Raw genomic sequence first — 57,671 nt, 5'->3', positions numbered from 1 at the left:
CAGGCGAACGTGCCGTTGATCTCGGCGTAGGAGCACATCACCGAGTCCGCGCCGCCCTGTTTCACCGCGGCCTCGAACGCGGGCAGGTAGAGCTCCTGCTGTACGCGGTCGGAGACGACGGCGTTGTCGGACGTGGTGTTGCGGTAGGTCTCCTGGTTGTAGACGGCGTAGTGCTTGACCTGCGCCATCGGGCCCTGTGCCTGAATGCCCTGGATGTCGGCGGCGCCGAGCTGCCCGGCCAGATACGGGTCTTCGCTCAGCGACTCGAACGAGCGGCCCCAGCGGGGATCGCGGTCGATGTTGATGGTCGGCCCGAGGACGGTGTTCGCGCCCTTGCCCCAGGCCTCCGAGCCGATCACGCCGCCGTAGGCATTCATCAGCGCCGGGTCGAAGGTGGCCGCCCCGGCGACCGGCGCCGGCAGCTGCGTCACCCCGGCGACGCCGTCGGCGACCCCGGCCGGGCCGTCCTGCAGTCGCAGCGAAGGGATACCCAGCCGCGGGATCGGGTCGACGCACGCGCCCCAGTCGCATTGGACACCGCCGTGCATCATGGTGAGTTTCTCGGCGGTGGTCATCTGGGCGAGCAGCGCGCCGGCTCGCTGCTCGGGCGGGTCGGCGAGGTTCATCCACGCGTTCGTGGGTGCCGCCTGCGCGGCGGGGACCGTAGCGCTCAGCCCGGCCGTGGCCAAAACCACCGCCAGGAAGGCGCGGGAAAGAAGGCGTCGTCTCATCATGACTCCTTACTCAGCTCTGGTAGGCCTCGAACTCGCTCGCCTGCCCGGCGGGCCAGCCGGTGTTGGCGGTGACGGCGAGCCGGAGGTAGCGCTGGGTGGTGGCGGGGAACGTGATCGTCACGGTGTTGCCGGACGACGCGTCGAACGAGTAGCCGTGTGAGGCCGCGAGGGTGCCGTACGCCGAGCCGTTTACGCTGCCCAGCACGGAAAGCGTCTGCGTCCGGGAGCCCCAGGCGGGCGACGGTGGAAGCTTGAGCACGATGCGGCCGACGGCCGAAGCCGCTCCGAGGTCGACGGTCACAGTCTGAGGGAAGGCGTTGTTCGTGCTCTCCCAGTACGTCGACGCGTTGCCGTCGGTGATGTTCGACGCCGGGAAGCCGCCCTGGTTACCGCTCGCGGTCGCCGTCTTGTGCAGGGCCACGTTGGTGTTCACCGGCGGAGGCGGCGGGTCGGTCGGGCCGATATTGTCGAATTTCGAGGCCCAGTAACGGGTTCGGCCGAGATACGACGTCTCCGCGGCCGTTCCTGTCTGTCCGTAGGCGCCGTCGTAGGTCAAGTACGGGATGACGGTCGGGGGAGTGGACGTCGCGGGCTCGATCATCGACCCTTCGTGCCACTCGTTGAACGAGGTGACCGATACCCAGTCCGGGTTTCCGCCGGTCGCCGGGGTGATCGCGTTCGTCCACTCCTTGTCATAGGTGGCACCGTTCGCGCGATCGAGTGTCGGCGTGGTGTTGCCGGGCACGGCGCGGTCGTCGAGGTAGCCGGGGGCGACCGACGGCGACCAGACCATGCCGTGCGCGTGGCAGTACGCGCCGACGTCCTGCCAGCCGGTTTCGGTCGCGCCCGCGATGCCGTCGTAGGTGTACATCCCGTTGAAGTGGGCGACCTTCGAGACGTCGGTGGTCTGCGCGAGCACGATGTTGCCGGCGGTGACCTGGTCCAGGGTCGTCCAGTCGGGGATGAACAGGCTCTGGAAGATGTAGAACGCCGGCTTGTTGCCGTGGTCAGGATCGCGGTAGAACGCGGGGCTGCTGCCGTAGCGCGAGTTGATGTACCCGATGTCGGCGACCGTCGACGCGGCCGTGCGACCGGTGTACGGCTCGATGTGCCACGCGACCTTGATGCCGTGCTGGGCGGCGGCCGCCATCACCGCCGGGACGAGGTTGTCCTCGTAGGAGCCCTGCCCCCACCAGCTGTAGACGATGGTGCCCGCGCCGGCCTGGGTGATCCAGTCCATCTGCTGGTTCAGCACGGCGGGGTCGCCTGAGTCGTACGCGCCGAGCTTGGGGTAGAAGTTCGAGCTGATCTCCAGCGGCGGGGTGAGGTTTCCCTGCGGCCAGTGCCGGTAGCTTCCGTACACCGACGGGTTTCCGTACCACGGGTAATAGAAGAGCTGCACTTTCGGCGACACCGTCGGGGTCGCGCCGGGTGCCGCGGACGCGGTCACGGGGCCCGCGAGGGCTCCCGAGGTCGCGAGCAGTAGTAGTGCCAGGATCGCGGTGCGTAGGCGTCGCATGGGGGACCGGCTCCTCGTCGCGTCAGTGCGGATGGAGAAGAAGGGGGTTTGGGTGATATGTGGCCCGGATCATACAAATTTCCAACAGACCAGCGCAATAGTCGGACTAGTTCTCGCAAAAACCTGATTATTGTCAAAGATCAACTTCGTCTGAACCGTAGCTCCCGGGCATGCGTGAAGGCCCCCTTCACAGCGGATTCCGCTGCGAAGGGGGCCTTCACGCATGCCTGCAACACGCTCGTCAGCCGACCGAGTTGATGATCACCTTTCCGCTGCCGATGACGATCCCGTCGGCGGTCTGCACGGTGAGCGGGCCGGTGAGCACCCGGCCGGCCGCGGGTGCGGCCGACGCCGTCACCGTGCCCGGAACGGTCCACGAACCGCCCGACGCGTGTACCGCGTTCACGTCGGTCACCGCGACCGAACCGAACGCGGGGTTGACGAACACGTCGGAGTAGTCATAGTCCGTGGTACCCGAGGGCACCGCGTATCCGTCGACGAGCGCGACCCACTGGCCGGCCGCCGGGTTGGCGATGGTCACCGCTTCTTCGGCGGTGGCCCCACCACTGGAACCGGCGAGCACACACGTCCCCGACGAGCAGTTGTACACCGAGAGATCGAGGTCGGCCGCGGGGTCCGAGGCGTTCCCGATCTTGACGTTCAGCGACTGCGAACCCGGGGTGACGGTGATCGGGTACTGCTGCTGCGCGCCCGGGGTGATCGACGGCCGGCGTGCCGACGCGCTGCCGAAAGGTCCGCCCGTCAGCTTGCCGGTGAAGGCGCCGAGGGTGTTGGCGACCGTGTAGCTCCGCGCCAGCGGCGTGCCGATGGTCGCCGAAGCGATCTCGTCCGGGTTCGGGGTGATCGCGGTGCCGAGCACCGAAGCGCTCAGCGACCAAGGTGCCGTTGCCACATCTGAGGTCCGGCGCGCTTCGACGTCGATCTCCCAGACGCCCGGTGCCGGGTTGGCCACCGTCCGGCTGGTCGGCGAGCCGCCGACACAGCCGGCGCCGCCGTTGGGGTTGTAGCAGTTCGTCGTCGAGGTGACGTCGAGCGGTACGCCGGTCGGGTCGTAGCGCAGGAACCGCACCTGGCCCTTGCCCGGGTCACCGCCGCCGGTGAGGTCGATCTTCAACGCGCTCGCGCCCTTCGGCACGCGGACGAATAGGCTGCTCGACTGGTTGCGCGCGATGGTGCCGGAGTTGTCGACCTTGAACCCCTTGTCGGCGGTGAACTCCGCCGGCGCGAAGACGGTGTTCATCGTCTGCAGGTCGACCCCGATGGTCAGCGGGTTGTCCAGGTACAGCAACGCTGAATGCACGCCGCCGGTCTTCGGGTCGACATTGACGTCGAAGCTGACCGGCTTGTTCAGCGGTAGCGTCACATAGCCCGCGGACGAGAACGTGCCGTCGTCACCGACCCACCGTGCGAGGTAGAGCACCGGCTTCGCCGACCCGGTGGTCCGGTTCAGCGTGTAAGTCCGCGTGTAGGCCTTGCCCGTGGTCACGCCTTCGCGGTCGTGGATACCGACACCGACGTTCGGCGTCGGCCGCAGCAGCGCGGTCTGCACGGTGTGCACCTCGACCGAACCGGTCACGGTGTCGGGCTTCGGGTTGAGCTGCAGCGCCAGGAACGCCGCGGGGACGTCGAACAGGCCCGCGCCCTGGGCGTAGGCGTCGATACCGCGGACGAACCGCGCGGTCGACTTGATCGCCGAACGCAGCTGCGCCACCGGCGGCCGCTGACCGCCGTGCGTGGCCTTGTATCCGCTGATCAGCAACGCGGCCGCGCCGGTCGCCTGCGGGGCCGCCATCGACGTGCCCTGCAGCATGGAGTAGCCGACGGGCAGCGGGTACGTGCCGACAACCGGGCTGGACTGCTCCCAGCGGGGCACGGTCGAGATCGCCGCGCCGGGCGCGACGATGTCGGGCTTGAAGCCGCCGTCCTCACGCGGACCGCGCGAGGAGAACGGGTGCAGGGACTCCGCGGCCTGGGTCTTCGACCCGTAGTTGGACAGCCAGGTTTCCTTGGTGATGTAGGAACCCACGCTGATCGCGTCGGTCGCGACCGAGGGGTCGCCGACCGAGTTGGCGCCCGCGCCGCTGTTGCCGGCGGAGATGAACAGCTGCACGTTGTAGGTCGCGATCGTGCGGTTGTACAGCTCGGCGCGCGCGTTGTTGCCGTCGTTGAGCGCGGGCAGCCCGCCGATCGAGATGTTGACGACGTCCGCGCCGTGCGTGGCCGCGTAGACGACGCCGTCGAGCAGGCCGCTCGACGTGCACGCGGAACTGGTCAGGCAGACCTTGACCGACATGACCTTCGCGCCGGGCGCCGCGCCGTCCATCTTGCCGCCGAACAGGTCGTTCCCCGCGGCGATCCCGGCGACGTGCGAGCCGTGCTCCGCACCCGCGATGCCGATGTTCACGAACCCGGCTTTGTCGGTCTGGACGACAAAGGCGATCCGCTCGGCGATGTCGGTCGCCGGGTTGTCGGTGCCGAAGTAGCCGACGTCGTACTTGTTCTTGTAGTCGGTCATCGGCTTGTCGTCGGTGAAGTCACCGTTGCCGTTGAGGTCTACCCGGACCTCTTTGGTCGCGGTGTCGAGCAGCACGCCCCAGGAGTCGGCGCGGTCGCCGTCGCGGTTGAGGTCGCCGCCGGTCTCGCTGCCCGCGGTGCCCAGGTCGCCCGCGGTCTCGGAGAACACGCCGAACGTGTAAGGGCCGCCGGTCGCCGGAGCTGTCCAGTTCTTGCCGCCCGAGGCGAACGCGCCGGTGTAGGTCGAGGTGGACAGCGGCACCCATGTGCCGTCGCCGGAGTCGGTGGAGTTCGCGTTGTACCAGTCGACGATCTTGCGCTCGCCGTGGCTGGTGGTCGCCAGCGGGGCGCTGTCGAGGTCGACGCCGGAGTCCAGCACGGCGACGGTGGTGCCCTTGCCGTCCCAACCAGGGAAGAGCTGGCCGAACTGGGCGGCGTGGGTGTCGCCGTTCGGGAGGTACGGGTTCACGCGCGGGGTGTCCTTGCCCGGCGCCGGCTGGGGCGCCGGATCGGCGGCTCCCTCGGGCTTCGGGTCGTCGCGCTGGATGAGCCCGTCGACGTCCACGGCGTTGACCGAGCCCAGGGCCGCGGCCTTTTCCACCGCGGCCACCGGCATGGTGACCTTGAGGTAGTCGAGCTTCGCGTCGGTCGAGGTGACCACGCCGCCGAGCGCGCGGAGGTCCTTCGCGGCCGCGTCGGACCTGCCCCGTTCGGCGGCGACCATCAGCGTGACGTCCGGCTTCCCGGCTTTCACCGCTTCCGCGACGAGTTGACGGTCGTGCTTGTCGAGCTGCTTGCCGCTGGCGGCGCCGGTGGCGGGGTTACTGGGCGCGACCGGCTGGGCGGATGCCTGGGGCGCTAGTCCGAGCACGGATGCGCTCAGCGCGGTGAGGAGCACGGTGATTCCGGCTCTGGATCTCCATCGGGACTTTGGGATCACTGCATCGACCTCTCTCGACTTGACCTGCGAGAGAAGTAGACATGGGGTTTTCTTTAACTTCAATCAGACAATTAGCCTATCTATCGCAATTCGTTGTGAGCCGAACGGCCTAATCACCCTCGCGTGCGGAGTGCCCTGCCAGAGTGGGCGGTATGGATGAGGTGCTTCTGAGCCGTGTTCGGCTCGGCTCCCGCGGATCAGTGGCCGACGTGCGGATCGGCGACGGCCGCGTCACCGCGATCACCGCGGACAGGCAGGCCCCGGCCGGCGCGCGGGTAATCGACGGCGACGGCGGCACCTTGCTGCCCGGCCTGGTCGACGCGCACGTCCACACCGTGCAGTGGGCCGCTGCTCGGCGCCGCGTGTCGCTGGCGGAGGCGACCTCCGCGACCGAGGCCGTCGACCTCGTCGCCGCGCACACCGCGGCTACCTTCAACACCGGCGACGCTGGTGACGTCGTTGTCGCCGTCGGTTTCCGCGACGGGCTCTGGGCCGACGCGCCGCACAAGGACCTGCTCGAACGCGCGTTGCCCGGCCGCGCGGTGGCCCTGTTCAGCAACGACCTGCACACCCTGTGGCTCAGCCCGGCCGCGTTGAAGCTCGTCGGCCGCGACCATCCCACCGGTGTGCTGCTGGAGAACGAATGCATGGCGGCCACCGCGGAGCTGCCCTCGGCGACGCCCGAAACCGAGGACCGCTGGGTCGCCGAAGCACTTGATGCCGCCGCCGGACGCGGGGTCACCGGGATCGCCGACTACGAGTACACCGACACCGTCGCCGACTGGACAAGGCGGATCGCCGCCGGCCCGCCCGCGGTACGGGTCGCCTGCGTGATCGCCAGGTTCGCGCTCGACCTCGCCATCGAACGCGGGCACCGCACGGGCGACGCCGTGCCCGGGTCGGACGGGCTGCTCACCATCGGGTCCTACAAGCTGTTCGTCGACGGTTCGCTGAACACCCGCACGGCCTACTGCCACGATGCCTATCCGGGCGTGCCGTCGCACGGAAACCTCGAGCTGCCGTTCGAAGAGCTTGTCGCACTGATGAAACGTGCCGCCGCGCACGGGATTTCCCCGGCCGTGCACGCGATCGGCGACCACGCCAACACCCTCGCGCTCGACGCCTTCGCCGCAGCCGGGTGCCCCGGCCGGATCGAACACGCCCAGCTGCTGCGGCCGGAAGACCTGGCGCGGTTCGCCGAACTCGGCGTGGTCGCGAGCGTGCAACCGGCTCACGCGCCGGACGACCGGGACGTCGCGGACCGATACTGGGCCGGTCGCACCGGCCGCGCGTTCCCCTATGGCGGCCTGCACGCGGCCGGCGCGCGCATCGAGATCGGCTCGGACGCTCCGGTGTCGCCGCTCGACCCGTGGGATGGCATCGCGTCGGCAGTAACCCGAACTGACGACGAGCGTGCTTCGTGGCATCCCGAGCAGGTGATCCCACTCGACGTCGCCTTGCGGGCGGCGTCCGGGGGTCGGGGGAGGGTGAGGGAGGGCGAGGTGGCAGACCTGATGATCACCGCGGACGACCCGGCCGACCTCGTGCCGTCGGCGTTGCGGCAGCTGCCGATCACGGCGACGATCCTGGCGGGCCGTCCGACGTTCCTGGCGTGAAATCGCTTTCCGGCGATGCCGAACTACGCCACGATGACGTCCATGACCGATGACATCCTGCGGGTGCCGGGAGCCGATCTCTTTTACCGCACAAGAGGCTCAGGCCCGCTACTGCTGCTGGTCCAGGGCGGCGGCGGGGATGCCGACGGCACCGACCCGATCGCCGTCCACCTCGAAGCTCGGCACACGGTGCTGACTTACGACCGGCGCGGTCTGTCCCGCAGCGTGCTCGACGACCCGGACGAGGTGCCGTCGATGGACACGCACGTCGACGACATGCACCGGCTGCTCGTGTTTCTCACCACCGAGCCGGTCCCGATGTTCGGTACGAGCTTCGGGGCTTTCGTAGGCCTTGAACTGGTCAGCCGCCACCCCGCGCAGGTGGCGGTGCTCGTCGCCCACGAACCGCCCCTGCGTCAGGTGTTGTCCGAGGCGGACCTGGCCCGTTTCCGGGCGCTGCAAACGAAAATGAGTGAGGCGGCGCAGCGCGGCGAGTCCACCGACGCGTTCGCCGTGGAGAACGGCATGGACTTCGATGATCGTGAACCGGGCGTGGAATTCGGCCCGTCCACCGAACAGGGCGTGGCGAACGACCTCTTCTTCCGCACCCGGGACATCCCGAGTTTGAACCGGCACCAGCTCGACCTCGGCAAGCTGACCGCTCAACACGAGCGGATCGTGCCCGCAGTGGGTGCGACCTCGAGCCAGGCGTACGCCGGACGCTGCGCGGTTGAGCTGGCAGTGTGTCTGGGCGTCGAGCTCGTCGAGTTCCCGGGCAGCCATGTCGGCCTCTCGACGCACCCCCGCGCGTTCGCCGCGAAACTCGAGCAGGTCCTGACCGGCTAAGTCGTGTCCCGTGGATCTCGGTCGATGGGATTCGTGATCCAGGTGGTCGCTGGCAAGGCGGAGCGGTGCCCTCGTACCGGTGCTGGACTCGGGCATCGCGACAACGCGGCCAGCGGCCGCCTGGGCGCGGATACCGCGACCATGGATCTGCGGGACACGGCCTAGGCCGCTGTCGTGAGCGGGGTCGTGGTCAGGTCGGCGCGGGAACCGACCGGTTCCACGACCAGTGCCGTCGCGTTGTCCGAACCGCCGAGCGCGATCGCGGTCTCGACCAGCGCCGACGCCGCGTGTTCCGGCTGGGCGAGGATGTCGAGAATGGTCGCCGCGGTCAACGTCTTGTGCACGCCGTCGCTGGTCAGCAGGAGGCCGTCGGCGTGGGTTTCGGCGGTGCCGATCTCGTGGGCGCCCGCGGTGAGCACGCTGGTGGTGACCATGTGCTCCATGTGCGGCGCGGTCGGCTGGCCGTGGTCGCGGAAGTACTGGGCGAGCGTGTGGTCGGTGGTCAGCTGGCGGAGCGTGCCACCACCGGTCGAGTAGGCGCGCGCGTCGCCGACCCAGGCGATCCGGTAGCCCGCGCCGTCCGGCAGGGGCATCGCGACAACGAGGACGCAGTCGCCGGTTCCCCGGAGTTCCAGGACGGCGTGCTGGGCGGCGAGGACTGCGGCGACCGGACCGGCCGACACCGGCGAGCGGACCGCGGCCGCGGCGGCCGTGCGTGCCGCCTGCGCCGCGCTCTCGTGGTCTCCGACGCCGTCGGCCAGCGCGAACACGTCAGCGAAGGCACCCACGGCGTCCGCGTTGATCGTCCGCGGTCCCCGTGCGCTCGCGGTGTTCCAGCGGGTGCCGGGTTCGACGGCCGGGAACTGATCGGTGGGAAGCATGGGGGCCTCCTTCTGCTGCCAGGGCTGTTCGTTACTTCCACTCTGCGCCCGGCTCCTGTGGTCATCCTGTGGGGCGGTTAAGACGAAGCTGTCGACTTTGCCCATACCGGTCACGCCACTCGCCGCCGACCTGCGGTCGCAAGTCGGCGGCGAGGTGCCGGTGCGGCTACTTCGTCAGGTCGTAGACGGTCTGGCCGCCGACGGTCGTGGCGGTGAAGTTCGCCGTGACCCAGGAGGTGATGTCGCTGGACCCGCCGCCGCGATCGTTGCCGGCGATGAAGTAGGTGATCTGCTTGTCGGCGACGTACTGCTTGAACTCGTCCAGCGTCGGCGCCGGGTCGCTGCCGGAGAAGCCGCCGATGCCGATCACCGACTTGCCACTGGCGAGCTCCAAGCTCCCCGCGGACTGTGACCCGGACGTTGCGGCCGCCCACTTCGTGGTGGTCTGCTGGAGCAGGGTCGTCACGGCGCTGTCCGTGGACCCTTCACCGCCGCGTCCGCCGAAACCGCCCATCGCGCCGCTCGACGGACCGGAGGTCGGGATCGAGCCGGTGTGCGGCTGGGACACGGTGTCCACCGCGTACGCGGCCGTGCCGAGTCCGAGGGTGAGGACGATGACCGCCGCGAGCACGGTCGTCAGCTTCTTGAACTCGTGCACGCCCATCACTACCGCGGTCGCGACCGGTACCCCGAGCACGAGCAGTGCCCAGCGCAGCGCCGGGAGCCAATCGGGGGTGCGGTCGAGCAGGATGAATCCCCACACCGCGGTGACCGCGATCATCGAGCCCAGGACGGCCCTGGCCGCGAGGTTCGCCCGGCCCGCCCAGAGCGCGCGACCGGCGATGGCGACCACGGCCGCGATGGCCGGGGCGAGCGCCACCGAGTAGTACGGGTGGATCGTGCCGCTCATGAAGCTGAACACCAGCCCGGTCACCAGCAGCCAGCCGCCCCACAGGACCAGCGCCGCGCGGGTGCGGTCGGTACGCGGTGCCCGGCGGGTGAACCAGAGCCCGGCGACCAGCCCGATCAGTGCCGCCGGAAGCAGCCAGGAGATCTCGGTGCCGAAGGTCGCGCCGAACATCCGCCCCAGCCCGGTGGCCCCGCCGAAAGCGGTGTTGCCGCCGCCTCCACCGAAGCCGCCGCCTCCTCCGCCATTGCCGTCACCGCCGAAGATCCGGCCGAGTCCGTTATAACCGAGCGCCAGCTGCAACAGGCTGTCGCCCGTCGAACCGCCGATGTACGGGCGGCTCGAAGTGGGCCACAGCGCGACCAGCGCGACGTACCAACCAGCCGAGACGACCACCGCGACGGTCGCGCCGAGCAGGTGCAGCAAACGTTTGCCCGGGGACGTCGGCGCCGCGATCAGGTAGACCAGCCCCAGGGCGGGCAGTACCAGGAACGCTTGCAGCATCTTGGTCAGGAAGCCGAACCCGATCGCCGTCCCGGCGAGGACGAGCCACCACGGGTTGGCCTTCTCCAGCGCGCGCACGACGCAGTACGCGGCGACGATCATCAGCAGGACGAGAAGCGCGTCGGGGTTGTTGAAGCGGAACATCAGCGCCGCGACCGGGGTGAGCGCGAGCGCGGCACCGGCGAGCAGCCCGGCCGCGGGGCCCGAGGTGCGGCGGACCGCGGCGAACAGGGTCCCCACCGACGCCACGCCCATCAACGCTTGCGGGGCCAGGAGGGTGAAACTCGAGAAGCCGAAAACGCGGCCGAACGCGACGTCGACCCACAGGGCCGCGGGCGGCTTGTCGACGGTGATCACGTTGCCCGGGTCGACCGAGCCGAACAGCCATGCCTCCATGTTCTGCGTGCCGGCCTGGACGGCGGCCGCGTAGAACGAGTTGCCGTAGCCGGAAGCGGTGAGGTCCCAGAAGTACAGCACCGCGGTCGCGGCCAGCAGGCCGAACAGGGCAGGCCGCTGCCAGCGGGGTCGCCCAGGCGGGCTCGCGGTGGGCGGTCGATGCCGGGCCACCGGCGGTGCGTCGGCGAGCGAGGTCATTTCAGTTCTCCCTGTCGGAGGTAGAGGTTTCGGCGGTCGCGGGCGTGCGGCGCGGGTGGAACACCCAGCCGCGCAACAGGAGGAAACGCAGCACCGTCGCGGCCAGGTTGGCTCCGACCAGCACAGTGAGTTCGAGCCCCGGGCCGGGGTTTGTCAGCGCGCCGAGCAGCGCCAGCGAACCGCTGGTCAGCACCAGTCCCAGCCCGAAGACGACCAGCCCTTCGAATTGGTGGCGGCCGGCTCCGCGCGAACCGCGGATGCCGAAGGTGACCCGCCGGTTCACCGCCGTGTTCGCCACGGCGGTGATCAGCAGCGCCACCACGTTCGCCGCCTGCGAGCCCACCTCGCCGCGCAACGCGAGGAACAGCAACACATACGCGAGGGTGCTGAGGACACCGATCGCGGCGAACCGCACGAGCTGCTTCGCGAGCCCCGGTGCGACGCCCGGGGTCTGGACCCCGATGGGTTCCCGTCCGAGCTGCGCGCGCAGGTCGCGGATCGGCAGGTCACCGGAGGTGGTGGCCCTGATCAGCCGCGCGACGCCCTTCAGATCGGCCTTCGCCGTGGCGACGATGTCGACCGACGAGTCCGGGTCGTCCACCCAGTCGACGGGCACCTCGTGGATCCGCAGCCCCGAACGCTGGGCGAGCACGAGCAGCTCGGTGTCGAAGAACCAGCCGGTGTCGGTCACGTGCGGCAACAGCCGCTCGGCGACGTCGGCGCGGATCGCCTTGAACCCGCACTGGGCGTCACTGAAGCGGGCGGCGAGCGCGCCGCGCAGGATCAGGTTGTAACACCGGGAAACGAACTCCCGTTTCGGCCCGCGGACCACCCGCGCGCCGCGGGCCAGCCTGCTGCCGATCGCCAGGTCCGAGTGACCGGAGAGCAACGGCGCGATCAGCGGCCAGAGCGCGGCGAGATCGGTGGACAGGTCGACGTCCATGTAGGCCAGTACCGCGGCGTCCGAAGTGGACCAGACCTGCCTCAGTGCCCGGCCGCGGCCCTTCTCGTCGAGATGGGCGACGACGACTTCGGCGAATTCGCGCGCCAGCCGCTCGGCCACCCGCAACGTGCTGTCGGTGCTGGCGTTGTCCGCGATGGTGATCCGGAAGCCGTACGGGAAATGGTGGACGAGGTGCGCCAGCAGCCGGCGCACGCAGGGTTCGAGGTCGGTTTCCTCGTTGTAGACCGGGATGACCACGTCGAGCACGGGCTCCGGGCCGTGGAGGGGGACCGGGCTCGTTCCGGGACGCTCGGCCGTGCCGGTGACGGAGTTGGGGAGCGAGACTGTCATGGGAACCACCATTCCGATCCGTGCTTTGGTGACCGTGTGCTGCCGCTGTGTCCCCGCTGTGCCTTTCCGGCGTCCGCGCGGGGAATCCGATCAGGCGGCGAGGTTGTAGACCGTGACTCCGCCGACGGTCGTGGCGGTGTAGTTCGCCGCCACCCACTCGGCGATCGTCTGCGCCGCGTTGCTGCCGCTCTGGGAGCCGGTTCCCGAACCGGTACCGAGGAAGTAGTGAATCCGTCGACTGTGGACGTACTGCTGGAACTGGGCGAGGGTCGGCGACGGATCTGTCCCGTTGAAGCCGCCCACGGCCATCACCGGAGCCCCGGCCGCCAACTGGTAGCCGGCCGCGGGATTGGAACCGACCGTGGCGGCCACCCAGGCGAAACCGCTGCTTCCGTTGCTGAGCAATGAAGTCAGCGACGCGCCGGGCGTGGTGCTGCCGAGCAACGTGCCGATGCCGCCGCCACCGCCGTTCCCGCCGGGACTCCCGCCGAACGAACCCCCGCCGCCAGGGCCGCCTCGGGCTCCGCCCGACGTTACCGACGGCCCGGCCGAGGGGATGGCGCCGCTGTGCGTAGAGGCCGCGGTAGCCAGCGTGTACGCACCGGTGCCTGCCAGCGCGGCGATGATCGTGAACACGGCGACCCCGCGCCGGGCGGCGCCCGGCAGGTGACCGGCCAGCAGGACGAGTCCCGCCGCCGCCAGGCCGCCGACGAGCAGTGTCGGTGCGAGCCAAGGCAGCCAAGTGCTCTGCTGCCGGAGCAACAGGAAAGACGTCAGCGCGGTCAACGCCACCCCGCTGGCGAGAATTCCGGCGGACAGCGGATCTTCGCGCCGCCGCCACAGCTGTGCGGCGCCGGTCCCGGCGAGCGCGGCGATCGCCGGCGCCAGCGCGACCATGTAGTACGGATGGATGATCCCGTCCATGAAACTGAAGACCGCGCCGGTGACGAGCAGCCAGCCGCCCCACAGCACGAGCGAGGCGCGGCCTGGGTCGGTACGGGGCGCCCGGCGGTTCAGCCACAGTCCGGCGGCCAACGCGAGCAGGGCGGCGGGAAGCAGCCACGCGATGCCCCCGCCCATTTCGGAGCCGAGCAGGCGTGCCCACCCGGCGCCGTTCTGGGCGCCGCCGAGGCTGCCGACCTCGTCCCCGGTGATCCGGCCGAACCCGTTGTAGCCGAAGACGAGTTCCCACAGGCTGTTGGTCTGGGAACCGCCGATGAACGGCCGGTCCGCCGCCGGCCAGAGCGCGACGACCGCGAGGTACCAACCGGCCGAGACGACGACCGCAGCCAGTGCGCCCATCAGGTGCAGCAGACGCTTTCCGAGGGATACCGGCGCGGCCAGCAGGTAGACGACAGCGAATGCCGGAAGCACCAGAAACGCCTGCAGCATCTTCGCCAGGAAACCGAAACCGACCGCCGCCCCGGCCAGTGCGAGCCAACCAGGACTCGCCTTTTCCAGCGCCCGCGTCACACAGTAGGCCGCCGCGACGAGCAGCAGGACGAGTAGCGCGTCCGGGTTGTTGAACCGGAACATCAGCGCCGCCACCGGTGTCAGCGCGAGCATCGCCCCGGCCAGGATTCCCGCGGCGGGGCCGGAAACTCGCCGTACCCCGGCGTACAACAGGCCCACCGAGCCGACGCCCATCAGTGCCTGGGGCACCAGGATTGCCCACGCGTTGACGCCGAACAGCCGAGCGGACAGGCCCATCACCCAGAGCGCGGCCGGGGTCTTGTCCACGGTGATCGAGTTCGCCCCGTCGCTGGAACCGAAGAACAGCGCCTTCCAACTCTGCGTCGCGGCTTGGGTCGCGGCCGAGTAGAAGGTATTCGCCCACCCAGACGCCCCCAAGCCCCACAGGTACAGCAAGGCAGTGGCCAGCAGCAGGGCGAGCAGGGCGGGACGTACCCAGCGGGGGTCGTCGGCCTTCCCGCGAAAGAGCTTGCCTGCCAACGAAAAGGGCGGACGCGGTGCGGCGTCGGCGCGGCTTGCGCGTTCGGTGAGGACTGTCATGGGCTCAAGGATCAGGTGCTGACCTGGGGGAGGCCCATGGCGACACTGTGGTTGCGCTGTGCCTGACGGGCCAGCGGGATCCGGACGGCGAACTCCGTGCGACCCGGTCTGCTCGTCACTTCGACCGTGCCGTGGTGAGCGAGCACCACCGCCGACACGATCGCCATGCCGAGCCCCGTTCCGCCGGCGGTGCGGGACCGGGAGGAGTCGCCGCGGGCGAACCGTTCGAACACCGTCGGCATGAGCGCGCCGTCGATGCCAGGGCCGTCGTCGACGACGCTCAGAACGGCGCTGCCGTCGGGTGAACGCGCCAGCGACGTCGTGACCGTGGTGCCCGGCGGCGTGTGCAGATGGGCGTTGGAGAGCAGGTTGACCAGGACCCGGTGAAGCCGTTGCGGGTCGCCGAGGACGACTACGGGCTCGTCCTCGAGTTCGAGCTGCCAGCGGTGGTCCGGCCCGGTGACGTGCGCGTCGGTGACGGCGTCGACGACGGTCATCGAGAGATCGACCTCGACGGCCTCGAGTGGCCTGCCCGCGTCGAGCCGCGCGAGCAGGAGGAGATCGTCGACGAGGGTGGTCATCCGGGCGGCCTCGGACTCGATGCGGTTCATCGACTGGGCGATGTCCGGTGGGACGGGTTCCCGGCTGCGCCGCGTGAGTTCCGCGTACCCGCGGATCGCGGCGAGCGGCGTGCGCAGCTCGTGGCTTGCGTCCGCGACGAACTGGCGCACCCGCGTTTCGCTCGCGTGGCGTGCCTCCAGCGCATTCGAGATGTGGCTCAGCATGAGGTTCAGCGCCGCGCCGACCTGACCGACTTCGGTGCCCGGATCCGTGTCTATCTCGGGCACCCGCACCGAAAGCAGCACGTCACCGCGTTCGAGCGGGAGCTCGGCGACCTGTCCGGCCACCGCCGCGACCTGGTCGAGCGGTCGCAGTGTCCGTCGTACCGCGAACGCGCCGAGCAGGCCTACGCCGATCACCCCGGCGCCCGCGACGCCGGTCAGGATCAGCCCGACCGTCAACAAGGTGTCTTCGACCGGTTTCATCGGCAATCCGGTGACGACCACTCCGTCGCCGATGGAGACCGCGGTGAGCCGGTAGTCGCCGAGGTCACCGAGAGCTCGGGTGTACGGCTTGCCATCGACGGGGAGCTGTTGCAGCGTTGTCTGTTGTGCGGGGTCGAGGGTCTGGGGGCGGCCGTCGTTGGTCAGGGTTCCGGCGTCGAGGACCTGTCCGCCGCCGAACTGGGCGTTCAACGTGCCGGCGGCCTGTCCCGGCGCGTCGAGGGGGTTGTGATGACCGCCGTCCTGCGGTGGCGGCCGCTGGGTGAATTCGCTCGCCCGGCCGCTCGCGCTGCGGAGCTGGCCGTCGATCTGGTCGGTGAGGAACACCCCGAGTGCCAGCTCGCTGACCACACTGATCACGAGACAGACCACGGCCAGCAGGGTGACCAAGAACAGGATCAGTTTCGCGCGTAGCGGCCACCGCCGGGGTCGCCGCCACCGGAGCGGTCGCGGCAGCGTCATCTCTTCACTGTCGGACGGGTTCGTGTGGTCCTGTTGTGCGTTGCCTGTGTAAGAACTGTGTGATACCGGGCGCCGTTTCGAGGTCACAGGGGCTCCCCATGCAACCCACAGTCGGCACTCAGCGTGCTCGCCGAATCTGGCTCTAGCCAGCAGACCGGAACCAGACACGGGAGAAGCGCCATGAGCACCGAGCAGAGCAACACGATCGAAGCCCCCGCATCCTCCACTTCGGACACTCAGTCCTCGTGGGGTGCCGCCGACGGCAAGCCCTCGGCCGGCTGGTCCCGTCGCAAGACGATCGCCGCCGTCGCGATCGCCGCGGGGGTGGCCGGGATCGGCGGCGCGGTGATCTGGGCGTCGAGCGGTTCGTCCACCGCGACGACCGGTCAGGGGTTCGGCGGCACGGGCGGCCCCGGTGGGGGAGCGCGCTCGGGTGCGTCGGGTGCGCTGCCCAATGCGTTGCACGGGGAATACGTGGCTTCGGACGGCAACGGCGGTTATGAGACCGACCTGATGCAGCTCGGCAAGGTGACCGCTGTCGGCCCGACTTCGGTCACCGCGCTCAGTTCCGACGGCTTCAGCCAGGTGTACACGGTGGACGCGGCGACCGCCGTCGGCACGGGCACCGGGACGTCTTCGCTGGCTACCGGTGACACGGTGACCATCGTCGCGAAGACGACGGGCACCGCCGCGACCGCGAAAACCGTCACCGAGGGCACCACGGCCGGCGCCGGCCCGGCTCTGTGACCCTTGGCGGTGCTCCCGGGTCACCGTCATAGCTGTCTCGACTGGCGTTTGCCGGTTTCGGCCGACAGTCGGACGGTGTCGAGCAAGCGGTGCAGGCGGACTCCGGCCGCGAAGCCGGGAGTCCGTCGGGTACCGGACCGGATGTCCTCGGCCAACGTGGCGTAGAGCCTCGCCACATTCGTCCACTCCGCGGCGGCGCCTGGCGGCTCCAACGGAACCGGGAGTTTCAGCCAGTTCATTTCCCGGCCGTGGCGGATTCCGTACAGGTCGAGCTCGCTGATCTGCACACCCATCGGGGCCTTGTCTCCGGTGGAAACCAGGAAAAGGTCTCCGCGGGTGCCCTCGATCTCGATCCGGGTACCCGCCGCTGTGGGCTTGCCGTCGTGGAGGTGGACCGAGACGGCGGCACCTCCCGCAAGCCTGCCGTGCAAGAGCAGGTGGTCCGGGCTGCTCACCTCGACCGGGCGCCCGGTTTCCGTGACCCGGTGCTCAGGCCGCTGAACTGACAGGTCCGCTGAAAGCTCGGTGAACTCGCCAAGCAGGTATTCGACGAGGTCGAGGGTGTGTCCGCCGGCAACCTCCAGCAACCCGGCGCCGTTCTCGCGTTGATAGGTGTACTCGGACCAGCCGGGCACCGTCTCCTCGGCGCCTTTGCTCCTCGTGGCGTGCACAGTCACGGACAGGACGCGGCCGACGTAGTCGTCCGCGATCAGCGCCTGCGCTTGCAGCACAGTGAACGAATACCGGGCTTGGAGGCCGATCGCGTCGTGCACTCCGGCGGCGTCGGCGGCCTGCGTCAGGCTTTCCGCCTCCGCGGTGGTGCGGGTGAGCGGCCATTCGCACAGCACGTGCTTGCCGGCGTCGATCGCCGACCGGACGAGCTCGAGGTGTGCCGGGACCTTGACCGTGACGACGACCAGGTCCACCTCGGGATGTCGGCTCAGTTCCCCTGCGTCGGCGAAGGCGTGTGCCGCGCCGAACGCCGCGGCGGCGGCGTTCGCGCTCTCCCGACGCGTGGTGCCGACAGCGGTCAGCCGGAAGTCCGGCAGCGCCTTCAGCGCGGGGACGTGGGCTCGGGCCGCCCAGCCGCGTTCCGGCGCGGCACCGATGATGCCCACCTTGATCTTTCCCCGGCCGAATCCGGATGCACCGCGCATGATCTGCCTCCCCAAGTCAACGAACCCCAGTAGCGAACCCCAGTAGCGAATAAGCGGACTTCTCGGGTCCGCTTATTCGACGATAGCGCAACCGGACCTCAGAAGTCCACTTACTGTTAGGGTGAATCCCGTGAGCGATGTGGAAGCGCCCGGCGCGGCTGTCGAGCGCTTGCTGGCCGAAGGCAAGCCGCGGGCGGACGCCGAGCGGAACGTGCGCCGCCTGGTCGAGGCCGCGAGGGAGGCCGTCGCCGAGGTCGGGGTCGACGTCACCGCGCACGAGATCGCGCGCCGGGCCGGCGTCGGCATCGGCACGTTCTACCGGCGGGTCCCCTCGCGGGAGGTACTGCTGGTCGCGGTGTTGTCCGACACCATCGCCGAGATCGTCGAGTTGGCGGGCCGGGCCCTCGAAGACCCCGACCCCTGGCAGGGCTTCCGAGAGTTCGCCACGGCCTTCATCGGCCTGCGCGCGGCGAGCTGCGGGATCAACGAGGCGCTCGGCGGCGATTCGGGCCTGGACCTGGACGGACCGCTGGCCGAACTCAGGCTTCGGCTGCGGCGGATCGTGGAACGAGCACAGGAAGCGGGCGCGATGCGCGTCGACATCGCCTGGCCCGACGTCCCGTTCCTGCTCGCCGCCGCGATGCCCGGTGAGCACACCATCGGCCTGCGTGCGGACGGGGACCAGTGGCGGCGGAATCTGCGCGTGGTTCTCGACGGTCTCCACACACCTGCGCCGCCCTGGCCCGAGCCGGGGTCCGGGCCAGGGGAGCCCCAGCCCGGGGCCGGTGGCCCGCTGGCCTAGACTCGGTCGTCCGGGCCCGCAAGCAGGGCCGGGAAATACCACCCCATGTTTCACTACCCGATCAAGGCTCGAGGAGATTACGTTGAAGAGCACCGTCGAGCAGGTCAGCCCGACGCGAGTAAAGATCAATGTCGAGGTGCCGTTCGACGAGCTCAAACCGAACTTCGAGCGCGCCTACCGCAAGATCGCCCAGCAGGTCAAGATCCCGGGCTTCCGTCCGGGTAAGGCCCCCGCTCGCGTGCTGGAAAGCCGGATCGGTCGCGCCCCGGTGCTCGATGAGGTCGTCAACGAGGTCATCCCGGCCAAGTACCTGGAAGCGGTGCGGGCTGGCGAGGTCCGCACGCTCGGCTCCCCGGAGTTCGAGGTGACCAAGCTCGAGGACCGCGAGGTGCTCGAGTTCACCGCCGAGGTCGACATCCGCCCCGAGATCACGCTGCCCGACTTCGCCGGACTCACCGTCAGCGTCGACGACGTCGAACTGACCGACGCCGAGGTCGACGAGCAGCTCGACGAGCTTCGCGCCCGCTTCGGCACCCTCACCGGTGTCGAGCGTCCCGCCGAGGACGGCGACTTCGTCTCGATCGACCTCTCCGCGACCGTGGACGGCGCGGAGGTCGAAGAGGCCTCGACCACCGGGCTGTCCTACGAGATCGGCTCCGGCCAGCTCGTGGACGGCATCGACGAGGCCATCATCGGAGCGAACGCCGGCGAGACGAAGACCTTCGTCACCAAGCTGGTCGCGGGCGAGTTCACCGGCCAGGACGCCGACGTCAGCGTCACCGTCCAGACCGTGAAGCAGCGCGAGCTGCCCGAGGCCGACGACGAGTTCGCCCAGCTGGCGAGCGAGTTCGACACCATCGACGAGCTCAAGGCCGACCTGCGCGAGCGCCTCAGCCGCGTCAAGAAGATGCAGCAGGGCGTCCAGGCCAGGGACAAGATCCTCGAGTCGTTGCTCGCGGACACCGAGGTCCCGATCCCGGAGAAGGTCCTCGAAGGCGAGATCGAGAACCGTAAGCACGACGCGATCCACCAGTTCGACCACGACGAGGCCGCGTTCGCGCAGGCTCTCGAGGCCGAGGGTAAGACCGTCGAGCAGTTCGACATCGATGTGCGCGAGGAGGCGGAGAAGGCGGTCCGCACGCAGCTGCTGCTGGACACCATCGCCGACAACGAGAAGACCAGCGTCAACGACGGTGAGCTCACCGAGCGCATCATGTACCAGGCGCAGCGGTTCGGCGTCAGCCCCGACGAGTACGTGCAGCGCGCGCAGCAGTCCGGTCAGCTGACCGCGATCTACGCCGACGTGCGGCGCGGCAAGGCGCTCGCCTCGGTGGTCCGCCGGGCCACCGTGCTCGACGCCTCGGGCACCGAGGTCGACCTCGACGAGCTGTTCGGCACCGAGGAGCCGGCGGAGGTCGTCGACGGCGAGGTCGTCGAGACACCTTCGGGTGAGCTCGAGGAGACCCAGGTCACCGCTGGAGCGGCCGAAGGCACCGATAAGTAAAGCTCTCAGCGAACTTGGGCGGTGTCAGGCATTCTGCACCGCCCAAGTTCGTTAGTGTCGATTGCAAGATCTTCAGCATCTTCAAACGAAGCAGTGGCCCTTTTCCACCGGGGCCAGAGCGGCGAAAAGGCAGGCAGACGTGACGCAGCACATGCCCCAGGCGCGGTCGACGACCGCGGGGCTCAATCTGACCGATTCGGTGTCCGAGCGGCTGCTCGCCGAGCGCATCATCGTGCTCGGTTCCGAGGTCAACGACGAGATCGCGAATCGGATCACCGCGCAGCTCCTGCTGCTCGACGCCGATGACTCCGAGTCCGACATCCGTTTGTACATCAACTCGCCGGGTGGCTCGGTCACCGCCGGATTCGCCATCTACGACACCATGCAGCTCATCAAGCCGGACGTGCAGACGTACGCGATGGGGCTCGCCGCGTCGATGGGGCAGTTCCTGCTTTCCTCGGGCACCCCCGGCAAGCGCTACGCGCTCCAGCACGCGCGCATCCTGATGCACCAGCCCTCGGCCGGGGTGGGCGGTACCGCCTCGGACATCGCGATCCAGGCTGAGGTGTTCGGCAAGTGGAAGCAGGAGCTGGCGAAGCTCACGGCCGAACAGACCGGCCAGACCGTCGAGCAGATCGTCAAGGACGGCGACCGCGACCGCTGGTTCACCGCTCAGGAGTCGAAGGACTACGGGTTCGTCGACCAGGTACTGACGCGGGAGAACCCGACCCCGAACACGGACAGCTGACCGGGCCGGTAGAAGGAGAATCCCCATGAGCAACTTCCAGCTTCCGGAGTCCAGCGGCCTCCGGCTTCCGCAGTCCCGGTACATCCTGCCGTCCTACGTCGAGCGCACCAGCTACGGGATCAAGGAATCGAACCCGTACAACAAGCTCTACGAAGAGCGTCAGATCATGCTCGGCGTGCAGGTCGACGACGCGTCGGCCAACGACGTCATGGTCCAGCTGCTGCACCTCGAGCACGAGGACCCGGACCGCGACATCACCATCCTGATCAACTCGCCCGGTGGCTCGCTCACGGCGCTGATGGCGATCTACGACACCATGCAGTACGTCCGTCCCGACATCTCCACGATGTGCATCGGGCAGGCGGCCTCGGCCGCGGCCGTGCTGCTGGCGGCGGGCACCCCGGGCAAGCGGTTCTCCCTGCCGAACTCCCGGGTGCTGATCCACCAGCCGGCCATAGAAGGCACCTACGGGCAGGTCTCCGACCTGGAGATCCAGGCCAACGAGATCCAGCGCGTGCGTCGTCTCCTGGAGACCACGCTGGCCAAGCACACGAACAAGGATCCCGAGCAGGTCCGCAAGGATATCGAACGGGACAAGATCCTCACCGCCGAAGAGGCGAAGGAGTACGGGATCATCGACGAGGTCCTGCCTTACCGGAAGGCCTCGGCGAACTAACCTGTGTCGCCCGCTTAGCGCGTAAACCCCGCATCGGTGCGTGTCGAGGAACGGCACGCACCGGTCGCGGGGTCTAGTGTCTCTCTGGCACGGCGACCAGCTCGCACGTCGTTTAGCGGGAAGGTCCTCCCGCCGGGCGCGCTGGGCGGGTAACGTCAGTGGCACTGCGTGCAGGGTCCGCCACCGAACAAGAGGCGGGCCCGCGGCGCCGGCGGAGCAGGACCACGAGGACAATCAGGTGCACGCAAACGTGCACCGGAGGGGACGAGGTCAACGGACATGCCACGAATCGGCGACGGCGGCGACCTGCTCAAGTGTTCTTTCTGCGGCAAGAGCCAGAAGCAGGTGAAGAAGCTCATTGCCGGGCCCGGCGTGTACATCTGCGATGAGTGCATCGATCTCTGCAACGAGATCATCGAGGAAGAACTGGCCGAAGCCGGTGAGGTCAAGCTCGACGAGCTGCCCAAGCCCGCGGACATCCACGAGTTCCTCGAGCAGTACATCATCGGCCAGGACGACGCCAAGCGGACGCTTGCGGTCGCAGTGTACAACCACTACAAGCGCATCCAGGCCGAGGAAAAGGCCGGCCCGAAGGACTCCAAGGACGAGCCGATCGAGCTCGCGAAGTCCAATATCCTGATGCTCGGCCCCACCGGTTGTGGCAAGACCTACCTCGCCCAGACCCTGGCGAAGCTGCTCAACGTGCCGTTCGCGATCGCCGACGCCACCGCGCTGACCGAAGCCGGTTATGTCGGTGAGGATGTCGAGAACATCCTGCTGAAGCTGATCCAGGCGGCCGACTACGACGTGAAGCGCGCCGAGACGGGCATCATCTACATCGACGAAGTCGACAAGATCGCTCGCAAATCGGAGAACCCCTCCATCACCCGGGACGTCTCCGGCGAGGGCGTGCAGCAGGCCCTGCTGAAGATCCTCGAGGGCACCACCGCCTCGGTCCCGCCGCAGGGCGGACGAAAGCACCCGCACCAGGAGTTCATCCAGATCGACACGACGAACGTGCTGTTCATCGTGGCCGGTGCCTTCGCGGGGCTTGAGCGGATCATCAACGAGCGGGTCGGCAAGCGTGGCCTCGGCTTCGGTGCCGAGATCCGTACCAAAGCCGAGATCGAGAGCAGTGACGTCTTCTCCGACACCATGCCGGAGGACCTGATCAAGTTCGGGCTCATCCCCGAGTTCATCGGTCGGCTGCCGGTCGTGGCCAGCGTCACCAGCCTCGACAAGGAGTCGCTGGTCTCCATCCTGACCACACCGCGAAACGCGCTGGTCAAGCAGTACAAGAAGCTTTTCGAGATGGACAACGTCGAGCTCGAGTTCACCCCGACGGCGCTGGAGGCCATCGCCGACCAGGCGGTGCTGCGCGGTACCGGAGCCCGAGGACTGCGCGCCATCATGGAAGAGGTCCTGCAGTCGACTATGTACGACATCCCCAGCCGGGACGATGTCGCCAAGGTCGTCATCACCGAGCAGACCGTACGAGACAATGTGAACCCGACGATCGTTTCGCGGCAGCCGTCCCGGCGGCAGCGCAGCGAACGTGGTGAGAAGTCGGCATAGCGGTCCCAGGGCCGCATGCCTTGAGATCGACTGGAAAACAGGATGACAACCGTGCCGCTGACCGCTCCTCGCGGTGACAATGAGATCTCGGGCAAGGAAGCCTCGGACAGGGCCTCCGGCCCCGTCCCCGAAGGCGACACCGGAACCGGCCGGCGAGCCGAGATCCGGGGCATCGGTGATGTCGCGCAGCGCATCGTCAAGGCGGCCTACCTCGGCCACCCGCGGCTGCACCGCGCGCTGGTGGTCGTCCTGTGGGTCTTGACCGGGGTCTGCTTGGTCGCGATCGCGACGCGGTTGTCGGCGCTGCCGTTGATCCCGATCCCCTTGTTCGGGGTCGGCGCCTACGCGCTGCGTCGCATCCGGGCCACGGACGTCGAAGACCACCGTCGGCTGCTGTCGTGGACCGGGTTGTTCCTGCTGGCGGTCCTGGTCGGCTTCTGGTTGCTCTCGGTTGTGGGCCGTTGGGTCAGTTGACCCATTCAATGGTTCGGCCGGGTTACCCCAGGGTGTGACCAGTCGCACCCTGGTAGCCGTTTGACGTGCCTGTCCACCGGGTAGGTGAGTAGGTAACCGTCCATGAACCAGGGGAGGCCATCGATGTCGTCGATCGCTGAGCCCTTCGTTCACCCGGCCCTGTTCTACCGCGGAGCTGAGGAGTACCTGGCCGGAACGGTCCCGTTCATCCTTGCCGGACTCGCCGCGGGGGAGCCGGTCGCAGTGGCGGTGCCCGCGCCGAACCTCGCGCTGATCGAAGCCGCACTCGGCGAGCACGCAGCTTCGGTCAAGCTGCTGGACATGGCGAAGGCCGGCCGCAACCCGGGCCGCATCATCCCCGGTGTGATGCTCGCCTTCGCCGAAGCCAACGCCGGACGTGTGCGGGTCATCGGTGAACCGATCTGGGCGGGTCGGACGGCACTCGAATACCCGGCCTGTCTGGCGCACGAAGCCCTCACCAACTTCGCGTTCGAAGGCCGGGAAGCCACAATCCTGTGTCCGTACGACGAGGCCGGCCTGGACAACGCGGTGCTCGAGGACGCTGCTCGCACCCACCCACTGCTGATCGACCACGGCGTGGAACGGGAGAGTCGCAGGTACGCCCCGGACGAGGTCGTGAGGGGAGTCCGTCGCCCCGCGCGTCCGCCGTTTTTCTCCGCTGAGCTGGAGTTCGACCTGGCGGGGTTGGCGGTGGCACGGCGTTTCGTCGCCGGCTACGCGACGCAGTATGGCCTGTCTCCCTCGCGGGTGGAGGACGTGACACTCGCCGTCTCCGAGCTCTGCACCAACAGCGTCCTGCACGGCAGGGGCCACGGAACGCTCTACGTCTGGTGTGAAAACGGCCAGCTTGTCTGCGAGGTTGCCGATGGCGGCCGGATCACCGACCCGCTGGCCGGGCGTCGTCTGGCGGATATCGGTCAGCCCGGCGGACGCGGGCTGCTGCTGGTCAACGAGGTGGCCGACCTGGTCAGGATGCACAGTGACGCGGACGGCACCACTGTCCGGGCCTACTTGAACCTCTGACCGGGGACGTTGCGGCCGACGAAGGCGACGAGCCCCGGCACCACCGTCCGGTTGAACGAATCCCCGTGGACCCCTGGCGCGGTGTAGGCCACGGCCGGCTGCGCCGCGGCGAAGTACTCCCGTACTCCAGTGATGAACTGGTCTTCGGTACCGCACCAGATCCCGGTCTGCACTCCCTTGAGCGCCGACACGTGGCGAAGCGGGTCCATCGACGCCCAGTCCGCGGCGTCATGGAAGGCGTTCCGCTTGCTCATTTCCGGCCAGGTCGTGATCAGGGCCGGCGCGAGCGTCGCGACCGCCGACGTCGGCTGGTGCCGCTCGACGCGTCTGCGCGTGTACAGCAGCGCGCCGAAGCCGCCCATCGAAATTCCGGTGGCCGCGAACGGCAAGCCGCCGTCGCCGCCGAGGCCACGGGCGGCAAGCCACCGTGGCACCTCTTCGAGCAACATCGTCATCGGGTCGTCGCCGGGCTGGTTTTCGTGCCAGTAGCTGTCTCCGCCGTCGACGGCGACGAACCCGAACGCGGGCACCGCGCCGGCGGCGACGTCGGTGGCGAGCCGATCCACCAAGCCCGTCGGCGCGGCGTAGCGGGCGCTGCTGTGCAGCCCGTGCAGCAGCAGCGACATCGGCAATCCGGGCGCCGGATTCGGCGGCAGGAAGGTGATGAAGTCGATTTCACGCCGTCGCGCGGCGGAGTAGACCCGCTCGAACCTGGTCACCCCGTGGACTGCGGCGGGGGAGTCGGCGCCGAACGTCAGCCCCAGCGTCGCGCCGAGACCGGCAGCGCCGAGCCCGGAGGCGCCGGCGATCAGCAAGGACCGCCGGGTCAGCTTCCGCTGCTCGGCGTTCACTCGGTGATGACGCGGTGGTCGCCGGTATACAAGTTCATACTCTCGCCCCGCAGGAAGCCGATGAGCGTCATCCCGCTCTCCTCGGCAAGCTCGGCGGCGAGCGAGGAGGGCGCGGACACCGCGGCGAGCAGGCCGATCCCGGCCATCGCCGCCTTCTGCACCAGCTCGAACGAAGCCCGGCTCGACACGAGCAGCGCCGTGTCGTGCAGCGGGATCCGACCTTCCAGCAGCGCCCAGCCGAGGACCTTGTCGACCGCGTTATGCCGTCCGACGTCCTCGCGCACGACGAGGAGGGTGCCGTCGCCGGTGAACAGCGCCGCCGCGTGCAGACCGCCTGTCGAGGCGAACACCTTCTGCTGTTTGCGCAGCTCAGCGGGCAGGCCAGCGAGTACCGCGGTGGTCACCTTGATCGTCGAGGCACCCGGATCGAACCGGGTCTTCACCTTGATCGCGTCGAGTGCGGCCTTCCCGCAGACTCCGCACGAAGACGTCGTATAGAAGTTGCGCTCGACCCCGGTTTCCGGTGACGGGACGCCTTCGGCCAGCGCCAGGTCGAGCACGTTGTAGGTGTTGCGACCCTCGTCGTCGACGCCGTCGCAGTATCTGGCGGTGCGGATGTCCTCGCGGCTGCCGATCACCCCCTCGCTGAGCAGGAAGCCGTGCGCGAGCTCGATGTCGCTGCCGGGGGTGCGCATCGTGACGGCCAGTGCCTTGCCGTTGACCCGCACCTCCATCGGTTCCTCGGCGGCGAGGGTGTCCGGCCGCCGCCGTTCGCCGTGCGCGGACAACATCCGGACCGGACGCCTGACCGTGACCCGTCCCATCAGTCCCTCACTTCTTTCGCTCACGAAAATGTTCGACAGTCTGTGGTGTCGCGGGCCACACTAAGTAATACTTTGTTCGTTGATCACATACCGCTTTCCACATACAGTCTACGGAGGCGCCCGATGGCGACCGGCTTCCTGGATCGTTCCCGCACGATCGCACCGCCGGGTTGGAGTCGCTGGCTCGTTCCCCCGACCGCCCTCGCGGTGCACCTGTCGATCGGTCAGGCGTATGCGTGGAGTGTCTTCAAGCCGGCCCTCGAGAAAACGCTTCATCTGTCCGGCACCGAGAGCGCGCTGCCGTTCCAGCTGGCCATCGTCATGCTCGGGCTGTCCGCGGCGTTCGGCGGGACGCTGGTCGAGCGCAAGGGACCGCGCTGGGCGATGTTCGTCGCCACGATCTGCTTCTCGGGCGGCCTGCTGGTGTCCGCCCTGGGTGCGTTCACCTCCCAATACTGGCTCATCGTCGTCGGTTACGGGTTCGTCGGCGGTATCGGTCTCGGCATCGGCTACATCTCGCCCGTCTCGACGCTGATCAAATGGTTCCCGGACCGGCCGGGCGTCGCGACCGGGATCGCGATCATGGGCTTCGGCGGCGGCGCGCTCATCGCCTCGCCATGGACGAGCGAGATGCTCACCGACTTCGGGGTCACGCCCCACGGCATCGCGGGTGCCTTCCTGGTACACGGGCTGGTCTACGCCGTGTTCATGTCGCTGGGCACGGTGCTGGTGCGCGTGCCGGCCGACGGCTGGAAGCCCGTCGGTTTCCAACCCAGGACCGACGTCCGGGCGTTGATCTCGACGGCCAACGTGTCGGCGAAGAACGCGATCAAGACACCCCAGTTCTGGTTGTTGTGGGTCGTCCTGTGCTTCAACGTGACGGCGGGCATCGGCATCCTCGAGAAGGCGTCGCCGATGATCACCGACTTCTTCAAGCACACCTCCGTCCCGGTGGCGGCTTCGGCGGCGGCGGGGTTCGTGGCGCTGCTGTCGTTGACGAACATGCTCGGCCGGTTTGCCTGGTCCTCGCTGTCCGACCTCATCGGGCGCAAGAACATCTACCGGGTCTACCTCGGTGTCGGCGCGGTGCTCTACCTGGTGATCTCCCTGACGACGAACTCGTCGAAGCTCGTGTTCGTCCTGTGCGCGATGGTGATCCTGTCGTTCTACGGTGGCGGTTTCGCGACGGCTCCGGCGTACCTGAAGGACCTGTTCGGGACCTATCAGGTCGGCGCGATCCACGGCAGGCTGCTCACGGCTTGGTCGGTCGCCGGGGTCCTCGGGCCGCTGATCGTCGACAGGATCGCCGACAGCGAGAAGTCCGCGGGCAAGCAGGGACCGGACCTGTACGCGACGTCGTTCTACATCATGATCGGACTGCTGGTCGTCGGCTTCGTGGCCAACGAATTCATCCGGCCGGTGAACGCGAAGTTCCACGAGCCGGCCGCCGAGCCTGCCGTCGCGGTGGGGAGTGAGGGCAAATGAGCGAGCCGACAACCGGTCGACGGACCGGGCTGCTGGTACTGGCGTGGGCGTGGGTCGGGATCCCGTTCGTCTACGGCGTCTACGAACTCATCCTCAAGGTCGTCCAGCTCTTCAACGGCTGATCGGGTTGTGAGGTGGGTCACCGACTCAACAGAAGGTAGGGCCCAGGGCGTCTAGGAGACGTGCACATTCTGGGAAAGGTCCTCGTCGGGGGGCTCGCCGTCATCGTGTTCGGCGCGACGGCGTACGGGTACTCGACGATCACGTCGCTCAACGACGGGCTGGCGAGGACCAACGTGATCGGTGCCGGGGCGCAGGACCGCGGACCCGGCGAGCAGGCGCCGGACGGCGCGGTGGACATCCTGCTCGTCGGCCGCGACTCCCGGAACGACCAGTTTGGCAACCCGCTGCCTGCCCAGGTCCTGCAGGAGCTCCGGGCTGGGCCAAACGGCGACGACCTGACCGACACGCTCATCGTGCTGCGCATCCCCAACGGGCAGGACAGCGTCAAGGCGTTCTCGATTCCCCGGGACTCCTACGTCGACCTGCCCGAGGGGCTGGGCAAGGGCAAGATCAATGCGGCGTTCACGCTGGGCAGGCTCGCCGAGGCCGCGAAACTGCGCAGGCAGGGTGTCACCGACAAGGCGGAGATCGATAGACAGTCGCTGACCGCGGGCCGGACCGCGACCCGGGAGGCCGTCGAGAACCTGACCGGGTTGACGATCGACCACTACGCCGAGGTTAATCTGCTCAGCTTCTACGACATCAGCAAGGCCGTCGGCGGCGTCGAGGTCAACATCTGCAAGGCGACCAAGGACGAGAACTCGGGCGCGGACTTCCAGGCGGGACCGCAGCGGATCGAAGGCGCCGACGCGCTCGCGTTCGTCCGTCAGCGGGACGGACTGCCCGGCACCGACCTCGGCCGCGTACGACGTCAGCAGGTTTTCCTCGCGTCGCTGGCCAAGTCGATCCTGTCCGCCGGGACGCTGGCGAGTCCAGGAAAGCTCGGGGACCTGATCGCCTCGGTGAAGAAGTCGGTCGTGCTCGACGACAACTGGAACCTGCTCGACTTCGTCCAGCAGCTGCAGGGTTTGTCGGGCGGGAACATCGGTTTCAAGACCATCCCGGTCGGCAACGTCGATTACCGCTACAGCGCGACTGACCACAGGCTGACCGCGGTGCAGGTCGATCCCGTACAGGTCAAGGCTTTCGTGGCCGGGTTGCTCGGTGGGGCCGCGCCACCGGCTCCGCCATCGCCCGACGCGGGGCCGTCCGTGACGGTCGACGTCCACAACGCCGGCGACAAGGAAGGCCTCGCGGCGAGGGTCGCGTCGGTCTTGAAGACGCAGGGCTACGCGCCGGGGCAAGCCGACAACTCGACGGCGAAACGGCGTACGTCGCTCGTGCAGTACGGGTCGGGTATGGCCGCGAAAGGCGCGGAGGTGGCGAAGGCGCTCGGCGGCCTCACCGCGCAGCAGTCCGCGGATGTCCCGGCCGGACACATCGTCGTCCTGCTCGGACAGGTCTACTCGGGTCCCGGTGCCTCCGACGGCGGTGCCGCCACCCCGAGCACGCCGCCCACCGGCACCCCCGGCACCCCCAAGCCCAGCGACCCCGTCTCCGCCGCCGACACCGCCGCCTGCGTCGACTAACCGCAATCTCACGTGCACCGGCGGCAATCTCACGTCGACAGCCGGCAAACTTGCTGCGGACGCGAGTTTGCCGGCTGTCGACGTGAGTTGGTCGGCTGTCGACACGAGTTCGACGTCGGGGTGGTCACGTGACGAGGAGGCTGTCGTCGATGCGGATGGTCGGGAGGACTTGGATCTGCAGTACGCCGATCATCGAGTCAGATGTGGTCATCCGGATCCTCTCCAACGGGGTACAGCTCGGTCGCCGTGGTGGCGATCAGGTCCACCGATTGTCCCTCGGGCAATGCTGTCGCCGCCAATGCGTTCAGGACACGCCGGTAAGCCTGGATCTCCGGTTTTTCCTCAAGGAACAGGCTGGAGGTCTCGCTGTCTAGATACACCACCGGCCCGAAGTCGGCGGATTCGATCAGCGCGAAGTGCCCGGAGATGCCCGCGTGCGCGCCCAGCGTCGCCGGTACGACCCTGATCGAGATGTACTGGCGGACTGACATTCGCAGCAGGTGGTGCAGCTGGTCCGACATGACGTCGACACCGCCGACCGGCAGCCGCAGCACGAACTCGTGCAGGAAGAACGTGAACTGCGGATGCGGCGAACGGCTGAAGAGCGACTGTCTCGCCAACCGGGCAGCCACCCGTTCCTCAACCTCGCTCGAGGGAACGTTTGCCACGTTGCCGCCGAGTTCTCGGCTGCGGATAGTCGGTTCGCGGTCGTCCATCCGGCGAAAGCAGACCCCGCGCCACGATTTTCCGCGGCGGCGCGGGGCCATGTCCCCTGAACAGCCGCGGGTTGTCCCGCGGGCAAGTCAGGCGATCGGTTCCAGGCGGATGACGATGGCTTTCGACACGGGGGTGTTCGACGTGTCAGCGACGGAGTCCAGTGCTATCAACGCGTTCGCCTCGGGAAAGTACGCCGCGGCACAGCCGCGAGCGGTCGGGTACGACACCACGCGGAACCGTTCCGCGCGACGGTTTCCGCCGCGCCACTCCGAAACGAGGTCGACCAGCTGGCCGTCGGCGACACCCAGTTCCACGATGTCGTCGGGGTTCACGAACACCACGCGGCGGCCGTTTTCGATGCCGCGGTAGCGATCCGACAAGCCGTAGATCGTGGTGTTGTACTGATCGTGGCTCCGCAGGGTCTGCAGCAGCAGCCGCCCCTGCGGCACGCGTGGGTACTCGAGCTCGCTGGCGGTGAAGTTCGCCTTGCCCGTCTTCGTCCCGGTGAACTCCCGCGAGTCACGCGGTGAGTTGGGCATGACGAAGCCGTCGGGCTCGCGGACGCGCGCGTTGTAGTCCTGGCAACCCGGGACCACCGCGGCGATCCGGTCGCGGATGAGGTCGTAGTTCCGCTCGAAGTCCTGCCACGGCACGGGATGCTCGGCGCCGAACAGCGCGCCGGCCAGCCGGCAGACGATCGCGATCTCCGAGAGCAGGTGTTCGCTCGCCGGGTGCAGCCGTCCCCGCGACATGTGCACGGCGGACATCGAGTCCTCGACGGTCACGAACTGCTCGCCGTCCGCCTGGACGTCGTGCTCGGTGCGGCCCAGCGTCGGCAAGATCAGCGCCGTGCGTCCGTGCACGACGTGCGAACGGTTCAGCTTCGTCGACACATGCACCGTCAGCTCGCAGGAGCGCAGCGCGTTCTCGGTCAGCTCGGTATCCGGTGTGGCAGAAGCGAAGTTGCCGCCGACGGCGAAGAACACCTTGCCCTTGCCGTCCCGCATCGCGCGGATCGAGTCGACGGTGTCCATGCCGTGCTTGCGCGGGATCGGGATCCCGAACTCGTCCGACAGCCGCGCCATGAACGTCTCCGGCATCTTCTCCCAGATGCCCATCGACCGGTCGCCCTGGACGTTGGAATGCCCGCGCACCGGGCAGAGGCCCGCGCCGGGCTTGCCGATCATCCCGCGCAGCAGCGCGAGGTTCGCGACCTCTTTGATCGTCGGCACAGCGTGCTTGTGCTGGGTCAATCCCATGGCCCAGCAATAGATCGTGCGCTGGGACTCGATGAGCATCCGCGCGATGTGTTCGATCTGCTCGCGGGGGAGTCCGGTCGCTTTGTCGACGTCGTCCCAGTCGAGGTCGCGGACCTGCTTCTGGTACTCGTCGAAGCCGTTTGTGGAACTGTCGATGAACTGCGCGTCAAGGACGGTCCCCGGGGCTTCCTGCTCCGCTTTCAGCAGCAGGTGCCCGAGCGCCTGGAACAGGGCCAGGTCCCCGCCGAGCTTGATGTGCGCGAACTCGTCCGCGAGTGGGCTGCCCTTGCCGACTACGCCGCGGACGTTCTGCGGGTTCTTGAAGCGCATCAGCCCGGCCTCGGGCATCGGGTTCACCGCGATGACCTTGGCGCCGTTGGCTTTCGCCTCTTCGAGCGCGGAGAGCATCCGCGGGTGGTTCGTGCCCGGGTTCTGCCCGACGACCACGATCAGGTCGGCGTGGTGGATGTCGGCGAGGCTGACCGAGCCCTTGCCGATGCCGGTGGTCTCCGACAGCGCCGCGCCCGAGGACTCGTGGCACATGTTCGAGCAGTCCGGCAGGTTGTTCGTCCCGTAGGAGCGCACCAGCAGCTGGTAGAGGAACGCGGCTTCGTTGCTGGTGCGGCCCGAGGTGTAGAAGATCGCCTCGTCCGGGTCGTCGAGCGCGTTGAGCTCGGCGGCTACCAGTGAGAACGCGTCGTCCCACGAGATCGGTTCGTAGTGGGTCGCGCCTTCGCGCAACACCATCGGCTCAGTGATCCGACCCTGCTGACCCAGCCAGTAGTCGGTCTTGACTCGCAGGTCCTCGATCGGGTGCTTGGCGAAGAACTCGGCCCCGACCCGGCGTTTGGTCGCCTCTTCGGCGACGGCCTTCGCGCCGTTCTCACAGAACTCGGCCATCTTGCGCTTCTCGCCGTGCGCCTCGCGCGGCTCCGGCCAGGCGCAGCCGGGGCAATCGAAGCCCTCGCGCTGGTTGAGCAGGCGCAACGTCTTGACCGTGCGGCCCGTGCCCATCTGCTCCACGCCGCGCAGCAGCGAGACGGCCACTCCCGGAATCCCGGCTGCCCAGTCCTTGGGCTTGCCCACTTCCAGAAGGGTCTCGTCGACGTCGTGTTCAGGCGCTTTGCGGGTCACGTCCCCCATGGTGCGCCAGCTACTCCGCTTTCGCGAGTACGGGGGTGGCTTTCAGACCCCGGTCGAGCACGGTGACCCCGAGCAGAACCACGCTGGCGACCACCAGTGACCAGGCCAGGCTGTGGAGCCCGCCCGACCCCGCATGTGTTCCGAAGCACAGTGCTATCAGCGTCGACGCGGCGATCGCGCCCAGGTACTGCGCGGTCCGGAACAGGCCGCTGGCGGTTCCCATCTGCTCCGCCGGCGCTTCGCGGTAGAGCGTCGTCTGATTGGTCACACTGGTCAGCCCCTGTGCGAGCCCGAAGAGCGCGCCGATCCCGAGCAGGGCGTAGAGCGCGGTGCCGCTGCCGACCAGCAGCAGGAGCGCGGACCCGGCGACCAGCGCGACCGCGGTGATGATCAGGCGCGCCCGGACGCCGTTGGTCCGGCCGGTCGAGGCGGCCGCCACGACGGCGACCAGCGACATCGGCAGCAGCATCGCGCCCGCTGCTGACTCGCTCAGCCCGCGGCCTTCCTCGAGCCACTGCACGTAACCGAACATGATCGCGTAGATGACGAGGTACGACAGCGCCTGGCGCAGGTACGTCCGCAGGATCGCACTGTTCGCTCCGAGCATCCGCAGGTCCAGAAACGGCTGTGGCGAACGCAATTCGACGAAGCCGAACGCCGCGCCGAGGACGACGGCGATGCCGAGCAGGTACAGATCTCCGACACCGGGACTCATCACGTAGAACAACACGGAAAGCAGCGTCAGCGAGAACAGCGCGATGCCGAGCACGTCGATGCGGCCGGACGGCGCGGGACGGTCGGCTCGGTTGTCTTTCGGCACCCAGAGGATCGCGAGGAGCATCGCGGTGCCGGCGAGCGGGATGTTCACCGCGAAGATCGCCGGCCAGCCGAACAGGCCGATCAACGCGCCGCCCAGCGTCGGGCCGATGACCATGATCGTCTGTGAGGAGAGGGAAAGCACGGAGAGCACGCGTGCGGGGACGCCTTGGCCGGTCGCTTCGGCGTGGTGCCGGAGGACCGCCATGGCCGCCGGGAAACCAGCGCAGGTCCCGATTCCCAGGACGACGCGGACGCCGATCAGCCAGCCGACGGAAATCGGGAACATCCCGGCGATCCCGGCCAGCAGCACGATCGTCGCGCCACTGAGCAGCACCTTGTGGGCGCCGAAGCGGTCTACGAACAGGCCGACGACGGGCTGCCCGACGGCCGTCGCGAGGTAGAGCGCGGAGATCAGCCAAGCGGTCTGCCCGGGACCGGCGCCGAAGCTCTGGCCGATGGGCACGAGTGCGACGGCGATGAGCGTCGAGTTGATCGGATTGAGGATCGCGCTGGCCACCAGCGGGGTGACCATGCGCGGACTGAACCGCTTGGTGAGGTCGGACGTGGTTTCCGTGCTCGTGGTGACTCCTAGCATTGGGCAAGGCGCCGCAGCAGCGGCAGCGCGTCGGTGACGGTCTTGAGCTCTGCTTCGGTGAGCTCCGCGGCCATGGCGTCGGCCAGCCATTCGGCGCGGTGCTGGTGCACCCCGCGGACGGTGCTGCGGCCAAGGTCGGACAGCGCGATCATGGTGCGCCTGCCGTCGTTGGCGTCGCGCGTCCGCGTGAGGTGGCCGAGCTCGTCGAGGACGGCCAGCGTTGCCGCCATGGACTGCTGGCGGACGTGCTCGGCGGTCGCGAGTTCGGCCTGCGTGGCCGCGCCGTCGCGGTCGAGCCTGCTCAGGACCGCGGATTGCGACGGCGTGAGCACCTCGGCGTTGTCGACCTGGCGCAGCCGCCGGTGCAGCTGCCCGACGACCCCGCGCAGTTCACCCGCGGAGTGTGCGACGTGGTTCGAGACCATAACCACAGTCTAGACTGTTGAGTCCGTCCTGTGCATCTCGGCGGGATGTGAGAACGACCTCTCAGGGGCCGCAACCGTCCGTCAGATCGATGCTGCGATTGTCCATAACGGACAGCCTTCGCCCAGTGACGTGACGCTCCTCAATCGCCGTGGGGTGGTGATCGTTACCGCCGGTGAGCACGCCGGATGAAACGCGCGTGCGCGGGTTCGTAGACTTGACAATGTGACCGAGAACGCTCCTCAGCAGCAGACCGACCTTCCGGGTGCCTGGAACCCGGCCGAAGAAGAAGCCACGCTCTACCAGGGTTGGGTAGACGCCGGATACTTCACGGCCGACGCGACGTCGGACAAGCCGCCGTTCACGGTAGTCATCCCGCCCCCGAACGTCACCGGCTCGTTGCACATCGGGCACGCCTTCGAGCACACGCTGATCGACGCGGTCACCCGCTACCACCGCATGCTCGGCGACGAGACGCTGTATCTGCCCGGGATGGACCACGCCAGCATCGCGGTGCACGCGCTCGTCGAGAAGCAGCTGCGCGCCGAGGGGACCAGCCGCCGCGAGCTCGGCCGCGAGGCGTTCGTCGAGCGCGTCTGGGAGTGGAAGGAACAGTACGGCGGCAAGATCCTGGCACAGATGAAGCGCCTCGGTGACGGCGTCGACTGGTCCCGCGAGCGCTTCACCATGGACGACGGGCTGTCCAAGTCCGTCAACACGATCTTCAAGCGGCTCTACGAAGACGGCCTGATCTACCGCGCCGAGCGGCTGGTCAACTGGTCGCCGGAGCTGCGTTCGGTGCTGTCCGACGCCGAGGTCGAGCACAAGGAGGTCGAGGGCGAGCTTGTCTCCATGCGGTACGGCGACGGTGCCGACGCGATCGTCGTTGCGACCACGCGGATCGAGACGATGCTGGGAGACACCGCGGTCGCCGTGCATCCCGACGACGAGCGGTACGCGCATCTCGTCGGCACGGAGGTCGAGCTGCCGCTCACCGGCCGCCGGATCCCGATCGTGGCGGACAAGCACGTCGACCCGGAGTTCGGCACCGGCGCGGTCAAGGTGACTCCGGCGCACGACCCGAACGACTTCGAGATCGGCCAGCGGCACGGCCTCGCGATGCTGACGATCATGGACGAGACGGGCCGGATAGCCGACACCGGCACGGAATTCGATGGGATGGACCGGTTCGAGGCGCGGGTCGCGATCCGCGAACGCCTGCGCGAGCTGGATCGGATCGTCGCGGAGAAGCGCCCGTACCTGCACAGCGTCGGTCACTCGGAGCGGTCGAAGGAGCCGATCGAGCCGCGGCTTTCGCTGCAGTGGTTCGTCAAGGTGGGCCCGCTGGCCAAGGCCGCCGGTGACGCCGTGCGCGACGGCCGGGTCGACGTGCACCCGGTGGAGCTGCGCAAGCGGTACTTCGACTGGGTCGACAACCTGCACGACTGGTGCATCTCGCGCCAGCTGTGGTGGGGCCACCGGATCCCGGTCTGGTACGGCCCGAACGACGAGGTCGTCTGCGTCGGCCCCGACGAGCAGCCGCCGAGCGGCGAGGGCTGGCACCAGGACGAGGACGTCCTCGACACCTGGTTCTCGTCCGGGCTGTGGCCGTTCTCCACCCTCGGCTGGCCCGAGAAGACGCCGGACATGAACAAGTTCTATCCGACGTCGGTGCTGCTCACCGGCTACGACATCCTGTTCTTCTGGGTCGTGCGGATGATGATGTTCGGCATCTACGCCACCGGCGAGCCGCCGTTCAAGACCATCGCCCTGCACGGCATGGTGCGCGACAAGTTCGGCAAGAAGATGTCGAAGACAGCGGGCAACGGCGTCGACCCCATCGAGTGGATGGACCTCTACGGCACCGACCCGGTGCGCTTCGCGCTGACCCGCGGCGCCAACCCGGGCACCGACCTGCCGATCAGCGAGGAAGCCGTCACCGGTGCTCGCAGCTTCACCACGAAACTGTGGAACGCCACGAAGTTCGCCATGATGAACGGCGCCACCGTGGCGGGCGAAGTGCCGCCCGTGGCCGAGCTCACCGAGGCCGACCGCTGGATCCTCGGCCGGCTCGACCTCGTCGTCGGCGAGGTCACCGCGCAACTGGCCGACTTCCAGTTCGCCAAGGCCAGCGAGACGCTCTACCAGTTCACCTGGAACGAGCTGTGCGACTGGTACCTCGAGCTGGCGAAGGTGCAGTTCTACGACGGCACCGAAGAGGTCGCTGGGCGTACCAGGCTGGTGCTGGGCCACGTGCTCGACACCGTGTTGCGGCTGCTGCACCCGTTCATCCCGTTCATCACCGAGAAGTTGTGGACCTCGCTCACCGGCGGCGAGTCCGTCGTCGTGGCGCAGTGGCCGACGGTCACCGGCGGTTACGCGGACCCGGTCGTCGACGGCCGGATCGCCGACGTGCAGAAGCTGGTCACCGAGATCCGCCGGTTCCGCGCGGACCAGGGCCTCAAACCGGGGCAGAAGGTCGCGGCGAGGCTCTCCGGTCCCGGGTTCGACGAGCTGTCCGGGCACGCGGACTCCGTCCGTTCGCTCGTCCGGCTCACCGTGGGAGAAGACGGCTTCGCGCCGAGTGTGTCGGTCGAGGTCGGGTTGACCACGGGCGCCGCGAAGATCGAACTCGACCTGTCGGGCACGGTCGACGTCGTCGCGGAGCGCAAGCGGCTGCAGAAGGACCTCGGGGCGGCGCAGAAGGAGTTGGCGCAGGCCGACGTCAAGCTCGCCAACCAGTCGTTCATGGACAAGGCGCCGGAGCCGGTTGTCGCGAAGATCCGGGGCCGCCGCGAGACCGCCCTGACCGACATCGACCGGATCACCGCACTCCTGGCGGCCCTGCCCGAGGCGTAGTTTCCGGCTCCAAAGCCCCCTCGGGGCCACCCTTGTGGCTTCTAACGCCAGTGCGGCGGCCGCCATCAGGATGGCCCCGAGGGAACGCCGTGGGGCTGATGGGGCAAGTGGGTGCTGCTGTGGCGTTGCGGCTCGCGTGCGAGCGACTCGGGGGATGTTTAGTACAAATCATTTGTAGCGGGGGACGTTTCGTCCACGACGGCACCGGACTGGCCAACCCCAGTCACACCGACACCACCAGCCCCACAGACGCGGCCTCTGATCCAGTCCACGTGCCCAGGCCGCCCCTGTCCCAGCTGCCGTAGACCGGACCCCCACACGACGTTCCCGCCCTACACAGTCGTACTCCAAGCCCCCTCAAGGCCACCTTCAGCTGCTGGCGCGCCCGGCTTCGATCAGCGCGAGCAGGCCGGGCCCGAGGCGCACGTCCGCCTTGGTCGCCAGGGAAGTAGGCATGGTCGGCACCGGGTCTTTCAGCGGCCGGAAGCTGACGCCCGGCACGGGGAGCACATTGGTGTGGGCCTCGTAGAACACCGTCCACTGGGGGGCTGCGAAGCCGAGGGTGCCGAGAGTGTCCTGCGCGGTGGTGAACTCCTTGCCGAAGCGCGGCTCGAACCCGGCTTCACGGCATGACCCGACGATGAGGTCGTAGAGCGTCGGGTTCCGTTCTCGCGTACTGAGTCGCAGCGGCAGATCCTTCAACTCGGCGAAGCTCACGACGTCCTGCTTAGCGAGCGGGTGTGCCGATGGCAGCGCGACGAAAACCCTGTCCTCCCAGAGCGGCGTGAAGTCCAGCTCCGGATGCTCCCAGTCGCCCCGCACCAGCGTCGCGTGCAGTTCGCCGGAGCGGACCTGCCGCAGACGTAGCTCGGTCGGTGCGTTGACGAGCTCGAGCTGGACGTCCGGGGCGCGCCGGACGAACTCGCCGAGCAGCCGTTCCAGCCGGTCGCCGATGCCCTCGGTGGTGCCGAGCCGCAGCGTGCTCGCCGCTTCGGCGCGGAACTCCTCGATCGACGCGAGCGCGCGCTCCTCCGCGGCCAGAACTTCCTTGGCGTGCGGCAGAAAGAGCTGCCCCGCCTCGCTCAGCCGCACACTGCGCGTGGTGCGGTCGAACAGCTCGACGTCCAGCTCGCGCTCGAGCCTCCGCACCTGCTGGCTGACCGCGGACTGGACGATGTGCAGCCGTTCGGCCGCCTTGGCGAAATGGAGCTCCTCGGCCACGGCGAGGAAATAACGCAGCTGACGCAGTTCCACCACGTGGCCCCCATTCATCACGGTTCGTGATGAGTCTAAGCCGTCTTTGCTCCTCGGCCCGAATCCCTCCCAGAGGTTGACTGGGTCCACCAAGGAAAAGGGGGCACGATGCCGAATCTCACCGTCAACGGAACCGAGCTCTACTACGAGGACGAAGGTGCCGGACGCCCGGTGGTGTTCCTGCACGGCTGGGGGACCAGCGGCCGGGTGTGGAACGCCCAGCTGCCCGAGTTCGTCCGCGAACACCGCGTCATCACCCTGGACTGGCGCGGTTGCGGCCGCTCGGGGCGGCCGGCCGCGGGCAACACCATCGCCGGGGTGGTGGCCGACGTCGTCAGTGTCCTCGACCAGCTCGCCCTGGACGCGCCGATCGTCGTCGGCTCGTCGATCGGCGCCGTGTTCGGCACCGACCTGGCGTTGCGCCATCCCGGCCGGATCGGCGGCCTGGTCGTCGTCGACGGTCCCGGTTACTGGCCCGCGACCGCGATAGTCGACGAAGTGCTGGCACTGCCCGGAAAACTGGCGGCTGATCGCGCGGGCACGGTCGTCGACTGGGTGTCCGGCTGGTACGCGCCGGGTGTGTCACCGGCATTGGTCGACTGGACCGTCCGGCAGGTCCTGGACGCCGGGGTGTACATCGACGAGCTGCTCACCGAGAGCACCACCCACGACCCGCGTCCGCTGCTGCCGGGACTGACCGTGCCGATCGCCTACCTCCACGGCGAGCTCGATCCGGCGATCCCCCTCGACGTCCCGCGGACCTGTGCCGCGCTGACCGCGGCAGCCGAGTTCCTGGTGATCGAGGGAGCCGGGCACATGCCGCATCAGGAGCGCCCGGCCGAGTTCAACGCATCGCTGCGGCTCGCGCTCAAGAGTGTTGCACCTTAAGGGAAAAGGACGATCATGGGCAAGGTAGAAGTTCAGCCCACGGCGGCCCGCTGACCGTCGGTGACCTCGCCGACGAGGCTGCCGCGGCGGCGGCGGACGCGGGGCTCACGTCGTATCACGTCGTCGGGCATTCGCTCGGCTCCGCGGTCGCGACGCATCTCGCCGCCACCCGGCCCGAGCGGGTCGAGTCCCTTTTCCTGCACGCCGGTTGGGTTCGTACCGACGCTCGCATGGACGCGGAGTTCCGCTTTTGGCTCGAGCTGCTGGCTCTGGACAAGGCGCTCTTCGCGCGAGCGCTCCCGCTCATGGCGTTCGGGCCGCGGTACTGGGCCGGCGTGACCGCGGAAGGCAACGAGGCCCTCGTGACGGACCTCATCGGCATGATCGCGCCGGGTGCGGACCGGCAGACTCAGGTTGACCAATCCGTCGACCTCACCGCGCTGCTTCCGCTGGTCACCGCACCGACGCTGGTCTTCGGGAGTGCCCACGACCGGCTGATCGATGCCGTCCAGCAGCGGGAGCTCGTCGTCGGGATCCGCGGCGCGCGGTACGCCGAGATCGAGGCCGGGCAGGGGCCCCTGGTGAGGACCCCGCCGACTTCGTCGATGCGATCGTCAGCTTCCTGGACGGCTTGCCGGGAAGCTGACCGGTGGCGTCACCGCAGCGCCGCGTAGATCAGGCTGGCCACCCCGGCCATCCCGCGCTGGAACGGGTGGTAGGCGGCCGCGGCGAAGATGTTGTCGTGCTGGCCGTTGATCCACGCGGCGCCGGCCCCCGCACAGATGTCATGGCCGGACGACGGACCGAAGGTGTCCACAAAGGACGACTTCGCGTCGGTGGCGACAGCGTGCTGGATCGCCGAGTTGATGGCCGTCTCGACTTCGGTCAGCCACGCGTAGTCGCCGTCGGCGATCGGCAGCACGCTGGGGCAGTAGCCGGTCGCCGGGGCGATTCGCGGATAGCCGACAGCCAGCACCTTCGCCTGGGGTGATCGCACGTGGATGCCGTGCAGCACGGCGGTGATGTTGGCCTGGGTCGCGGCCAGTGCCGCCTTCGCCGTGTCGACGCCGTTGATCGTGAAGTGCCGCTGGCACGGGTCGCCCGTCGGATCGGAGGCGCGCAGACCGGGGCAGGTCGCGATGAGTTCGCCGAACACGCCCGAGTCGTTGGCGCCGATCCCGATGGTGACCAGGTCGGTGTCGATCCGCAGTCCGGTGAACTGCGGATCGTTCGAGCCGAGGAGGACGCCCTGGTCCTGGGTCATGTCCGCAGTGGTCGCGCCCGCGCAGCTGACGTCGGTGTAGGACCGCACGTTCAGTTTCGCCGCCAAGTAGGCCGGATAGTTCGAAGTGGACCGCCCGCAGCCGAGCGGGTCGAGCCGCTGGCTCGGGATGAACGGGCCCGAAGTGTAGGAATCGCCCAACGCAACGTAGTTCGAGTAGTTCGAGTGGCTCGAGTGGCTCGGCGCGAGCGGGGCCGCGGTGACGGCCGCCGCGGTCAGGGTGGAGGCCGTCAGCGAGAGCATCGCCAGGGCACTGGTGAGGACTATCCGGTTGGCACGCATGAAATCCCACATCCTTCGCAGGTCTTCCGACGTCGCGATTCCGCGGACACAGTTGAGGTTTTAGCCACTCCTGGCGGCCGCCGACTGCCGCCAATCGGGTAGTCAAGACCAAGCTTCACTCGGGAGGGTTATAACAACGGGTGATATTCGTGTTGCTTACGGTGTATATCGAAGCTGGTCGTGAACCGGGGCTTCCGGCCGGGCACTGCCGGTAACCGCAGCCGGTCAACCCGCACGTAGACTCGGGCAGGTCAGGTCAGAAGTACGAGTTGGGAGCTGTGCGTGCCGCGAGGTGAGGCCGGCGACTCCGGCGAAGAGTCGTTCGACACCGAGGAGTTCCCCGGCGGCGAGGTACGGGGGCGGCCGGAGCTGTCCGATTTGGACAGCTACGCCGGGGTCGACGAGCTCGGTCCGCGTTCCCACGAGTACGGCGACGACTCCGAAACCTCGCTCGACGGGCCCGACGCGGCTTACTCCGCGGGTGGCGGCGCCGGCGGCGGGATCGGCGGGGTCGGCCAGCTCGGCGACAACGTCGTGCTCGGCCCGGTCCCGGATCTGCAAGGCACCGAAGACCTCGAACTCCACGAACTCGATGACCAGGGCGGCCCTGAAGCCGCCGTCGACCCGAACGGTCCCGAGGCCCGTCGCGAGCTGCTCAAGGTCGAGGCGGAGCTGAACCAGCGCTGGCCCGAGACCAAGATCGAGCCGTCGCTTTCGCGGATCTCCGCGCTGGTCAACGTGCTGGGCGAGCCGCACCGCGGGTACCCGGTCCTGCAGGTCGCGGGCACCAACGGCAAGGGCTCGACCACCCGGATGATCGACGCGCTGCTGACCAGGATGGGCCTGCGGGTCGGCCGGTACACCAGCCCGCACCTCCAGCTCGTCACCGAGCGCATCGCCCTGGACGGCGCGCCGATCTCGGCCGCGCGGTACGTCGACCTCTACCACGACATCGCGCCGTATGTGGCCATGGTGGACGGAGCCGGGCAGCCGGACGCGCCCCCGATGAGCAAGTTCGAGGTCCTCACCGGGATGGCTTTCGCAGCCTTCGCCGACGCGCCCGTGGAAGCCGCCGTGATCGAGGTCGGCATGGGCGGCTCCTGGGACGCGACGAACGTCGCCGACGCCGACGTGGCAGCGATCACCCCGATCGGCATCGACCACGTCGAGTACCTCGGCAGCGACCTCGCCGGGATCGCCGCAGAGAAGGCCGGGATCATCAAGTCCGGCAGCGTCGTGGTCATCGCCGAGCAGGACCCCGAAGTGCTCAAGGTGCTGCTCGCGCGGGCTGTCGAGGTCGACGCCAGCATCGCCCGCGCCGGCAGCGAATTCGGCGTGCTCAGCCGCGAGATCGCCGTCGGTGGCCAGCTGCTGAAGCTGCAGGGGCTCGGCGGGGTCTACGACGAAATCTTCCTGCCTCTCCACGGTGCCCACCAGGCGGCCAACGCGTCGCTGGCGCTCGCCGCGGTCGAGGCGTTCTTCGGCGCCGGCGCCGAGAGGCAGCTTGTCATCGAGGCCGTCCGCGAGGCCTTCGCCGAGGTGGAGATGCCCGGCAGGCTGGAGCGCGTGCGCTCGGCGCCGACCGTACTGCTCGACGCCGCGCACAACCCGCACGGCGCCAAGGCGCTGGCGGCGGCGGTGGCGGAGGAGTTCGCGTTCCGGCGCCTCGTGGGCGTGGTCGCGGTGATGTCGGACAAGGACGCGCGCGGGATCCTCGAAGCGTTGGAACCGGCGATCTCGGACATCGTGGTGACGGTCAACAACTCGCCGCGGGCGATGCCGCTGGAAGAGCTCAACGCGCTCGCCATCGAGGTCTTCGGTGAGGACAGGGTGATTGCCGAGTCCGCGATGGATTCCGCGATCGAGACCGCCATCGGCCTCGTCGAGCAGGGCGACAACCCGGAGGAGTCGATGTCCGGGGGCGGCGTGCTGATCACCGGGTCGGTGTTCACCGCGGGCGAGGCCCGGACCCTGTTCGGCAAGGAGCCTTCATGACCGAGGAGACCGCTAGTCAGGTCAAACCGCCCGCCAAGGACCCGATGAAGTCCTTCCGCGGGGTCATGGCCGGTTCCCTGATCATGGAGGCCATCGCCGTCGCGCTCGCGCTGCCGGTGATCTCGCACCTCGGCGGCGGCGTCAGTTCCGGCGCCTGGTGGGCGGCGATGGGCGTCGCGCTGGCGCTGGTCGTCCTTTGCGGACTGCTCAAGCGGTCGTGGGCGGTGCCCGCCGTGCTGGTGCTGCAGTTCGCGCTGATCGCCTTCGTCGTGGCCTCACCCGGGCTTGCCGTGCTGGGCCTGATCTTCCTGGCCTTCTGGCTCTGGGTGCTTTGGCTGCGCCGCGACGTCGCCCGCCGTATGGCCGAAGGCCGGTTGCCGAGCCAGCAGCAGACGACTCCCGACGCCTGAGCGTCACGAAGCCGCCCATAGACTGCGCGCGTTAACACGCATTCACCAAAGGAGAAACACCGTCGTGACTGAACGCACGCTGGTTCTGGTCAAGCCCGATGGCGTCGAGCGCGGACTGGTCGGTGAGGTCATCTCGCGTATCGAGCGCAAGGGGCTCAAGCTGGCCGCCGTCGAACTGCGCACTGTCGAGCGCTCGGTCGCCGAGGAGCACTACGCCGAGCACAAGGAGCGCCCGTTCTTCGGTGAGCTGATCGAGTTCATCACCTCGGGCCCGCTCGTCGCGCTGACCGTCGAGGGGCCGCGCGCGATCGCCGCGTTCCGCCAGCTCGCCGGCGGCACCGACCCGGTCGAGAAGGCCACCCCGGGCACGATCCGCGGGGACTTCGCGCTGGAGACGCAGTTCAACCTGGTGCACGGCTCGGACTCCCCGGAGTCGGCCGAGCGCGAACTGAAGCTCTGGTTCCCGGAAGGCTGAGCCGGGTCCAGGGGTGGGAAAGCGCCTGTCGTCCGGCCTTTTCCACCCCGGTTTTCAGTCTTCAGTAGCCTCGGGTGTTATGAGCACGCTTCCTCTCGCACCCGAGGAGTACCTGTCCCTGCTAGAGGGACTCACCTCGCGGTTCCAGCACACCCTGCGGACGGCCGAGCTCGACAGCCCGGTGGTGTCCTGCGGGGACTGGCGCCTGCGGGACCTCGGCGCCCACCTCGGCGACATCCACCGCTGGGCGGCCCGGATCGTGATCACCGGTGAGCGGCCCGAGCAGGCCTTCGCCTCTGATCCCGGCCCAGGCGTTGCCGATTGGTATGCCGACTCGGCGGCGGAGTTGATCGAGGCCTTTCGCGGCGCCGATCCGGCGGCACCTTGCTGGCATTTCGGCGGCGGCGGCAAGGACAAAGCCTTCTGGTTCCGCCGCCAGGTCCAGGAGACCGCGATGCACCTGTTCGACGCTTCGCTCGCGGCGGGCGCGCCGGTGAGGTTCGCGCCGGTGGTCGCCGCCGACGGGGTCGATGAGGTGTTGACCGTCCTGCTGCCGAAGGTGCAGCGGTGGCACGCGGCGCCACCGCTGCCGAAACCCCTGCTCGTGCGCACGGTCGACACGGGTCATGCGTGGCTGGTGCGTCCCGCTGACGGGGACGGTCCTCCGCTGGCCAGTACGGTCGCCGACGGCGAAAACGCCGAGACGAGCGTCGAGGCGTATGCCGAGGATCTGTTGCTGTTCATGTGGAAACGGCGTCCCGCCGGTGAATCCGGGCTGAAGACCACCGGCGAACCCGCGGTGTCGATGGACTTCCTCGGCGCCGGGTTGACGCCGTAGCAGGTAATCGGTCGATTTTTGTCGGTGGTCGGCTCTAGGGTGCGTGATGTGGACGACACCCCTGTAAACGACCGGACGATGGTCCAGGCCAAGGCGTTGGTGAAGCGGTTCGGCGAGTTCGAAGCCGTCAGCGGTATCGATGTGGAGGTCGCGCGCGGGGAGGCGTTCGGTTTCCTCGGGCCGAACGGCGCCGGCAAGTCGTCGACCATGCGGATGATCGCCTGCGTTTCCCCGCGTACCGAAGGCGATCTCCGGGTGCTCGGCATGGACCCGGATGTCGACGGTCCGCACATCCGCGCCCGCCTCGGGGTGGTGCCGCAGCAGGACAACCTGGACAACGAGCTGACCGTCCGGCAGAACTTGCAGGTCTACGGCCGGTATTTCGGGCTTTCCCGGGCACACGTGAAGCGCAAGGCCGTCGAGCTGATGGAGTTCGCCCAGCTCACCGACCGCGCCGACGAGGAGGTCGAGCCACTCTCCGGCGGGATGAAGCGGCGGCTGACCATCGCCCGGTCGCTCGTCAACGACCCGGAGCTGCTGCTGCTCGACGAGCCCACCACCGGGCTCGACCCGCAGGCGCGGCATCTGTTGTGGGACAGGCTTTTCCGGCTCAAGGCCCAGGGTGTCACGCTGATCATCACCACGCACTACATGGACGAGGCCGAGCAGCTGTGCGATCGCCTGGTCGTGATGGACAAGGGCCGGATCGTGGCCGAGGGCTCCCCGGCCGCACTCATCGCGAAGCACTCCACCCGCGAGGTCCTCGAGCTCCGGTTCGCCCCCGGTGAGCAGGAATCGTCCGCCCGCACGGTGGAGGACCTCGCCGACCGGGTGGAGGTGCTGCCCGACCGGGTGCTGCTTTACACCGCGGCCGGGGAGTCGACGCTCGAACAGGTCCACGCCAGGGGAGCGCGGCCCGTTTCGAGCCTCGTGCGGCGCAGTTCGCTGGAGGACGTGTTCCTGCGCCTCACCGGCCGGACGCTGGTCGACTGATGGCCGTCGATCCCGCCGTGGGGAACAACGCCGTGGGGAACAACGCCGTGGGGAACGCTGTCGGGACGATCGCGTCGACCGGTCGCGTGGTCGGTACCTGGCGCGGCGCGTTCCTGCGGTTCGAGGGGTACTGGACCTGGTACAAGCGGTACTGGACGGCGAACCTGTACTCCTCCGGGCTGCAGCCCGTGCTCTTCCTGGCCGCGATGGGGCTCGGCTTCGGTTCGCAGGTGCCTGCCGGTCCGGCGACCGGAGGCCTGTCCTATCTGCAGTACGTCGCACCCACCCTGCTGGTGTCCGGCGCGCTTCAGATCGCCATCGGTGAATCGAGTTACGGCGTCCTGTCCGGCTTCAAGTGGCAGCGGGACTACATCGCCGCCACCGCGACCCCGATCTCACCGGGGCAGGTGTTCGGCGGGCAGCTGCTCTGGGTGTCGGTCCGGCTGACACTCGCCGGAGCGGTATACGCGGTGGTCGCGCTCTTCTTCGGCGCCTGGACGAACGCGGGCGCCATCCTGGTCGTGTTCGTCGGCGCCATGACCGGGCTCGCGTGCGCGACTCCGGTCATGGCGATGGCCGCGACGACCTTCGATGAGGGGGCGCGATTCGCGCTGCTGGCCCGGTTCGTGGTGATGCCGATGACACTGTTCTCCGGCACGTTCTTCCCGATCGGGCAGCTCCCCATCTGGCTGCGCTGGCTGGCGTGGATCTCCCCGCTGTGGCAAGGCAACCAGTTGGCCCGCGGGGTCAGTGTCGGGGGCGTCGGCGGATGGGAGATGGTCGGCCATTTCGCCTTCCTGTGCGCGGTGTTCGCGGCCGGCGCGATAGCGGCACGCACCTACTTCTACCGTCGGCTGGTGGTCTGAATGGCGGTCCTCGATCGGCCGAAACGCGGCGGCCTGCTCCTGCGGATGCTCCCGGCCGGGATGTACTCCGGGCGCGCGAGCGCGCTCGTCGAACGGTCCATGCTGGTCTACTCGCGCGCTTGGCTGCTGTTCGTCTCCGGGATCTGCGAGCCGTTCTTCTACCTGCTCGCGGTGCAGTTCGGCCTCGGGAAACTCGTCACCCAGGTCGTCGGGCCGGGTGGTCACCCGATCAGCTACGTCGCGTTCGTCGCGCCGGCGATGCTGGCGTCCTCGGCGATGAACGGCGCGGTGTTCGACTCGACGTTCGGCGTGTTCTTCAAGGTCCGGTACGCCAAGACGTACGACGCGATGCTGGCCACCCCGATCGGCCCGTTCGACATCGCGCTCGGGGAGATCAGCTGGGCGGTGATCCGCGGCGGGATCTACGCGGTCGCGTTTTTCGGCGTAATGGCCGCGATGGGCCTGGTCGTGACACCGTGGGCGATCCTGATCGTGCCCGCGGCGATCCTCGTGGCCTTCACCTTCGCCGCGGTCGGCATGGCCTGCTCCACCTTCCTGCGCTCGCCGTCCCAGTTCGACTTGGTCCAGCTCGCGCTGGTGCCGCTGTTCCTGTTCTCCGCCACCTTCTACCCGCTGACGGTGTATCCGCACGCGCTGCGGATCGTGGTGGAATGCTCGCCGCTGTACCACGGGGTCGAGCTGATGCGGGGGCTCTCGGTCGGGGTACTCTCGCCGGGCATGTTCGGCCACGTCGCGTACCTGCTCGCGCTCGCCCTCTTCGGCCTCTACGCGACCTCCCGCCGCCTAGGCAGCCTCCTGCTGCGCTAAGCCCCGCTACCGGGTCGGGCCGGTGGAAGGGAGATTCGGATCGCGGGCGGGGAGTACGGCGGCCGTCGCGTTGACCATGCCATGGCCGTAGAAGCCGTTGTAGCCCTCGTATCCGGCGCAGTAGGCGTCCTGGGTGCCGTCGCCGGTGAGGTCGTAGTCCGCCGGGCAGGCGATCGGGACGGCCTCGTTGTCGAGGGCGGCGCGCAGCTGTTTCGGGCCGAACGACGGGTGCGCCGACGCCAGCAGCGCCACCACGCCGGCCGCGTGCGGAGCGGCCATGGACGTGCCGCACAGCGGCGCATATCCGCCAGGGACAGTAGAAAGCACGCACTGACCAGCGTCGCCGCCAGGAGCGGTGACGTCGATCACGCCGAGACCGTACGAGCTGTAGCCGGCCTTCACCCCGTTCGCCCCGACAGCGGAAACGGCGACGACGTCCCGCAGGCCGGCCGGCAGCGCCTCGCAGCCGGGGCCCGTGCCGTCCTGGGGTGTCGAGGGCCGGCCGGAGCCGGGCGACGGTGTCAGGTTCACCGCTTCGTTCGTCGCAGCCGCGACGTTCAGCGTTCCCGCCGACGTCGCGTACTCGACGGCGCGGGCGATGACCTCGTGCACGACGTGGTCGTCGCCGGAGTGGGCGCAAGACAAGCCCCACGGGTTCACGAAGAAACTGCTGTTGGTGACCTTCATCCGCGCTTTCGCCGCCCACATGAGCCCGCAGACCACGGCTTCGGGGTCGACGTACCCGCGGTCGTCGATGACCTTGACCGAGGCGATCCGGACCCCGGGCGCCACGCCGGTGATCCCGGCGTTGTCGGCGGCCGCGGCGATGATGCCGGCGACGTGCGTTCCGTGCGGGGAAGTGGTCTGCGACCAGGCCTGTTCCGCCGTGTCGGGGGCGCCGGTGAGGCAGCCCGCGGACAGGTCGGGGGCGATCGCGCGGGCGAGCTCCGGTTGATTCGGGTCGACGCCCGAATCGAGTACGCCCACCACGACGTCGCGGCTTCCCGGGTTGATCGCCCTGGCGGCCGGAGCACCGATGGCGCGCATGTCCCACTGCTCGGCCGAACGGTCTGCTTTCGGCGTCGCCGCGTCGTCGGCCGAGCCTTCCTGCGAGCGGCTGACCACCTGTTTCGGCTCCGTTGTGCTGCTGTTGGCCTGTTGCGCGGCAAGCCGTTCGCCCTGCGCGCTGAACGCGCGCCCGGGTCCGATCCGGCCGGCGAAGGCGGGGTCCGTCGAGGTGGCGACGGCGACCGCGATCTGGGGGTAGTACACGGTGGTCGACCCGCAGGCCGCGGCGATCTCGCCGGTCGCGGCGGCCGACGTCGTCCCGCGGTCGAAGTCGAGGACGTAGCGCAGCGGCCGCTCTGCCACGGCGCACGGCGTCTGCGGAGCGAGGCTCGGAACACTGGCGACCTCGACGGCGTTCACAGTGCTGACGGCAGGTGTCGGCTCGACCGCGGGGTTCCCGGCGGACACGTTCCCGGACAGGGCCACGGCGGCGAGCGCGGCCGCCAGCAGCGGCCGCCCGAACACGGACACCGGGCCTCCAACCGGACAGCGGACGGGGTGATCGACGTGCCGGGGCCACACTCCCGCCGGCGCAGGTCTCGAGCCGCACGCTAGCCACCCGGCTCCGGCCGGACAAGCTCTCGGCGAAAGTTCGCCCGGCTGGTGGCCGCGGCGCGCCCGGGACGCGCCGCGGCACCGACCGGACGGTCTCTTGGTCGCTGTGTGGGATACTCGGTGTGGCCGCTGGGTCGACGGGCACCGCGAGAGGCGGGGCCCGGAGGCGTTGTGGCCCGGTGACGTGCTGAACGAGCACCATGGGAGTCGCTGCTCGGGGTATCGGGCGGCTCGACGACGTGGGAAGCGATAGACGCGACGAGCTCAGCCAGCGTGCCGCCGAGTGACCTGCCATCGACGGGCAGCCGGACCCCGGCGCCGTCGCGGCGAGAGGCAAGGATTCCCGTCGTCGGTGACCACCACGGCGGACACAACAGAAAGGGGCCCCTGCGCGGCCGCGTCCTTCCGGTGCATACCGGCAGACGCGCCCGGGGGCGAAGGAGATATATGTCGAACGCGGAAACACCCGCCGAGAACACCGGCGGGAATACCGCCACATCCTCGGCCGGTTCGCTGGACGGGTTGCCTGCCAGGATCAGGGTGCACGCACTGGCGAAGCTGCTCGGGTCGAACAGCCGGGATCTGCTGGCCAAGCTCGCGGAACTCGGGGAGAGCACTCGGAGCGCGCAGTCGAGCGTGACGAGGGATGTGGCAGTGAGGCTGGCCGGGGCACTGGGCCTCGGCGGGCAAGAGGCGTCGGCCGAACAGCCCGCCGCAGAGGAGCCGCAGATCGCGGTAGCCGAAGAGAGCGCGCAGCGCGCCGAGCCCGCACCGGCGGAAGCCGAAGTCGCTCCGGTTGTCGAGGAAGCCCCGGCCCGTCGCCGCAGGCCCGCCGCGCACGTACCGGTCTTCGCCGCGCCGTCGCCGATCTTCCTGCCGCCCGAGCCCGCCGCTGCGCCCGTGCGCAAGCAGCAGCCCGTGCCGGTCGAGGACGAAGTCGTCGAGGACGAGCGCACGCAGGCGGCCGTCGAGTCCGTCGAGCCCGGTGAAGGCGACCAGGACGGCGACAACGACGGTGACGGTGACGACCCCAACGGTCGGCGGCGTCGTCGTCGCGGCCGCCGTGGCCGTGGTCGCGGCAAGGGTGGCGACGAAGGCGGTTACGAGGGTGCCGAGGGCGAAGACGAGCAGTCGTCGGAGCCGGAGCCGGAGCGCGCGCCCAGCCAGAAGCGCGGCCGTAACCCCAAGAGCGTCGCTGCCGTCGTCGAGGAGGGCGAAGCCGCCAAGGCCGAAGCGGATGCCCAAGCAGACGCCGACTCGGACGCCGACAACGACGGGGACAGCGCCAACAAGCGCCGCCGTCGCCGCCGTCGCCGCAAGGGCGGCGAGGACGACTCGGCCGAGACTTCGGGTGCCGCCGGTGGTTCCAGCGGCCACTCGGCCGACGACGACCCGCCCAACACCGTCGTCCATGTCCGCCAGAGCAAGGGCGAGGCGCCCGAGCGTGAACGCCCGGCCCGTGACGAGGTGCGCAGTGTGCGCGGCTCGACCCGGCTCGAGGCCAAGCGCCAGCGCCGCCGTGACGGCCGCGAGGCCGGACGTCGTCGTGCGCCGATCCTGTCCGAGGCCGAGTTCCTGGCCCGCCGGGAAGCCGTCGACCGCACCATGGTCGTGCTCGAGAAGGACGACTCCACCCAGATCGGTGTGCTCGAGGACGGGGTCCTCGTCGAGCACTTCGTGACTGATTCCAGCACCGGTTCGATCGTCGGCAACGTCTACCTCGGCCGCGTGCAGAACGTGCTGCCGTCGATGGAGGCCGCCTTCATCGACATCGGCCGCGGCCGCAACGCCGTGCTCTACGCCGGCGAGGTCGACTGGGACGCCGCCGGGCTCGAGGGCAAGGCTCGCAAGATCGAGCAGGCGCTCTCCAGCGGCGACAGCGTCCTCGTGCAGGTCACGAAGGACCCGGTCGGGCACAAGGGCGCCCGGCTGACCACCCAGATCTCGCTGGCCGGCCGTTACCTCGTCTACGTGCCCGCCGGCGGCGCCACCGGCATCTCCCGCAAGCTGCCGGAAAACGAGCGCCGCAGGCTCAAGGACATCCTCAAGCGGATCGTCCCCGAGGACGCCGGTGTGATCATCCGCACCGCGTCGGAGGGCGTCGACGAGGAGGAGCTGGGCCGCGACGTCCGCCGCCTGACCGCCCAGTGGGAGGTCATCAAGGAGAAGGCGGAAGCGGGCAGCGGCAAGAAGTCCAGCGGCCCGACCATGCTCTACGAAGAGCCGGACCTGCTGGTCAAGGTCGTCCGCGACCTGTTCACCGAGGACTTCGGGAAGCTCGAGGTCCAGGGCGCCACTTCGTGGGAGACCATCAGCACCTACGTCGAGCACGTCGCGCCTGACCTCGCGAGCCGCCTCAAGAAGTACGTCGGGACCGGTGACGTCTTCGCCGAGCACCGGATTGACGAGCAGATCACCAAGGCGCTCGACCGCAAGGTCTGGCTGCCCTCGGGTGGTTACCTGGTCATCGACCGCACCGAGGCGATGACGGTGATCGACGTCAACACCGGTAAGTACACCGGTTCCGGCGGCAACCTCGAGGAGACCGTGACCAGGAACAACCTGGAGTCCGCCGAGGAGATCGTCCGCCAGCTCCGGCTGCGCGACATCGGCGGCATCATCGTCATCGACTTCATCGACATGGTGCTCGAGTCCAACCGCGAGCTCGTGCTGCGTCGCCTGACCGAGTGCCTCGGCCGGGACCGCACGCGTCACCAGGTTGCCGAGGTCACTTCGCTGGGCCTGGTCCAGATGACCCGGAAGAAGATCGGCACCGGGCTGCTCGAGGCCTTCTCGACCCCCTGTGAGCACTGCAAGGGCCGAGGCGTGGTCGTCTCCACCGAGCCGCAGCGCACGGCGGGCAGCACCGCGTCGAACGGCGGCGGACACACCCAGGCCGGCGGTTCGAACGGTGGCAATGGCAACGGCGGCGGCAATGGCAACGGTGGTGGGAACGGCGGGCAGCAGCAGAGCGGCTCGCGTCGGTCCCGCGGCCGCGGCGCCAAGGGCGAGGACAGCGGGCACACCGAGGCGCCGGCGGCGCCCCGCGTGGAGCCGGTCGTCCCGGCCCCCACGCCGGAGCAGCGGGAGTCGGTGGTTTCGGCGGTCCAGGCGATGGCCAACGCGTCGAAGGTCGCGTCGGGCGAGCACCGGGAACACGGCGAGCACACCGAGCACCACGAACACGCCGAAACAGCTCCTCAGCAGATCGAGCAACCGGCTGTCAACGGTCACGCACGGGCTGCTGAGCCCGAGGTGGCACCCGCTGCCGAACCGGTGGTCACAGCGGCTGAGAAGCCCGCTGAGACACCCGAGAACGTGGTGGCAGAGGAAGCAGTACCCGAGGTCGACGTACCGGCTCCGGCCGGGCGCAGCACGCGTCGTCGTCCCCGTCGCGCGGCTTCACGGCCGGCCGGTCCGCCGGTCAGCGCGGACAAGAACTAGTTCGAGCGGGTTACGGCTACCCCGGGTCACACCCCGATCCGGGTAGCCCGTAACCTGTAATGCGGCCCGCCGTTAGAGCGGGTCGCATTGTGCGAGCACCGGACCGCCTTCGGGCGGGCCGAGCGCACAAGCCCCCACCCATTGTCGAGTAAGCAGGAGACTCCCGTGTCGGCGTACGCGATCGTCAAGACCGGCGGCAAGCAGTACAAGGTGGCCGTCGGCGACGTCGTCGAGGTCGAGAAGCTCGTCGGCGCCCCCGGCACCGAGCACACCTTCCCCGCGTTGCTGGTGGTGGACGGCGGTGAGGTCACCACTGACGCCGACGCGCTGGCGAAGGTCTCGGTCACCGGCAAGGTCGTCGAGCAGACCAAGGGTCCCAAGATCCGCATCCACAAGTTCAAGAACAAGACCGGTTACCACAAGCGGCAGGGTCACAGGCAGAAGCTGACCCGCGTCGAGGTCACCGGCATCAACCAGTAAGGGGACTGCGCAGCCATGGCACACAAGAAGGGTGCGTCCAGCTCCCGCAACGGTCGTGACTCCAACGCTCAGCGGCTCGGAGTCAAGCGTTTCGGCGGCCAGGCCGTCAACGCCGGTGAGATCCTGATCCGCCAGCGCGGCACCAAGTTCCACCCGGGCGTCAACGTCGGCCGCGGTGGCGACGACACGCTGTTCGCCCTCACCGCTGGTGTGGTCGAGTTCGGTTCGAAGCGTGGTCGCAAGACCATGAACATCGTTCCGGTCGAAGCTCCGGTTGCGGTCTGATCCAGGGACCGCGTTTCACAGACTTCAGGCGAGGGGCGGGGCCGGAATAGATCCGGTACCGCCCCTCGTTTTTGCGTTAGTCACCAACTCAGCAGGTACGGAAGAGGCAAGAAATGGCGTCCCGGTTCGTTGACCGCGCGGTGATCCACCTGTCCGCGGGCGACGGTGGGCACGGCTGTGCCTCTGTGCACCGCGAGAAGTTCAAGCCGCTCGGCGGCCCGGACGGCGGCAACGGCGGCCACGGCGGCGATGTCCGCCTGATCGTCGACGCGAACGTCCACACCCTGCTCGACTTCCACTTCCGCCCCCACGCGCGCGCCGGCAACGGCAAGCCCGGCATGGGCAGCGACCGCGCGGGCGCCTCGGGGGAGCACCTCGAGATGTTCGTCCCGAGCGGCACCGTCGTGATGACCGAGGACGGTGAGGTGCTCGCCGACCTGATCGGTCCCGGCACCACGTTCGTCGCCGCCCAGGGTGGTCGCGGCGGGCTGGGCAACCACGCGCTGGCCTCGAAGTCCCGCAAGGCCCCGGGGTTCGCGCTGCTGGGTGAGCCCGGCGAGACCCGCGACCTGGTGCTGGAGCTGCGTTCCGTCGCCGATGTCGGCCTGGTCGGCTTCCCGTCGGCAGGCAAGTCGTCGCTCATTTCGGTGCTCTCGTCCGCGAAGCCGAAGATCGCCGACTACCCCTTCACCACGCTGGTCCCGAACCTCGGCGTGATCACCGCCGGCGCGACCGTGTTCACCATGGCCGACGTCCCGGGCCTGATCCCCGGCGCGAGCGAAGGAAAGGGCCTCGGCCTCGACTTCCTCCGCCACATTGAGCGGTGCGCCGTCCTGGTCCACGTGATCGACTGCGCCACCTTCGAAGCCGACCGCGACCCGCTGTCCGACGTGGACGCGCTCGAGGAGGAGCTCGCCAAGTACACCCCGAGCCTCGGCGGTGACCTGGCCGACCGCCCCCGCGTGATCGTGCTGAACAAGATCGACGTGCCCGAAGCCGCCGAGCTGGCCGAGCTGGTCAAGCCGGAGCTCGAGGCGCGGGGTCTGCCGGTCTTCGAGATTTCCACCGCCTCGCGCGCCGGCCTGCGAGAGCTGACGTACGCCCTCGGCGCGGTTGTCGAGAAGTACCGCGCGGACCAGCCGACGCCCGAACCCGAGGTCAAGATCCTGCGTCCGACCGCGGTCGACGACCAGGGCTTCACCGTCGAGGAAGACCCCGAAGAAGAAGGTTCGTTCATCGTCCGCGGGTGGCGCCCCGAGCGCTGGATCCGCCAGACCGACTTCAACAACGACGAGGCCGTCGGCTACCTCGGCGATCGGCTCGCCCGGCTCGGCGTCGAAGACGCGCTGGCCCGCAAGGGTGCGAAGCCGGGTAGCCCGGTCACCCTCGGGGATGTCCAGTTCGACTGGCAACCCTCGACGCCGGCGGGGGTCGCTGTGCAGATGTCCGGCCGCGGGACCGACCGGCGGCTCGAAGACCACAGCCGGATCGGTGCCCCCGCGCGTAAGGAACTCCGCCGCGTCCGCCGTGACGGGCCGGACGAAGCCGTGGACGTGGAGCCGACGAGCGCGGTCATCGAGCAAGAGAACAGCAAGCTCCTTGAGTGAGACCCGTCTGGCGATCGCGGCAGCGCGTCGTCTGGTGGTCAAGGTCGGTTCCTCGGCGCTGACCACCGCGGGTGACGGGCTCGATGTGTCCAGGCTCGATGCGCTGGTCGACGCCATTGCCGAGCGTGCCGGCCGCGGCGCTCAGCTCGTTCTGGTGTCTTCCGGTGCGATCGGCGCGGGGCTCGCGCCGTTGTCGCTGCGCAAGCGTCCGCGCGACCTGCCGACGCAGCAGGCGGCGGCCAGCGTCGGGCAGCTCGCTCTGGCGCACGCGTACGCGGAGTCGTTCGGCCGGTATTCGCTGACGGTCGGGCAGGTGCTGCTGACCTCGGACGACGTCGTACGCCGGTCGCACTACCGCAACGCGCAACGCACGTTCGACAGGCTGCTCGCGCTCGGCGCGGTACCGGTGGTCAACGAGAACGACACCGTGGCCACCGAAGAGATCCGCTTCGGTGACAACGACCGGCTCGCCGCGTTGGTGGCACACCTGATCGGCGCGGACGCGCTGGTTCTCTTGTCCGATGTGGACGGTCTGTATGACGGGGATCCCCGTGACGGCGCCACTCGCAAGATCAGCGAAGTCAACGGTGAGTCCGATGTGGAGGGTATTTCGGTCGGCATGTCGAGCTCCGGGCTCGGCACCGGCGGCATGGTCTCCAAACTCGCCGCCGCGCGGACCGCGGCCGCGGCGGGCATTCCCGTACTCCTGGCCGCCGCCGCGGAAGCCTCGGACGCACTGACCGCGGCCGAAGCCGGAACGGCCTTCGCCGCTGCGGATTCCAGGCTCACCGCCCGCCGGTTCTGGCTCGGCTACGCCGCCGGCGCCACCGGGAAGCTGCGCTTGGACGACGGCGCCGTCACGGCGGTAGTGCGACGCCGACGGTCGCTGCTGGCGACCGGAATCACCGGCATCGACGGCGACTTCCAGGCCGGCGACGTCGTGGACCTGGTCGATCCCGGCGACCGCGTGGTCGCCCGCGGGGTCGTCGCCTTCGACGCCGCCGAACTCCCGAACCTCATCGGCCGGTCGAGCCATGAACTTCCCGCCGAGTTCCGCCGCGAGGTCGTCCATGCCGACGACCTCGTCCCGCTCCGCCGCTAACGCTCCGGGCGCAGGTGGCCCAGGACGAGGGAGAGCTGCTCCGCGAAGGTTTCGGCGAACTCCGGTGACGCCGGATCCTGGCCCGAGATCGACGACGCCACCTTGGGGAACGCCCAGGGCGCCATCGCCGCGCTGATGACGATCAGCAGCAGGTGGGCCGGGTCGATGTCCTCGGGGAAATCACCAGCGGCCTGCCGTGCCCGCATGTAGTCGACTTGCTGTGCCAGGAACTCGCGGCCTTCGTCGCCAGGTGCGGGTTCGTCCTCGGCGAGGTTCTCCCAGAGGAACAGCCGGGCGCTTTCGCGATCGGTCTCCTCGATGAAGTCTCGCGCGGTTTCGGCAAGCGACCGCCCGGGATCGGTCAGCGCGAGGTTGCGCCGCGCGATCGCCGCGGTCACCTCGGTGTAGAGGCCTTCCTTGCCGCCGAAGTAGTACGAGATCAGTTGCTTGTTGATCCCGGCGCTGTTCGCGATCTCACTGACTCGGGCGCCGACGTACCCCTTCGCACCGAACTCGGCCTTGGCCGCTTCGAGTATCCGTGCCTTGGTGCGCTCAGGGTCACGCTGTCGCTCGCTGGGCGAGGGGGAGCGGCGAGGCGGCTTTGGGGATTCCGGCACACGAGCACGGTAGCCGATCAGGGCGTTGTTCGACGCCCGGTGGATCACATCAATTATCCGGCGCGTTGACTTAATCATCCATATGGATGATTATTGCCGAAGGAGTTGTCCGAACGCAGGGGAGAGAACGATGTTCGAGAAGTTCCATGTCGTGGTGATCGGCGGCGGGACCGGGGGGCTGTGCCTGGCTCAAGGGCTGAGGCAAGCAGGAGTGAGCGTCGCGGTGTACGAGCGGAGCCGTACGCGTACCGAGCGCTTGCAGGGTTATCGCGTCCACATCAATCCGAACGGTTGCCATGCGCTGCACACCTGCCTGCCACCCGCGCTCTGGGAGCGGTTCGTGGCGACCTGCGGTGAACCCGGTGGGGCTTTTGGTTTTGTCGACGAACAGCTGCGGGAACTCATGCTCCTCGCCGGCGAACTGCCACCCGGCGCGGTCCGCGATCCGGCGTGCGCCCATCATTCGGTCAGCCGGATCACGCTGCACCAGGTGCTTTCGACGGAGCTCGACGGAATCGCCCACTATGACAAGAAGTTCGAACGCTACGAGCGTCGTGATGACGGCAAGATCGTCTGTTTCTTCGCCGACGGCACGACGACGGAGGCCGACGTCCTGGTCGCCGCGGACGGTGCCAACTCCGCTGTGCGAGCCCAGTTCCTCCCCGGGGCTGTCCGGGTGGACACCGGGATCCTCGCTATCGTGGGCAAGCTGCCACTGACCGGCGAAGTACGGCGTGACCTGCCGAAGCGGCTCTACGACGGACCCAACATGGTGATGCCGCCGCGGGGCTGTGGCATGTTCACCGCGCCGCACGTGCTGGGCGACGGGGTCGGCGAGAACGACGTGAGTGCGGAACTCGATCCGGTGCTGTTCGACAACACCGGTAGCTACGTCATGTGGGCCTATGCGGCCGCGCGAGGACGTTACCCGGATGCTTCCCGGCTGGCGGACTTGACCGGCGCGGAGCTGAAGAGCGTCATCGCCGAGATGATCCAGGGTTGGCATCCGGCCTTGAGCCGCGTCGTCGCGGCGTCGCCCGAACCGACGGTGACCATGCTGCCCATCTATACGTCGGTCCCGGTCGACGCCTGGCAGAGCACGAACATCACGCTGCTCGGTGACGCGATCCACAGCATGA

The 57,671-nt window shown here is 68.8% G+C and carries 49 protein-coding genes and 1 pseudogene (2 of these 50 cut by a window edge); 31 read left to right on the top strand and 19 right to left on the bottom strand.

Annotated features, from left to right (window positions below; genetic code table 11):
- The 3 genes from JWQ81_RS10125 to JWQ81_RS10115 form a co-directional block, all read right to left on the bottom strand.
- On the bottom strand, positions 1–731 hold the 5' end (the start) of the coding sequence (locus JWQ81_RS10125) for a glycoside hydrolase family 3 C-terminal domain-containing protein (protein WP_297539919.1). 2,239 nt of this gene lie to the left of the window's left edge; only the first 731 of its 2,970 coding nucleotides appear in the window; its start codon is at positions 729–731; its stop codon lies beyond the left edge, outside the window.
- A 13-nt stretch (positions 732–744) separates the two neighbouring features.
- Entirely contained in the window at positions 745–2,253 is a 1,509-nt protein-coding gene (locus tag JWQ81_RS10120; RefSeq protein ID WP_297539917.1) for a discoidin domain-containing protein, read from the bottom strand.
- Positions 2,254–2,494: 241 nt separating this feature from the next.
- Positions 2,495–5,686: a S8 family serine peptidase gene (locus tag JWQ81_RS10115; protein WP_297539915.1), complete on the bottom strand. Its 3,192-nt coding sequence runs from the start codon at positions 5,684–5,686 to the stop codon at positions 2,495–2,497.
- Between the two features lie 194 nt (positions 5,687–5,880).
- On the opposite strand from JWQ81_RS10115, the gene JWQ81_RS10110 reads away from it, so the two are divergent.
- The 3 genes from JWQ81_RS10110 to JWQ81_RS10100 are packed head-to-tail and all read left to right on the top strand — an operon-like array spanning position 5,881 to position 8,355.
- On the top strand, positions 5,881–7,344 hold the full coding sequence (locus JWQ81_RS10110) for an amidohydrolase family protein (RefSeq protein WP_297539913.1): 1,464 nt from the start codon (positions 5,881–5,883) through the stop codon (positions 7,342–7,344).
- A gap of 42 nt (positions 7,345–7,386) precedes the next feature.
- A complete protein-coding gene (locus JWQ81_RS10105; RefSeq protein WP_297539911.1) occupies positions 7,387–8,190 on the top strand; it encodes an alpha/beta hydrolase in 804 nt (267 codons plus the stop codon).
- Between the two features lie 24 nt (positions 8,191–8,214).
- Entirely contained in the window at positions 8,215–8,355 is a 141-nt protein-coding gene (locus JWQ81_RS10100; RefSeq protein WP_297539909.1) for a hypothetical protein, read from the top strand.
- Here the strand turns inward: JWQ81_RS10100 and JWQ81_RS10095 are convergent.
- The 5 genes from JWQ81_RS10095 to JWQ81_RS10075 form a co-directional block, all read right to left on the bottom strand.
- Positions 8,352–9,071 (bottom strand): serine/threonine protein phosphatase, encoded by a 720-nt coding sequence (locus JWQ81_RS10095; protein WP_297539907.1) that lies wholly within the window; start codon positions 9,069–9,071, stop codon positions 8,352–8,354. The genes JWQ81_RS10100 and JWQ81_RS10095 overlap by 4 nt on opposite strands.
- 166 nt (positions 9,072–9,237) lie before the next feature.
- Positions 9,238–11,076: a glycosyltransferase family 39 protein gene (locus tag JWQ81_RS10090; RefSeq protein WP_297539906.1), complete on the bottom strand. Its 1,839-nt coding sequence runs from the start codon at positions 11,074–11,076 to the stop codon at positions 9,238–9,240.
- A gap of 1 nt (position 11,077) precedes the next feature.
- The gene (locus tag JWQ81_RS10085) at positions 11,078–12,370 is read right to left on the bottom strand and encodes a bifunctional glycosyltransferase family 2/GtrA family protein (RefSeq protein WP_297539905.1); all 1,293 of its coding nucleotides are present in this window, start codon (positions 12,368–12,370) and stop codon (positions 11,078–11,080) included.
- Between the two features lie 90 nt (positions 12,371–12,460).
- Positions 12,461–14,383, bottom strand: coding sequence for a glycosyltransferase family 39 protein (locus JWQ81_RS10080; RefSeq protein ID WP_297539902.1), 1,923 nt, complete (start codon positions 14,381–14,383; stop codon positions 12,461–12,463).
- A gap of 11 nt (positions 14,384–14,394) precedes the next feature.
- On the bottom strand, positions 14,395–15,909 hold the full coding sequence (locus tag JWQ81_RS10075) for a HAMP domain-containing sensor histidine kinase (RefSeq protein WP_297539899.1): 1,515 nt from the start codon (positions 15,907–15,909) through the stop codon (positions 14,395–14,397).
- 180 nt (positions 15,910–16,089) lie between these two features.
- Between JWQ81_RS10075 and JWQ81_RS10070 the strand changes: the two genes are divergently transcribed.
- On the top strand, positions 16,090–16,656 hold the full coding sequence (locus JWQ81_RS10070; RefSeq protein ID WP_297539897.1) for a hypothetical protein: 567 nt from the start codon (positions 16,090–16,092) through the stop codon (positions 16,654–16,656).
- Between the two features lie 26 nt (positions 16,657–16,682).
- On the opposite strand, the gene JWQ81_RS10065 is transcribed toward JWQ81_RS10070, so the two are convergent.
- Positions 16,683–17,813, bottom strand: a complete 1,131-nt coding sequence (locus JWQ81_RS10065; RefSeq protein ID WP_297539895.1) for a Gfo/Idh/MocA family oxidoreductase — start codon at positions 17,811–17,813, stop codon at positions 16,683–16,685.
- Positions 17,814–17,943: 130 nt separating this feature from the next.
- Between JWQ81_RS10065 and JWQ81_RS10060 the strand changes: the two genes are divergently transcribed.
- From JWQ81_RS10060 to JWQ81_RS10030, 7 genes are all read left to right on the top strand, one after another.
- Complete coding sequence (locus JWQ81_RS10060; protein ID WP_297539893.1) at positions 17,944–18,615, top strand: TetR/AcrR family transcriptional regulator; 672 nt, start codon at positions 17,944–17,946, stop codon at positions 18,613–18,615.
- An 82-nt stretch (positions 18,616–18,697) separates the two neighbouring features.
- A complete protein-coding gene (gene tig, locus JWQ81_RS10055; RefSeq protein WP_297539891.1) occupies positions 18,698–20,119 on the top strand; it encodes a trigger factor in 1,422 nt (473 codons plus the stop codon).
- 139 nt (positions 20,120–20,258) lie between these two features.
- The gene (locus JWQ81_RS10050; RefSeq protein WP_297539889.1) at positions 20,259–20,867 is read left to right on the top strand and encodes an ATP-dependent Clp protease proteolytic subunit; all 609 of its coding nucleotides are present in this window, start codon (positions 20,259–20,261) and stop codon (positions 20,865–20,867) included.
- A 25-nt stretch (positions 20,868–20,892) separates the two neighbouring features.
- Complete coding sequence (locus JWQ81_RS10045; protein ID WP_297539887.1) at positions 20,893–21,543, top strand: ATP-dependent Clp protease proteolytic subunit; 651 nt, start codon at positions 20,893–20,895, stop codon at positions 21,541–21,543.
- 279 nt (positions 21,544–21,822) lie between these two features.
- On the top strand, positions 21,823–23,118 hold the full coding sequence (gene clpX / locus JWQ81_RS10040) for an ATP-dependent Clp protease ATP-binding subunit ClpX (protein ID WP_297539885.1): 1,296 nt from the start codon (positions 21,823–21,825) through the stop codon (positions 23,116–23,118).
- Positions 23,119–23,160: 42 nt separating this feature from the next.
- Positions 23,161–23,592: a hypothetical protein gene (locus tag JWQ81_RS10035; protein WP_297539883.1), complete on the top strand. Its 432-nt coding sequence runs from the start codon at positions 23,161–23,163 to the stop codon at positions 23,590–23,592.
- A gap of 123 nt (positions 23,593–23,715) precedes the next feature.
- Entirely contained in the window at positions 23,716–24,636 is a 921-nt protein-coding gene (locus JWQ81_RS10030; protein ID WP_297539881.1) for a sensor histidine kinase, read from the top strand.
- Here JWQ81_RS10030 and JWQ81_RS10025 read toward each other — a convergent pair.
- Both JWQ81_RS10025 and fdhD read right to left on the bottom strand, forming a co-directional pair.
- A complete protein-coding gene (locus JWQ81_RS10025; RefSeq protein WP_297539879.1) occupies positions 24,621–25,487 on the bottom strand; it encodes an alpha/beta hydrolase-fold protein in 867 nt (288 codons plus the stop codon). The two genes, JWQ81_RS10030 and JWQ81_RS10025, sit on opposite strands and share 16 nt — an antisense overlap.
- Positions 25,484–26,311, bottom strand: coding sequence for a formate dehydrogenase accessory sulfurtransferase FdhD (gene fdhD, locus JWQ81_RS10020; RefSeq protein ID WP_297539877.1), 828 nt, complete (start codon positions 26,309–26,311; stop codon positions 25,484–25,486). Before fdhD ends, JWQ81_RS10025 begins: the two co-directional genes overlap by 4 nt.
- 123 nt (positions 26,312–26,434) lie before the next feature.
- Between fdhD and JWQ81_RS10015 the strand changes: the two genes are divergently transcribed.
- Genes JWQ81_RS10015 through JWQ81_RS10005 form a run of 3 tightly spaced genes read left to right on the top strand, consistent with a single transcriptional unit; the run spans position 26,435 to position 29,448 of the window.
- Entirely contained in the window at positions 26,435–27,796 is a 1,362-nt protein-coding gene (locus JWQ81_RS10015) for an OFA family MFS transporter (RefSeq protein ID WP_297539875.1), read from the top strand.
- Positions 27,793–27,918, top strand: a complete 126-nt coding sequence (locus tag JWQ81_RS10010) for a hypothetical protein (RefSeq protein WP_297539873.1) — start codon at positions 27,793–27,795, stop codon at positions 27,916–27,918. Before JWQ81_RS10015 ends, JWQ81_RS10010 begins: the two co-directional genes overlap by 4 nt.
- Before the next feature lie 60 nt (positions 27,919–27,978).
- Positions 27,979–29,448, top strand: coding sequence for an LCP family protein (locus tag JWQ81_RS10005; protein WP_297539871.1), 1,470 nt, complete (start codon positions 27,979–27,981; stop codon positions 29,446–29,448).
- A gap of 197 nt (positions 29,449–29,645) precedes the next feature.
- Here the strand turns inward: JWQ81_RS10005 and JWQ81_RS10000 are convergent, their stop codons facing one another.
- From JWQ81_RS10000 to JWQ81_RS09985, 4 genes are all read right to left on the bottom strand, one after another.
- On the bottom strand, positions 29,646–30,164 hold the full coding sequence (locus JWQ81_RS10000; protein WP_297539869.1) for a DUF5753 domain-containing protein: 519 nt from the start codon (positions 30,162–30,164) through the stop codon (positions 29,646–29,648).
- A gap of 87 nt (positions 30,165–30,251) precedes the next feature.
- A complete protein-coding gene (locus tag JWQ81_RS09995) occupies positions 30,252–32,558 on the bottom strand; it encodes an FdhF/YdeP family oxidoreductase (RefSeq protein ID WP_297539867.1) in 2,307 nt (768 codons plus the stop codon).
- A gap of 19 nt (positions 32,559–32,577) precedes the next feature.
- Positions 32,578–33,903, bottom strand: a complete 1,326-nt coding sequence (locus JWQ81_RS09990; protein WP_297539950.1) for an MFS transporter — start codon at positions 33,901–33,903, stop codon at positions 32,578–32,580.
- 71 nt (positions 33,904–33,974) lie between these two features.
- Entirely contained in the window at positions 33,975–34,406 is a 432-nt protein-coding gene (locus JWQ81_RS09985) for a MarR family transcriptional regulator (protein ID WP_297539865.1), read from the bottom strand.
- Between the two features lie 223 nt (positions 34,407–34,629).
- On the opposite strand from JWQ81_RS09985, the gene JWQ81_RS09980 reads away from it, so the two are divergent.
- A complete protein-coding gene (locus tag JWQ81_RS09980) occupies positions 34,630–37,263 on the top strand; it encodes a valine--tRNA ligase (RefSeq protein WP_297539863.1) in 2,634 nt (877 codons plus the stop codon).
- A gap of 369 nt (positions 37,264–37,632) precedes the next feature.
- Here JWQ81_RS09980 and JWQ81_RS09975 read toward each other — a convergent pair whose 3' ends face one another.
- Positions 37,633–38,520 carry a LysR family transcriptional regulator gene (locus JWQ81_RS09975; RefSeq protein WP_297539861.1) on the bottom strand — a complete coding sequence of 296 codons (888 nt, stop codon included), beginning with the start codon at positions 38,518–38,520 and terminating at the stop codon, positions 37,633–37,635.
- A 105-nt stretch (positions 38,521–38,625) separates the two neighbouring features.
- On the opposite strand from JWQ81_RS09975, the gene JWQ81_RS09970 reads away from it, so the two are divergent.
- From JWQ81_RS09970 to JWQ81_RS44855, 3 genes and pseudogenes are all read left to right on the top strand, one after another.
- A complete protein-coding gene (locus JWQ81_RS09970) occupies positions 38,626–39,405 on the top strand; it encodes an alpha/beta hydrolase (RefSeq protein ID WP_297539859.1) in 780 nt (259 codons plus the stop codon).
- Positions 39,369–39,629: pseudogene (locus JWQ81_RS44860) on the top strand (alpha/beta fold hydrolase); the annotation flags it as partial. The gene JWQ81_RS09970 and the pseudogene JWQ81_RS44860, both read left to right, overlap by 37 nt.
- Positions 39,630–39,635: 6 nt before the next feature.
- On the top strand, positions 39,636–40,079 hold the full coding sequence (locus JWQ81_RS44855; RefSeq protein WP_366942277.1) for a hypothetical protein: 444 nt from the start codon (positions 39,636–39,638) through the stop codon (positions 40,077–40,079).
- Here the strand turns inward: JWQ81_RS44855 and JWQ81_RS09960 are convergent.
- A complete protein-coding gene (locus tag JWQ81_RS09960) occupies positions 40,061–40,969 on the bottom strand; it encodes an SGNH/GDSL hydrolase family protein (protein ID WP_297539857.1) in 909 nt (302 codons plus the stop codon). The two genes, JWQ81_RS44855 and JWQ81_RS09960, sit on opposite strands and share 19 nt — an antisense overlap.
- A 369-nt stretch (positions 40,970–41,338) precedes the next feature.
- Here JWQ81_RS09960 and JWQ81_RS09955 point away from each other — a divergent pair, with 369 nt between their 5' ends.
- The 7 genes from JWQ81_RS09955 (at position 41,339) to JWQ81_RS09925 (ending at position 47,374) form a co-directional block, all read left to right on the top strand.
- Positions 41,339–42,964 (top strand): folylpolyglutamate synthase/dihydrofolate synthase family protein, encoded by a 1,626-nt coding sequence (locus tag JWQ81_RS09955; RefSeq protein WP_297539945.1) that lies wholly within the window; start codon positions 41,339–41,341, stop codon positions 42,962–42,964.
- The gene (locus JWQ81_RS09950) at positions 42,961–43,374 is read left to right on the top strand and encodes a DUF4233 domain-containing protein (RefSeq protein WP_297539855.1); all 414 of its coding nucleotides are present in this window, start codon (positions 42,961–42,963) and stop codon (positions 43,372–43,374) included. The genes JWQ81_RS09955 and JWQ81_RS09950 overlap by 4 nt, the downstream gene beginning before the upstream one ends.
- Positions 43,375–43,438: 64 nt before the next feature.
- Complete coding sequence (gene ndk / locus JWQ81_RS09945) at positions 43,439–43,849, top strand: nucleoside-diphosphate kinase (RefSeq protein WP_297539854.1); 411 nt, start codon at positions 43,439–43,441, stop codon at positions 43,847–43,849.
- 79 nt (positions 43,850–43,928) lie between these two features.
- The gene (locus JWQ81_RS09940; RefSeq protein ID WP_297539852.1) at positions 43,929–44,687 is read left to right on the top strand and encodes a maleylpyruvate isomerase family mycothiol-dependent enzyme; all 759 of its coding nucleotides are present in this window, start codon (positions 43,929–43,931) and stop codon (positions 44,685–44,687) included.
- Between the two features lie 78 nt (positions 44,688–44,765).
- Positions 44,766–45,680 (top strand): ABC transporter ATP-binding protein, encoded by a 915-nt coding sequence (locus JWQ81_RS09935; RefSeq protein WP_297539943.1) that lies wholly within the window; start codon positions 44,766–44,768, stop codon positions 45,678–45,680.
- Positions 45,680–46,546: an ABC transporter permease gene (locus JWQ81_RS09930; RefSeq protein WP_297539850.1), complete on the top strand. Its 867-nt coding sequence runs from the start codon at positions 45,680–45,682 to the stop codon at positions 46,544–46,546. The genes JWQ81_RS09935 and JWQ81_RS09930 overlap by 1 nt, the downstream gene beginning before the upstream one ends.
- A complete protein-coding gene (locus JWQ81_RS09925) occupies positions 46,547–47,374 on the top strand; it encodes an ABC transporter permease (RefSeq protein ID WP_297539848.1) in 828 nt (275 codons plus the stop codon).
- 6 nt (positions 47,375–47,380) lie between these two features.
- On the opposite strand, the gene JWQ81_RS09920 is transcribed toward JWQ81_RS09925, so the two are convergent.
- The gene (locus JWQ81_RS09920) at positions 47,381–48,913 is read right to left on the bottom strand and encodes a S8 family serine peptidase (RefSeq protein ID WP_297539845.1); all 1,533 of its coding nucleotides are present in this window, start codon (positions 48,911–48,913) and stop codon (positions 47,381–47,383) included.
- A 531-nt stretch (positions 48,914–49,444) separates the two neighbouring features.
- On the opposite strand from JWQ81_RS09920, the gene JWQ81_RS09915 reads away from it, so the two are divergent.
- The 5 genes from JWQ81_RS09915 (at position 49,445) to proB (ending at position 55,915) form a co-directional block, all read left to right on the top strand.
- Complete coding sequence (locus tag JWQ81_RS09915; RefSeq protein ID WP_297539844.1) at positions 49,445–52,441, top strand: translation initiation factor IF-2 N-terminal domain-containing protein; 2,997 nt, start codon at positions 49,445–49,447, stop codon at positions 52,439–52,441.
- A 165-nt stretch (positions 52,442–52,606) separates the two neighbouring features.
- Positions 52,607–52,921, top strand: coding sequence for a 50S ribosomal protein L21 (rplU, locus tag JWQ81_RS09910; RefSeq protein ID WP_297539843.1), 315 nt, complete (start codon positions 52,607–52,609; stop codon positions 52,919–52,921).
- A gap of 15 nt (positions 52,922–52,936) precedes the next feature.
- Positions 52,937–53,206, top strand: coding sequence for a 50S ribosomal protein L27 (rpmA, locus tag JWQ81_RS09905; RefSeq protein ID WP_297539842.1), 270 nt, complete (start codon positions 52,937–52,939; stop codon positions 53,204–53,206).
- 113 nt (positions 53,207–53,319) lie between these two features.
- Positions 53,320–54,813: a GTPase ObgE gene (gene obgE, locus JWQ81_RS09900; RefSeq protein WP_297539841.1), complete on the top strand. Its 1,494-nt coding sequence runs from the start codon at positions 53,320–53,322 to the stop codon at positions 54,811–54,813.
- Positions 54,806–55,915: a glutamate 5-kinase gene (proB, locus tag JWQ81_RS09895; RefSeq protein WP_297539840.1), complete on the top strand. Its 1,110-nt coding sequence runs from the start codon at positions 54,806–54,808 to the stop codon at positions 55,913–55,915. Before obgE ends, proB begins: the two co-directional genes overlap by 8 nt.
- Here the strand turns inward: proB and JWQ81_RS09890 are convergent.
- Positions 55,912–56,532 carry a TetR/AcrR family transcriptional regulator gene (locus JWQ81_RS09890; protein ID WP_297539839.1) on the bottom strand — a complete coding sequence of 207 codons (621 nt, stop codon included), beginning with the start codon at positions 56,530–56,532 and terminating at the stop codon, positions 55,912–55,914. The genes proB and JWQ81_RS09890 overlap by 4 nt on opposite strands.
- Before the next feature lie 130 nt (positions 56,533–56,662).
- On the opposite strand from JWQ81_RS09890, the gene JWQ81_RS09885 reads away from it, so the two are divergent.
- On the top strand, positions 56,663–57,671 hold the 5' portion of the coding sequence (locus JWQ81_RS09885; RefSeq protein ID WP_297539838.1) for an NAD(P)/FAD-dependent oxidoreductase. It continues 278 nt past the right edge of the window; the window shows 1,009 of its 1,287 coding nt (coding positions 1–1,009); it begins with the start codon at positions 56,663–56,665; its stop codon lies off the right edge, out of view.

Origin of the sequence: Amycolatopsis sp., from assembly GCF_025464955.1 — a bacterium.
In the GTDB taxonomy this organism is placed as follows: Bacteria; Actinomycetota; Actinomycetes; order Mycobacteriales; family Pseudonocardiaceae; genus Amycolatopsis.
This window is presented reverse-complemented; position numbering and strand designations above follow the sequence as displayed.

Excerpts from the sequence above, each read along its gene's own strand:
- JWQ81_RS10120 (WP_297539917.1), bottom strand. The coding sequence starts at position 2,253 with ATGCGACGCCTACGCACCGCGATCCTGGCACTACTACTGCTCGCGACC.
- JWQ81_RS10110 (WP_297539913.1), top strand. The coding sequence starts at position 5,881 with ATGGATGAGGTGCTTCTGAGCCGTGTTCGGCTCGGCTCCCGCGGATCA.
- JWQ81_RS10105 (WP_297539911.1), top strand. The coding sequence starts at position 7,387 with ATGACCGATGACATCCTGCGGGTGCCGGGAGCCGATCTCTTTTACCGC.
- JWQ81_RS10100 (WP_297539909.1), top strand. The coding sequence starts at position 8,215 with ATGGGATTCGTGATCCAGGTGGTCGCTGGCAAGGCGGAGCGGTGCCCT.
- JWQ81_RS10095 (WP_297539907.1), bottom strand. The coding sequence starts at position 9,071 with ATGCTTCCCACCGATCAGTTCCCGGCCGTCGAACCCGGCACCCGCTGG.
- JWQ81_RS10090 (WP_297539906.1), bottom strand. The coding sequence starts at position 11,076 with ATGACCTCGCTCGCCGACGCACCGCCGGTGGCCCGGCATCGACCGCCC.
- JWQ81_RS10085 (WP_297539905.1), bottom strand. The coding sequence starts at position 12,370 with ATGACAGTCTCGCTCCCCAACTCCGTCACCGGCACGGCCGAGCGTCCC.
- JWQ81_RS10080 (WP_297539902.1), bottom strand. The coding sequence starts at position 14,383 with ATGACAGTCCTCACCGAACGCGCAAGCCGCGCCGACGCCGCACCGCGT.
- JWQ81_RS10075 (WP_297539899.1), bottom strand. The coding sequence starts at position 15,909 with ATGACGCTGCCGCGACCGCTCCGGTGGCGGCGACCCCGGCGGTGGCCG.
- JWQ81_RS10070 (WP_297539897.1), top strand. The coding sequence starts at position 16,090 with ATGAGCACCGAGCAGAGCAACACGATCGAAGCCCCCGCATCCTCCACT.
- JWQ81_RS10065 (WP_297539895.1), bottom strand. The coding sequence starts at position 17,813 with ATGCGCGGTGCATCCGGATTCGGCCGGGGAAAGATCAAGGTGGGCATC.
- JWQ81_RS10045 (WP_297539887.1), top strand. The coding sequence starts at position 20,893 with ATGAGCAACTTCCAGCTTCCGGAGTCCAGCGGCCTCCGGCTTCCGCAG.
- clpX (WP_297539885.1), top strand. The coding sequence starts at position 21,823 with ATGCCACGAATCGGCGACGGCGGCGACCTGCTCAAGTGTTCTTTCTGC.
- JWQ81_RS10035 (WP_297539883.1), top strand. The coding sequence starts at position 23,161 with ATGACAACCGTGCCGCTGACCGCTCCTCGCGGTGACAATGAGATCTCG.
- JWQ81_RS10030 (WP_297539881.1), top strand. The coding sequence starts at position 23,716 with ATGTCGTCGATCGCTGAGCCCTTCGTTCACCCGGCCCTGTTCTACCGC.
- fdhD (WP_297539877.1), bottom strand. The coding sequence starts at position 26,311 with ATGGGACGGGTCACGGTCAGGCGTCCGGTCCGGATGTTGTCCGCGCAC.
- JWQ81_RS10015 (WP_297539875.1), top strand. The coding sequence starts at position 26,435 with ATGGCGACCGGCTTCCTGGATCGTTCCCGCACGATCGCACCGCCGGGT.
- JWQ81_RS10010 (WP_297539873.1), top strand. The coding sequence starts at position 27,793 with ATGAGCGAGCCGACAACCGGTCGACGGACCGGGCTGCTGGTACTGGCG.
- JWQ81_RS10000 (WP_297539869.1), bottom strand. The coding sequence starts at position 30,164 with ATGGACGACCGCGAACCGACTATCCGCAGCCGAGAACTCGGCGGCAAC.
- JWQ81_RS09985 (WP_297539865.1), bottom strand. The coding sequence starts at position 34,406 with ATGGTCTCGAACCACGTCGCACACTCCGCGGGTGAACTGCGCGGGGTC.
- JWQ81_RS09970 (WP_297539859.1), top strand. The coding sequence starts at position 38,626 with ATGCCGAATCTCACCGTCAACGGAACCGAGCTCTACTACGAGGACGAA.
- JWQ81_RS44855 (WP_366942277.1), top strand. The coding sequence starts at position 39,636 with ATGGACGCGGAGTTCCGCTTTTGGCTCGAGCTGCTGGCTCTGGACAAG.
- JWQ81_RS09960 (WP_297539857.1), bottom strand. The coding sequence starts at position 40,969 with ATGCGTGCCAACCGGATAGTCCTCACCAGTGCCCTGGCGATGCTCTCG.
- JWQ81_RS09950 (WP_297539855.1), top strand. The coding sequence starts at position 42,961 with ATGACCGAGGAGACCGCTAGTCAGGTCAAACCGCCCGCCAAGGACCCG.
- JWQ81_RS09940 (WP_297539852.1), top strand. The coding sequence starts at position 43,929 with ATGAGCACGCTTCCTCTCGCACCCGAGGAGTACCTGTCCCTGCTAGAG.
- JWQ81_RS09935 (WP_297539943.1), top strand. The coding sequence starts at position 44,766 with ATGGTCCAGGCCAAGGCGTTGGTGAAGCGGTTCGGCGAGTTCGAAGCC.
- JWQ81_RS09930 (WP_297539850.1), top strand. The coding sequence starts at position 45,680 with ATGGCCGTCGATCCCGCCGTGGGGAACAACGCCGTGGGGAACAACGCC.
- JWQ81_RS09925 (WP_297539848.1), top strand. The coding sequence starts at position 46,547 with ATGGCGGTCCTCGATCGGCCGAAACGCGGCGGCCTGCTCCTGCGGATG.
- JWQ81_RS09915 (WP_297539844.1), top strand. The coding sequence starts at position 49,445 with ATGTCGAACGCGGAAACACCCGCCGAGAACACCGGCGGGAATACCGCC.
- rpmA (WP_297539842.1), top strand. The coding sequence starts at position 52,937 with ATGGCACACAAGAAGGGTGCGTCCAGCTCCCGCAACGGTCGTGACTCC.
- obgE (WP_297539841.1), top strand. The coding sequence starts at position 53,320 with ATGGCGTCCCGGTTCGTTGACCGCGCGGTGATCCACCTGTCCGCGGGC.